The organism is Spirillospora sp. NPDC047418 (assembly GCF_040643275.1).
GTDB lineage: Bacteria > Actinomycetota > Actinomycetes > Streptosporangiales > Streptosporangiaceae > Spirillospora.
On the sequence record NZ_JBEYTW010000072.1, the window covers coordinates 1 to 44,530 of the forward strand.

Below are 44,530 nucleotides of genomic sequence, written 5' to 3' on the forward strand. Positions count from 1 at the left end.
TCTGTGGTTTTTCGCGGTGGGGGTTGGGTTTGGGGGGGGGGGGGGGGGGGGGGGGCCCCGGGGGGGGGGGGGGGGGGGCGCCCGCCGCCCCGGGGGAAGGGTCAGCCTGCCGGGGCCTCTTCGGGTTCGGCGGTGCCCTTGCGGTTCCGCTTCTTCTTCTCGCCGCCGGCGAGTTCGGGGTCGGCGGCCGGGTCGGCGGCGGTCGACTCCTCGTCGTCGGGTTCGCGGCCGGGGGTCGCGAAGTTGAACTTCTGGATCAGGAATCTGAAGATGAAGTAGTAGAGGAAGAAGTACAGGACGCCCATGCCGAGGATCAGCCAGAGGCCCTGGGTGTTGTCCTTGCGGGCGTTCAGCAGCAGGTCGATGCCGCCGGCGGAGAAGCCGAAGCCGAGCTTGGCGCCGGCCGCCTCCAGGACGGCCATCGAGATGCCCGTGAGGACGACGTGCACGCCGTACAGGACGGGCGCGACGAACATGAACGCGAACTCGATCGGCTCGGTGACGCCGGTGACGAACGCGGTGAGCGCGGCGGAGATCATGATGCCGCCGACCGCGGGGCGCCGGTGCGGCGGCGCGGCGTGCCAGATCGCGAGGGCGGCGCCGGGCAGGCCGAACATCAGCACGGGGAAGAACCCGGCGAGGAAGCCGCCCGCGTTGGGGTCGCCGGCCAGGTAGCGGTTGATCTCGCCGTGGACGACGCCGTCCGGGGTGTTGTAGTCGCCGAACACGAACCAGATGAGCGAGTTCGGGATGTGGTGCAGGCCGAAGGGCAGCAGCAGGCGGTTGATGACGCCGTAGATGCCGGCGCCCGCGGCGCCCGCCCCGGTGATCCAGTCGCCGGCGTCGGTGAGCCAGCTGCCGAGGACCGGCCAGACGAAGCCGATCACGATGCCGAGCGCCAGGCCGGCGACGGCGGTGATGATCGGGACGAACCGGCGGCCGCCGAAGAACGCCAGCCAGGTCGGCAGCTTGATCCGGTAGTACCGCTGGTACAGCAGTGCCGCGATGACGCCCATCAGGATGCCGCCGAGCACGTCCGTCGGGTTCTTGGCGCCCCAGTCGATGACCTGCGCCTGTGCGCCGTCCGCCACCTTGGTGATCAGGACGTTGCCCTTGAGCTCGCTGGTGTGCGAGAACATGATCTTGGAGACGCGGTCGAAGACCAGGTAGCCGACCACGGCGGCGAGCGCCGTGGAGCCGTCGGACTTCTTGGCGAAGCCGATCGCCACGCCGACGGCGAAGAGCAGCGGCAGGGCGGCGAACAGCGCGTTGCCGGCCTCACCGACGATCTCGGCGACGCGGTCCCAGCCGAGACCGTCGGCGCCGAGCATGTCGGCCTGGCCGAAGCGCAGCAGCAGCGCGGCGGCGGGCAGCACGGCGATCGGCAGCATGAGGCTGCGGCCGATCCGCTGCAGCACCGCGAGGGTGCTGGACCCGCGCCGCGGCGCGGAGTCCACTGTTGTCGCAGTCATCGCGAGGTTCCTCCTCAGGGGTGTTCGGAGTGCGGCGGGGGGTTTCCGAGGGCCGTGTGGATCTGGTAGCGGTCCGCCCTGTAGGTCGACACGCCCAGCTCGGCGCACACACCTCCGGTGTACGAGCGGCGTTGCAGGAGCAGCACGGCACTGCCCCGGGCGATCTGCAGGTGCCTGGCGTCGGCTGCGTCGGCCAGGCTGGCGTCGATGGTCTGGTCGCCCGCGTCGAAGACCAGCCCGTACACCGCTTCGAGGACGCCGTACAGGGAGCGGTCCGCGAGCCGGCGGTCGAGCAGGTCGGGGGCGAGGGCGGCCAGGATGTGCGCGCGTTCGAGGGCCATCGGCTCCCCGTCGGCGGTGCGGAGGCGTTCGACGATGTGGATCTGTGTGCCGGGCTCGACATCGAAGATCCGGGCGAGCCGCGCGTCGGCCGGGACGGTCCGGCGCTCGAGGTCGATCGCGCCCGGCCGCAACCCGCGGGCCAGCATGTCCTCGGTGAACGAGACGAGCCGCAGCGGCATCTCGATCTTCGGCCGGGCGACGAACGTGCCCTTGCCCGGGACGCGGTAGAGCCGCCCCTCGGAGACGAGCTGGTCGACGCCCTGCCGGACGGTCATGCGGGACAGCTCGTACCGGACGCACAACTCGCGCTCCGACGGGATCGGGGCGTCGACGGGCAGTTCCGCGCTCTCGATGAGGTCGAGCAGGATCGCGCGGAGCTGGAAGTACTTCGGTACGGGACTGTGCGGATCGATGGTGGTCACGGGGGTCCTCGATGGCCGGGGGCCGGATCGACGGGGTTCGCCGGGTTGCGACGGAAGAGTGGACTGGACGGTGGTTAGAAGGTAGGCGATTTGGTTCGTACTGGTCTAGGCCGGACTAGACCACAGGTCCGAAAGGCATGTCAATGCATGAATTCGTAACGAACCGGTCACGTCGCGGCGGTGTCAAGATCGGAGAATGCGCAGGTCAGGGCGGCATCGCGGACGCACCGTCCGGTTCGGCGGAGGCGGGCTGACCTCGGCCGGACGCCCCTCGGCGGGCGTCGCGGGCGGTCTCCGTCCGCGACGGATCCGGCACCGGACGAGTTTCGTCCCGCATCTTCTTCTCCATCCGATTCGTGGAGTATGGTGCGTACTGGTCTAGTCCGGACTAGACCAGTTGACCCGAGGGACCGACGACCCCGCGATCATCGCGTCACAGAGAGCGCGCACCCATGGCATCACTCCTGATCACGGCCGACCGCATGATCATCACCCCCGCCGGCACTCCTACCCGTGTCGTCTCCCCGGGATACGTCCGCGCGGTGGACGGGGTGATCACCGAGGCGGGCGAGGGCCGTCCGGTCGAGACGCCCGACGCCCACCTCCCCGACGGCCTGCTCGCCCCGGGCCTGATCGACCTCCAGGTGAACGGCTTCTACGGCCACGACATGGTGGACGCCGACGAGGCCGCCTGGCACACCGTCGTCTCCCGCCTGCCGGAGACGGGCGTCACGGCCTTCCTCCCCACGTTCATCACCGCGCCGGTCGAGACCCAGGCCGCCGCGCTCCGCCGCACCCGCGACCTGCTGCCGCGCCTGCCGGCCGGGACGCGCGTCCTCGGCGTCCACCTCGAGGGCCCGTTCCTGTCGGAGAAGCGCAAGGGCGCGCACAACCCCGCGTACCTGACCGACCCCGCACCGGACGCGATCGCGACCCTGCTGGAGACCGGCCTGGTCAAGCTGGTCACGCTCGCGCCCGAGCGGAACGGCGCGCTGGAGGCGATCCGGACGCTGACCGGCGCGGGCGTCCTGGTCAGCGTCGGGCACAGCGACGCGACCGCCGCGCAGACCGGGGCCGCCGCCGACGCCGGCGCCCGCATGGTCACCCACATCTTCAACGCGCAGAGCGGCGTCCACCACCGCGACCCGGGTGTCGCCGTGCAGGCGCTCATCGACGACCGGCTCATCCCCGGCCTCATCCTCGACCTGCACCACGTCTCGGCCGAGGTGGCGCGGCTGGTGTTCCGCGCCGCGCCGGGACGGGTCGTGCTCGTCACCGACGCCGCGTCCGCCGCCGGGATGCCGCCCGGCACCTACGACCTCGGCGGCGAGCCGATCACGATGCCCGAGCAGGGCCCGCCGCTGCGCGCCGACGGCACGATCGCCGGGTCCGGCCTGCGGCTGGACGACGCGGTCGGCAACGCGATCGGCCTCGGCCTGGACCCGGCCGCCGCGGTGGACGCGGCCACCCGGATCCCGGCCGACCTCATCGGACGTCCCGACCTCGGGCGGATCGCGCCCGGCGCCGCCGCCGACCTCGTATGGCTGGGGCCGGACCATCGGGCGCGTACCACGTGGTCGGGCGGGCAGAAACTCTACGGAGGGGGATCATGACCAGTCAGATGCGCGCCGAGATCGGTGAGCAGCCGGACGCGCTGCGCCGGACGATCGACGCGCTCCTCCCGCGGACCGCCGACATCGCGGCGCTCGCGCGGGAGACCCGGCAGGTGCTGTTCATCGCGCGCGGCTCGTCCGACAACGCCGCGGTGTACGGGCGCTACCTGGTGGAGGCGCACGCGGGCCGGCTCGCCACCCTCGCGGCGCCGTCCATCGCGACGACCTACCGGCGCAGGCTCGACCTGGACGGTGTGCTGGCCGTGGCGATCAGCCAGTCCGGCAAGACCGAGGAGATCGTCGAGACCCTCGACTGGGCGAAGGACTGCGGTGCCCGGACGGTCGCCGTCACCAACGGCGCGGGCTCCCCGCTCGCCGAGGCGGCCGAAGTCGCGCTGGTCACCGACGCGGGCGACGAGATCGCCGTCCCGGCCACCAAGACCTACACGACGCAGCTCGCCGCGCTGTCGGTGTTCGGCCTCGGGCTCGGCGCGGACGTCGCCGTGGACGACCTGCGCCGCGTCCCCGACGAGGTCGCCCGGATGATCGCGCTGACCGAGGCGTCGCCCGCGCTGCCGGAGATCGTCGAGGAGCTGGCGAAGGTCCCGGGCACGGTCGTGTCCGGCCGCGGCATCGCGTTCGGCACCGCGCTGGAGCTGGCGCTGAAGATCAAGGAGGCGTGCTACCTGCACGCCATGGGCCTGTCGTACGCCGACCTGCTGCACGGCCCGATCGCCGTCGTGGACGCGCAGACGCCCGCGCTGCTGGTCGCCGCCGACTCCGGCCCGACGCTGGCCGGCACGGTCGCGCTGGCCCGGCGGGTCGAGGGGGCCGGCGCCCGCGCCTACGGCGTCGGCGGCGGCGCCGAACTGGCCGCGGCGTGCTCGGCCGCGCTGCCCGGCCCCGGCCTGCCCGAGTGGCTCGCGCCGCTCGGCCTCATCGTCCCCGGCCAGCTCCTGGTCGAGAACCTGGCCCGCCGGCTCGGCATCGACCCCGACGTCCCGCGCGGACTGAACAAGGTCACCCAGACCGACTGAACCACGACCCACCCCCACCGAGAGAAGAGAAGGACATGGACAAGGCCGAGGCCATCATCGCGGCGCTGGGCGGCGCCGACAACATCGTCGAGATCGAGCCGTGCGCCACCCGGCTGCGCACCGAGGTCGCGGACGCCGGCAAGGTCGACGAGGCGGCGCTGAAGAAGGCGGGCGCGTTCGGCGTCATGCGCAGCGGCACCGTCGTGCAGGTCGTCGTGGGGACCGAGGCCGACACTCTCGCCAGCGACATCGAGGACATCCTCGACTGATCCGGCCCGTACGGACCGACCCGTACGGACCAATGGGAGGCCCCCAATGACCCGAGTACTGTCCCCGGTCACCGGCCGGGTCGTCGGCCTCGCCGGCGTCCCCGACCCGGTGTTCGCCCAGGCCATGGTGGGCCCGGGCACGGCGGTCGACCCCGAGCGCGGCCCCGGCCGGGCCATCGCCCCCGTCACCGGGAAGATCGTCAAGCTGCATCCGCACGCCTACGTGGTGGTGGACGCGGAGGGCCACGGCGTCCTCGTCCACCTCGGCATCGACACCGTCAAGCTCAAGGGCGAGGGGTTCGAGCTGCTCGCCGCCGAGGGCGACGAGGTCACCGCCGGGCAGCCCGTCGTCGGCTGGAACCCGGCCGTGATCGAGGCCGGCGGCCGCTCGCCGATCTGCGCGGTCGTCGCGCTGGACGCGGGCGCCGACGCGCTGTCGGACGTGCTGGAGTCCGGCGAGGTGACGAAGGGGGCCGAGCTCTTCACATGGCGGTGATCGGCCTCGGCGCGGCGGTGTTCGACCTCGACGGCACCCTTATCGACACCGAGCCGCGCAACCGGGTGATGTGGTCCCGGCTGTTCGACGCGCACGGCGTCCGCTGGGACGACGCGCTGATCGCCTCGTTCGCGGGGCGGCGCGGGCTGGAGGTGCTGCGCGACCTCGCGCACCTGTTCCCCGGCCGGTCGGTCGAGGAGCTGTTCGAGCAGGCGGTGTCCTACGAGTCGCTGCCGGAGATGCCGGCGGTCGCACCCGTCCCCGGCGCCGTCGACCTCGTCCGGTCGCTGGCGGACGCGGGCGTGCCGCTGGCGGTCGTGACGTCCGGCCAGCGCCCGTACGCGGAGCGGCTGCTCGCCGAGCTGGGCGTCCGCGACCTGCTCGACCTCGTGGTGACCGCCGGGGACGTCGTCACCGGCAAGCCGCACCCGGAGGGCTACCTGGCCGCCGCGCGCGACCTGGACGTCCCCCCGGCGGAGGCGGTCGGGTTCGAGGACGCCCCGGCGGGCGTGGCGGCCGTGAAGTCCGCGGGCATGACCTGCGTGGGCGTCAGCACCACGCAGCCGGCGGGCGCGCTCGCCGGGGCCGACCATGTGGTGGCCGATTTTCAGGAAGTGGACGTCGTCCCGGGCCCGGCGCTGCGCGTGCCGGGCCCCGGGCAGGACTAGAGGGAGTGTGCGGTGACCGAGCGCAACGTCAAGATCGAATCCAGGGTGGGGCTGCACGCGCGGCCGGCCGCGCTGTTCGTCCAGGCCGCGGCCAAGGCCCCGATGGAGGTGACCGTGGCCAAGCGCGGCGGCGACCCGGTGAACGCCAAGAGCATCCTCGCGGTGCTGGGGCTGGACGCCCGGCACGGTGAGGAGGTCGTCCTGTCCGCCGAGGGCGACGGCGCCGGCGAGCTGCTCGACGCCCTGGAGAAGCTGCTGTCCACACCGGAGCCCGAGGGGGCCTGAGCCGTGCCGGACGTATTGCAGGGCACGGGCGTCAGCCCCGGCGTCGGCGCCGGGCCGGTGCGCAAGCTCGCCGGGGACGTCCCCGAGCCGCCCGCCGGCGACCGGCACGGCGGCGACGCGGACGCCGAGCGGGACACGGCGCTCGCCGCGCTGGAGGCCGTCGCCGCCGACCTGGAGGAGCGCGGGGAGCGCGCCGCCGCGGCCGGCAACGCCGACGGCCGGGACGTGCTGGGCGCGCAGGCGCTGATGGCCCGCGACCCGGGCCTCGCCGACGGGGTCCGCGCCAGGGTCGGCGAGGGCGTCGCGGCGGCCCGCGCGGTGTTCGAGGCGTTCGGCGTCTACCGGGAGATGCTCGCCGGGGCGGGCGACTACCTCGCGGCCCGGGTCACCGACCTGGACGACATCCGCGACCGGGCGATCGCCAGGCTGCTGGGCCTGCCGATGCCCGGCGTCCCGGAGTCGGACGAGCCGTTCGTGCTCGTCGCCCGCGACCTCGCGCCGGCCGACACCGCCGTGCTCGACCCGGCGAAGGTCGTCGCGTTCGTGACCGAGGAGGGCGGGCCGACCAGCCACACCGCGATCATCGCCCGGACGATGGGCGTGCCCGCGGTCGTGGCGCTGCCGGGCGCGGCGTCGCTCGGCGACGGGTCCCGCGTCCTCGTCGACGGCACCGCCGGGACCGTGCGCGTCGACCCGTCCGAGGAGGACGTGCGGGCGGCGCGTGCGGCGGCCGCCGCCCGGGGGTCCGCGCTGGCGGAGTTCACCGGGCCCGGCGCGACCGCGGATGGCCACCCGGTGCCGCTGCTGGCCAACATCGGCGGGCCGAAGGACCTGGCGGCGGCGCTCGCGGGCGGTGCCGAGGGCGTCGGCCTCTACCGCACCGAGTTCCTGTTCCTGGACCGCGCGACGCCGCCGTCCGACGCGGAGCAGGAGGAGGCGTACCGGACGGTGCTGGAGGCGTTCCCGGAGGGCCGGGTGGTCGTCCGGACGCTCGACGCGGGCGCCGACAAGCCGCTCGCGTTCCTGCCCGCGCCCGGCGAGGAGCCGAACCCGGCGCTCGGCGAGCGCGGTGTCCGGATGTCGCTGCGGCACCCGGACGTGCTGGCCGCGCAGCTCGCCGCGCTCGTCCGCGCCGCCGCAGGGCTGACCGTGAAGCTGCAGGTCATGGCCCCGATGGTGACCGACGCCGGGGAGGCCGCCTGGTTCGCCGAGCGGTGCCGGGACGCCGGCGTCGCGCATCCCGGCGTCATGATCGAGGTGCCCGCCGCCGCGCTCCGCGCCCGCGACCTCGCCGCCGAGGTGGAGTTCTTCAGCATCGGCACCAACGACCTCACCCAGTACGCCTGCGCGGCGGACCGGCAGGTCGGCGGCCTCGCCCGCCTCCAGGACCCGTGGCAGCCCGCCGTCCTCGACCTGGTCGCCCCGGCGGCCGGCGCGGGCGTCCCGTGCGGGGTCTGCGGCGAGGCGGCCGGCGACCCGGCGCTGGCCTGCGTGCTGGTCGGGCTCGGGGTGACGTCGCTGTCGATGAGCGCCCCGTCCCTGCCGCTGGTACGCGCCGCCCTGGCCCGCCACACCCTGGAGCAGTGCCGGCAGGCGGCGGAGGCCGCCCGAGGCGCCCGCACGGCCGAGGGGGCCCGCGAGGCGGCCCGAGCCAACCTCCCGGCCCTGACCGACCTGGGCCTCTGACCATGCGTTGACTTGCGGCGTGTTGCCCTTATGGACGACCGGATAAGGGCGACACGCCGCAAGTGAACGAGGCGGGTCAGGGGGTGATCTGCCAGTTCTGGCCTGTTCTCTGGATCGTGAAGCTCGGCGCCAGCAGGCCGGCCTGGCGGGCAGGGGCGCCCTTCCAGGCGAGGTCCTCGAAACGGACCGTGTAGGTGCCGTCTCCCGGCCCCGGCCGGCAGACCGGGACGGTCACGCCGCGCAGCGCCGCGAGGTCCTGCGGGCGCAGCTTCGCGCGGGCCTTCGCGAACCGGGTGCGGCAGGCGGTGGGCCCGCCGAACACCTTCTGCTGGTAGGCGGGCGCCAGGAAGGCGCACGCCTTGGCGTTCCCCACGGCGACGCCGCGCAGGTACTTGTAGAGCGCCAGCCGCGCCGGGAGGGTCTCCTTCGCGGACGTCGTCGTGGCCGCCGCGGTCGTCGTGTCGGCGAACCGCGAGTCGCCGGGCTCCGGGGTGAGCGGCGGCATGGTGACCTCCTCCTGCCCGCCGCAGGCGCTCAGCAGCGGAAGCGCCACCAGGACGGCGGCGAGAAGAGGACGGACCTGCACGGAGACCTCCCGGGGGGAAGAAGGCGGCCCGATCCTCCCAGGAAGCGGCCCTCCGCGTCCAACGAACGCCGCTGACCGGGGGCTAGGGGTAGCCGAGCCCGTAGCCCGCCGGGTGCCCGCCCGCCGGCACGGGAAGTCTGCCCGTCGGCTTCACCGCGCCGCTCAGCACCTTCGCCAGCGCGTTGACGGAGACCGTGCCGGAGGAGTAGGTGGCGAGCGCCGCCGCCGCGCCGCCCGCCGCGTCGAGGTCGTAGGGGCGCCCGAGGGCCGCGACGACGACCGGTTTCGGGCCGAGCGCCCGGATGCGGGACGCGGTCGCCGATCCGGCGTTCTCGGTGGTCAGCACGGTGACGTCCGCCGCGCCCCGGGCGGCCGTCGCGACGCCCTGGCGGCGGAGCGCCGCGAGGAGCCGGTCGGCGCCCGGCCCGGACACGGCGACCTTCCCGCCCTTGAGCGGCAGCAGGCCGCCCTTGTTGCGGACGAGCGTCACCGCGTGCTCGGCGACCCGCCGGGCCGTGGCCGCCTGCGCGGACGTCCCGATCGCCGCCTTCGCCTTCGCCGGGTCGACCGCCGTCCCCTGGAACAGGCCGCGGCGCTGCTTGAGCTTGAGGATGCGCGTGACCGACTCGTCCAGCCGCTTCTCGGTGATCTTCCCGGACCGGACGGCCTTCAGCACCGCCTTGTAGGCGCGCGGCAGGCTCGGCGGCATCAGCAGCTGGTCGGCGCCCGCGTTGATCGCCAGGACCGGGACGGCCGCATCGCCGTACTTCTCCCGCACGCCCGCCATCTGCAGCGAGTCCGTGGTGATGACGCCCTGGTAGCCGAGCCTGCCGCGCAGCAGCCCGGTCAGCACGGTCTTCGAGAGCGTGGACGGATCGCCCGACTTGTCGAGCTTCGGGACGACGATGTGCGCGGTCATGATGACGTCCACGCCCGCCTTGATCGCCGCCTTGAACGGGGGTGCGTCGAGCCGCTCCCACTCCGCCGGCGAGTGCTTGATCACCGGCAGCCCGGTGTGGCTGTCGACGGCGGTGTCGCCGTGCCCGGGGAAGTGCTTGGCGGTGGCGGCGACCCCGGCGTCCTGGTAGCCGCCGACCGCGCCGGCCGTCATCGTGGACACGAGCGCCGGGTCGGACCCGAACGAGCGCAGCCCGATCACCGGGTTGCGCGGGTTCACGTTGACGTCGGCGTCCGGCGCGTAGTCGAGGTTGATGCCGACCGCGCGCAGCTCGGTGCCGGTGACGCGGGCGGCGGCGCGCGCGTCGGCCGGGTTCCGGGTGGCGCCGAGCGCCATGTTGCCGGGGAACCGGGTGATGAACGGGGTGCGGGACACGATGCCCTGCTCCTCGTCGACGCCGAGCAGCAGCGGGATCTTCGCCGCCTTCTGCAGCGCGTTCGACTGCGCCGCCGTGCGGGCCGGGGAGCCGAAGTTCTCCGGGAAGTAGATCAGCCCGCCGACGTGGTACTTCTCGACCTTCGCGAGGGCGTCGGCGCGGCTGGAGAAGGCCGGGACGAACAACTGCCCGACCTTCTCCGCGACGCTCATCTCCGCGACTCTGCCGGGGATCCACGCGTCCAGTGCCGGTGCCCGGCTGGACGGCGGGGCCGACGGCGTGCCGGACCCGGCGGACGGCGTCCGCCCGCCCTCGCCGCTCCCGCCGCCGCAGCCCGCGACCCCGCAGGCCAGCAGGGCCGCCGCCGCGAGCGCGAGGGGACGTGAAGCACCCACCTGACCAGGCCCCCCGACATGGTCTCGGTTCCTCGCTCGCATCGGACGCCCGCGACGCTAGCCGCTCCGCGGGGCGCTGTCGACTCGATCTCCGGCGGGTCAGCCGGTCCCTGTGCGGGGTTCGTCCGTTGTGCCGGGCTTGCCGGTGGGGGCGGGCCTGCCGTCGGGGCTCTCGGGGAGCTTGCGCGCATCGCCGCCGGAGCCCGCCGCACCCCCCGTGCCTGTTTCACCGCCCGTGCCGGCGCCGGTGCCCGTGCCGCCGCCGGAGGGCGGCGTTTTCCTGCGTCCGAGGTCCGCGGAGCCGGGCGGCGTCGCGTTCTGCCCGGCCGGGTCCGGGTCGGTCCAGTCGGCGGCGGTGCCCGTGAAGAGGGGCCGGGGGAACACCTCGGCCGGCAGGTCGCGGGTGACCCGCTCCATGAACGCGTGCCAGATCGCGGCCGGGACGTTCTCCCCGGCGACCGTCCCGGTGAAGCCCGGCAGGTTCCGCAGTGTGGCGGGCTTGGCGTTGCCGATCACCACGGCGGTCGAGACCTGCGGGACGTACCCGACGAACCAGGCGGCGCGGTTGTGCTCGGTCGTGCCGGTCTTGCCCGCCGCCTCGCGGCCGGTCAGCGCCGCGCGCGTGCCCGTCCCCTTCAGGACGGTCGCCCGCATCGCGGCGGTGGCCTGCGCGGCCTGCTCCCCGTCCAGGACGCGGCGGCCCGGCCCGTCCCAGGGCAGCGGGACCCGGTGGCCCTCCGCGTCGACGACCTTGGTGACCAGGTGCGGGACGACCGCCGTGCCGCCGTTGGCGAACGCCGCGTACCCGGCGGCCTGGGTGGCCGCCGAGACGTCGGGGATGCCGAGCGCGACGCCCGCCTGCCCCGCGAAGGGCTTGAGCGCGGACTCCGGCACGCCGAACAGCCGCGCGGCCTCGATGACGTTCGCGATGCCGACCTTCAGCGCCGCCTTCACGTACCCGGTGTTGACCGACCGGGCGGTCGCCTCGACCATGTCGATCGTGCCGAGCGACCCGATCTCCTCGTCGTTCTCGACCTTGTAGCCGGGCGCGGTCATCGGCGTGACGTCGCCGTTCGGGGCGAACTTCTGCGGGGACCTGCCGCTCACCTTCGTCCGGACGCTGAGGCCCTTGCGCAGCATCGCGGCCAGCACGTACGGCTTGAACGTCGAGCCCGCCTGCGCGACCGGCGCGAACACCGAGTCGACCTGGCTGCGCTTCGGGTCGCCGCCGTAGAACGCCCGCACCGCGCCGGTCCGGGAGTCGACGGCGACGAGCCCGCCGTGCACGGTGCGCGGCCATTCCGGTTCGCGCGCCCCGCGCATGGCCTGCTCGGCGTACCGCATCCAGCGCTGGTCGAGCGCCGTGTAGATCTTCAGCCGGCCGTTGACGACGCTGTCCATCGGGATGCCGATGCCCGCGAGCTCGGTCTCCAGCCGGTGGCGGACGAGGAGGTCCTGCCCGGACAGGCCGACGCCGGTCCACTCGTCCTGCGTGCGGGGGAACCGCTGCCGGTCGGCGTCGGCGCGGCTCAGCCTGCCCATCGACACCATGCCGTCCAGGACGTACGTCCAGCGGGAGCGCAGCGCGCGGGCGGCCGGGTCGCCGCCCTGCGTCCTGAAGTACGTCGGCCGCTGGATCATCGCGGCGAGCAGGGCGCACTGCGCGATGTCGAGCTGCCAGACGTCCCTGTCGAAGTAGGCGCGGGCGGCCGCCTGCACGCCGGACGTCTGCCGTCCGAAGTAGATGGTGTTCAGGTACAGGTCGAGGATCTCGTCCTTGGCGCGGTTCCGGTCGAGCTTGACCGCGATGAAGATCTCCTTGATCTTGCGCCGCATCGTCCGGTCCCTGCTGAGGCCCTTGAAGTAGTTGCGGGCGAGCTGCTGGGTGATGGTGGAGCCGCCTTGCGTGTCGCCGCCGGCGACGTTGTTCCACAGGGCGCGGAACATCCCGGTGGGGGAGACGCCGTGGTCGCCGTAGAAGCCGCGGTCCTCGGCGGCGAGCACCGCCCAGCGCAGCCGGTCGGGGATCTGGTCGTGCCGGACGGCCTCCCGGTTGGCGCCGAGGCGGAACAGCGGCGTCCGGCCGTCGGCGTAGTAGACGGTGGAGCCCTCGTCGGTGACGCCGTCCTGCGGCCGGGTCGGCAGCGGCGTGCGGACGTAGGCGACCACGGTGGCGGCGGCCATCAGCACCAACGGTGTGATGACGATCACGACCAGCCGCCGGCCGGGTCGCCACCCGGGCGGAACGGGACGGATCAGCCGGGACGGGGCGAACCGCAGCAGGCGGGAGAGGACCGGCCGGACACGGCGGGCCCTGGGCAGGGAGTGCATGCGACCTCGTTCGACGTGGAGTACGGAGTCGGCCGTCGTCCGGGCATGGGAGCGCGGGCGGGCATGCGTCTCGGCGGCATGCTCGTGAATGGACGCGCTGTGCGGGTCGGGAGAAGCCCCGCGCGGACGACGCTGCGGAATTGCGCAGCCTTGTCGGTACGTGCCACGCCTGTGGCCGGTGGTCCCGCCGGACACGGCCCCAACGGGACCGCTCTGACGGCTCTGGCGCCACCGTGGTCACAGCTTAATCACGATGGACCCCGGACTCGCAAGCGATTGCGAAATCTGTGGGGTCCATCGCGATGAACCGGACGGCCGCGGTGCCGTCCTCCGGTGGCCTGCGCCGCGCGCGGGCGGGGCGGCTCAGCCGGGCAGGGGATGGCCGAGGCGGCGCAGCGCCATCCCGGCCGCGCCGACGGCTCCGTCGCCGGCGCGGCGCGGCGCCTCGGCGAAGCGGTCGCGCAGCCCGGTGCGGACGGCCTCGGCGACGGGGCCTTCACGGAGCACCGAGCCGTGCATGACGACCGGTGCGCGGGGGTCGGACAGGGCCGGGCGCACCGCGTCGACGTCGCGCAGCAGCCACTGCGCGGCCTCCTCGGTGATGCGCCGGGCCACGGGATCGCCGGCGGCCGCGGCGGCGGCGACCACCGGCCCGAGCCGGCCGAGGGCGGCGGGCGGGCGGCCGTACACCTCCTTGATGATCGCCTGGGCGAGCCGCGGGTTGGGCGGCGTTCCGGGCAGTTCGGGATGCCCCGGCGAACCGGGGGCCGCCGGGTGTCCCGGCGGCCCCAGCGAGCCCGGCGGCCCGGTATGCCCGGCGTGGCCCGGCGGGCCCGGCGGGCCGTGCGAGCCGGTGCCGCCGCCGGGCGGCGGACTGGACCCGGACGGGGGATAGCGGTCGCCGGGGAGCAGGACGGCGGTTCCCGTCCCGGCCCCCGCCGGGGGTGCCCCTCCGGAGGCGAGGGTGGCGGCGTGCGGCAGCACGGAGACGCCCGGCGACGACCCCGAAGACGTCAAGGGGGCGCCGGCCATGGCCAGCGCCCTCGGACGTCGGGGTCTTCGCCGCTCCCCGTCGATCTCCGCGACCACGGTGGGGCCGAGGAGCGCGCGGGGAACCGAATCGGTGAGCAGCGTCGGGGAGCCGCGGCCGTCGTAGGCGGCGAGCGCCGCGCGGACGGCCTCCTTCCCGAGCCAGACCGCCGAACCCTCGTCCCCGACGAGCCAGCCGTAGCCGTCCGCGCGCTGCACGATCGTCCCGTCGCTGATGACCGCCGCGCCGGCGCCCGTGCCGGAGAACACCACGATGCCCTTGGGCTCGCTGGTCCCGGCGGCGAACGCCACCGCGATATCGGTCACCACCGCGGGCGAGCCGCGCAGCCCGACGGCCTGCCAGGCCTGCCGCGCCGCCGTGACGGCGGCGGGCCGGCCGGCCGAGCCGGCGCCGGCGATGCCGAACACGCCGGTGAGGATCAGGGTTCGGTCCAGGTCCCCGAGCGCTTCCCGCAGGGCGGTGGTCAGCGCCCCCGCGGTGTCGCCTCCGGAGTTGGGGTTGGCCCCCGGGCCGGTGCCGGAACCGGCCAGGGCACCCCCTAGCGTCAGCACGACGCAGCGGGTCTTCGTGCCACCCGCGTCGATACCGACCACGTAAGGACCGGCCAAATGGGTCAACACATGGCGACCGTAGCCTTTTCTACCGTTGACGTGACATCCTGTGCGTAAGAAAATTTCCTCCATGAGGAAACCCATCGGCCCCGACCAGGGCCCCGAGCGGGGGATCACGGGGGAGCACGGCGCACCACCGGAATCGGCGGCGTCCGGCAGGGACACCACACCGCTGAGCACCGTGGTGCGGGTCCGCTCGCTGCTGCCCTCGCTGCCCCCCGCCGAGCGACGAGTCGCGCAACGCGTCATCGACGACCCCGAAGGGGTCGCCAACTCCACCATCACCGAGCTCGCCCAGGCCTGCGGCACGTCCGAGACCACCGTCATCAGGTTCTGCCGCGCGATCGGCTTCCACGGCTACCCCGAGCTGCGGCTCACCCTCGCGACCGAGGCCGGACGGGCGCAGAGCGCGTCCGGCGGCCGCGTCATCGGCAGCGACATCAGCCCCGACGACTCGCTGGAGCAGATCGTCGAGAAGGTCACCTTCGCCGACGCGCGGGCCGTCGAGGAGACCGCCGCGCAGCTCGACATCAAGATGCTGGAACAGGTCGTGGACGCGGTCGTCGCCGCCGAGCGGGTCGACGTGTACGGCGTCGGCGCGAGCGCGTTCGTCGCGGCCGACTTCCAGCAGAAGCTGCACCGCATCGGCCGGGTGTGCTCGGCCTGGGCGGACGCGCACATCATGCTCACCAGCGCCGCCGTCCTCGGCAGCGGCGACGTCGCGATCGGCATCTCGCACACCGGCGCGACGGTGGAGACCATCGACGCGCTGGAGGTCGCGAAGACCCGGGGCGCCAAGACCGTGGCGCTCACCAACTTCCCGAAGTCCCCCATCGCGGAGGCGGCCGACCTGATCCTGACGACGGCCGCGCGGGAGACGACCTTCCGCTCCGGCGCCACCGCCAGCCGGCTGGCGCAGCTCACCGTGGTCGACTGCCTCTTCGTCGGAGTGGCGCAGCGCACCTACGGGCCGACCCGCAAGGCCCTGGAAGCCACATTCGAGGCGGTCCGCGGACGGACCGTGCGACCCGACCGGAGGCGTCGGTGATCGATTGCGAGCTCCCCACCGAGGGCCGGAACCCCCGGACCCTCGACGTCGACACGCTGCCGACCATGGAGGTGCTGCGACTGATCAACTCCGAGGACGCGGCCGTGCCGATGGTCGTCGCCACCGTCCTGCCGGAGATCGCCCGGCTGGTGGACCTCGCCGTCGCGTCGCTGCGCGCGGGCGGCCGCGTGCACTACTTCGGCGCCGGCACGTCCGGCCGGCTCGCGGTGCTGGACGCCGCCGAACTGCCGCCGACGTTCGGCATCTGGGGCCGGGTGGTCGCCCACCACGCCGGCGGGCCGGGCGCGCTGTCCCAGGCGGTCTCCGACGTGGAGGACGACGTCGAGCTCGGCCGCCGCGACGCCCGCGACGTCCGGCCCGGCGACGTCGCGATCGGCATCGCGGCGAGCGGGCGCACCCCGTACGTGGTGGGGGCGCTGCGCGCCGCCGCCGCGGTCGGGGCGCGCACCGCGCTGATCAGCTGCAACCCGCACACCCCCTACGGGGACGAGGTGGAGGTGCACATCGGCCTCGCCACCGGCCCCGAAGTGATCAGCGGATCCACCCGGATGAAGGCGGGCACGGCGACCAAGCTCGTGCTCAACTCCTTCTCCACCACGCTGATGATCAGGATGGGCCGCACCTACTCCAACCTGATGGTCAGCGTCAACGCGCTGAACTCCAAGCTGCGCGCCCGGCTGGTGCGCATCCTCACGGAGGCGACGGGCATGGACACCCGGACCTGCGAGAACGCGCTCACCGAGGCGGGGGGGAACACCCGCGTCGCGCTGGTCTCGCTGCTCGGCGAGGTGCCCGCGGCACGCGCGACGACCGTGCTGGAGGAGGCGGACGGCGGCGTCCGGGAGGCCCTGCAACGGCTGCGCTCAGCCTGACCACGACCGAACTGGACACCGACCAGCCACCCGCGCGCAGGCCCGGTGCATCGAAAAAGAGGAGACCGGGAACGGGCCGTGCAGGGCCCGCCCCCCGGCGGCCGAGTCCACCGACCAACCACGCACCCCCAGCGCCCGGCGAGGGAACCGCCCACACAGGCCCCGACCCGAAGAACCACCGACCGAAAACCGCCCGTACGGGCCCCAATACCCCCGAACGAAGAACCCGGAACCCGGCCGCGCAGAGCCGGCACCCGGGGGGCCCCGGAAACCGGCCGCGTAAACGGTCGAACCAGGAAGAGGGGCCCGACGACCGACCCCGCAGGCGATCGAACCGGGGAGAGGGACCGGGGATCGGCCGTGTAGGCCGGTGAATCAGAGAGGGAACCGGCGACGGGCCGCGCAGGCGGTTGAACCGGGGAGAGGGGGCCGGGGGTCGGCTGCCCGGTGCGGTGTCCACCAAGGTTCGCCGGGTGCGTTGATCTGCGGCGTGTTGTTGTTATGAGCGCGTGGAAAGCAACAACACGCCGCAGATCAACTATGTGGTAGCCCGGTCGGCGTCCGTGGACATCGCACTAGGCCGGTTGGGCGTTAGTCCGGAGGCCGTGGGGTGAGGGGGCCGGCGGACCGGGGGGCGGATCGGGGAGGCGGATCGGCGGGGGAGACGTCGGCCGATTGGGGGATCCGTGACCATGCGATCGTCTGCGCATCGATCGCGTGGTCACGGACACGTCCTGCTGGGGCGGGATCAGTGCTCGTAGCGGCGCAGTTCCTGGCGGGCGACGGTGCGGACGTGTACCTCGTCCGGACCGTCGAAGATCCGCATGGCGCGGACCCAGCTGTACATCGCGGCGAGCGGCGTGTCGTCGGATACCCCGGCGCCGCCGTGGATCTGGATCGCGCGGTCGAGCACCTCGTGGGTGATCCGCGGCACGACCACCTTGATCGCGGCGATCTCGGACCGGGCGCCCTTCGACCCGTGCCCGTCGATCAGCCAGGCGGTCTTCAGCGTGAGCAGCCGGGCCTGCTCGATCGCCATCCGCGACTCGGCTATCTGCTGCCGGACCACGCCCTGCTTGGCGAGCGGGCCGCCGAACGCGACCCGCTCGACGGCGCGCCGGCACATCAGCTCCAGCGCCCGCTCGGCCATGCCGAGCGCCCGCATGGCGTGGTGGATGCGGCCGGGCCCGAGCCGCGCCTGCGCGATCATGAACCCGTCGCCCTCCGCGGCGATCAGGTTGGACACCGGCACCCGGACGTCCTCGAACAGGATCTCCGAGTGGCCGTGCTGGTCCTGGTAGCCGAACACCGGCAGATGCCGGACGATCGTCAGCCCCGGGGCGTCGCGGGGCACCAGCACCTGCGACTGCTGCCGGTGGACGGGCCCGTCCGGGTCCGTCTTGCCCATCACGATGAAGATCTTGCAGCGCTCGTCGGCGGCGCCGGTGATGAACCACTTGCGGCCGTTGATCACGTACTCGTCGCCGTCCCGGACGATCGAGGTCGTGATGTTGGTGGCGTCGGACGAGGCGACCTCGGGCTCGGTCATCGCGAACGCGCTGCGGATCTCGCCGTTCAGCAGCGGCTCCAGCCACTGCCGCTTCTGCTCGTCCGTCCCGAACATGTGCAGTACTTCCATGTTCCCGGTGTCGGGCGCGGCGCAGTTGACCGCCTCCGGCGCGAGGTCGGGCGACCGGCCGGTCAGCTCCGCGAGCGTCGCGTACTCCAGGTTCGTCAGCCCGGACACGTCCGGCAGGAAGAGGTTCCACAGCCCGCGCCTGCGCGCCTCCGCCTTCAACTCCTCGACGACCGGCGGCAGCGCGTGCGGGTCGTTCTCCGCCCGCCATGCCGCGTACACCGGTTCCGCCGGGTAGACGAACCCGTCCATGAACTCCTGGAGGCGTTCCTGGTACTCGCGTGCCTTCGGGCTGAGTTCGAAGTCCATGCGCGCATTCTGGCAGAACGAGATTCGGTCGATGGGGCCGGGATCGCCTACCATCGGGCCGTGCCCTCCGAACGACCGGTCAAAGCCGTCATCACCGACTGGGGCGGCGTGCTGACGTCCCCCCTCGCCGACGCCATCGCCGTCTGGCTCGCCGCCGACCGCATCGACGCCGAGCACTACAAGAACGTCATGCGCGCCTGGGTGAAGCAGGCCTACGACGGCGCCGGGACGAACCCGATCCACGGGCTGGAGGACGGCTCCCTCGCCGTCGCCGAGTTCGAGCGCCTCCTCGCCGGCGAACTGCTCACCGTGGACGGCGGCCCGGTCGAGGCCGCCGGCCTCATCGCCCGCATGTTCGGCGCGTTCGCCCCGGTAGAGCCGATGTACGCCGCGCTCCGCGCCGCCCGCGCCGCCGGGACCCGCACCGCGCTGCTGTCCAACTCGTGGGGCAACGACTACCCGCGCGACCTGTTCGCCGACCTGTTCGACGCCGTCGTGATCTCCGCCGAGGTCGGCATGCGCAAGCCCGACGAGCGCATCTTCAGGCACGCCCTGGACCTCCTCGGCCTGGACGCCGCCGAATGCGTCTTCATCGACGACATCGAGCACAACATCCGGGCCGCCGAGGCCCTCGGCATCCGCGGCATCCACCACACCGCCCCCGACACCACGATCGCCGAACTGCGCGTCCTGAACCTCCTGCCCTGACGGTCTGGCAGACTGCTGACCGTCATGCGCGTCTATCTGCCGTCCACGCTGCCGCTTCTCGCCGGCGTCCACGCCGCGCGGGAGGTCGGCCCCGCGCCGCTCGCCGCCCACGCGGTCACGCCCGCGCTCCGCGAGTGGTACGCGAGCGGCGACCTGGAGGAGCTGGAGTACGCGGCGATGACCGCCGCCGCCCGCGCCTCCCTCCGCCTCCTCGCCGCCGACCCGTCCGCCGCGCGCCGCCGCGTCGTCCTGGCCGCCGAGGTGCCCGACACCGCCATCACCTGGTCCAACACGGACCTGGGCAACGGCGACCGCGCCCTGGTCGAACTCTCCACGACCATCCCGTGGAAGAAGATCGCCTCAGGCCACGTAGACGACCCCGGCGCCGTCCCCGACATAACCGCCGCGGTCGAAGCCCTCACCGCCGCCGACACCGGCGACGAAGACGCCCGCTTCACCGTGGACGGCGCGGAGGGCCACGACCTCCTCTGGTACGCCACCCAGGAACTCCCCGACCTCCTTCCCTGACCCGCCGTCTCGGGCGTCTGCTTGGGCGAGTCGATATTTCGGTTGTGGCGGGTAGGTGCCCGGCAGGTCGACAACGTTGTCGGAGCGCAGGGAGCCGTGGGATGGACGCCGTCACGAACGTGCCGATACCGGTGAACGAGCCCGTCAAGGGGTATGCGCCGGGCAGTGCGGAGCGGGCCGCGCTGGAAGCGCGGATCAAGGAGCTCGGCGGGACGCAGACCGAGTTGGCGATGACGATCGCCGGGGAGCGGCGCATGGGCGCGGGCACCCCCATCGACGTGGTGGAGCCGCACAACCGCGCGCACGTCCTCGGGCGCATGGGCGACGCCACCGAGGCGGACGTCGCCGAGGCCGTCATCGCGGCGGAGGAGGCCGCGCCCGCGTGGCGGTCCATGGCGTTCGACGACCGCGCCGCGATCTTCCTGCGCGCCGCCGAGCTGCTCGCCGGGCCGTGGCGGGCCACGCTGAACGCCGCCACGATCCTCGGCCAGTCCAAGTCGGTGCAGCAGGCCGAGATCGACGCCGCCTGCGAGCTGATCGACTTCTGGCGGTTCAACGTCGGGTACGCGCGGCGGATCCACGAGCAGCAGCCGCTGTCGCCGCCGGGCGTGTGGAACCGGCTGGAGTACCGGCCGCTGGAGGGCTTCGTCCTCGCCATCACCCCGTTCAACTTCAGCGCGATCGCCGGGAACCTGCCGACCTCGGCCGCCTTGATGGGCAACGTCGTGGTCTGGAAGCCGTCCCCGACGCAGCAGCTCGCCGCGCACTTCACGATGCGGCTGCTGGAGGCCGCCGGGCTGCCGCCCGGTGTGATCAACATGGTGACCGGGAACGGGCGGGCGGTGTCCAATGTGGCGCTGCGGCACCCCGACCTCGCCGGGCTGCACTTCACCGGGTCGGTCGCCACGTTCCAGGCCCTCTGGCGGACGATCGGCGAGAACATCTCCGGCTACAAGGGCTACCCGCGGATCGTCGGCGAGACCGGCGGCAAGGACTTCGTGGTCGCGCACCCGTCCGCCGACCCCGCCGTGCTGAAGACGGCGCTCGTCCGCGGCGCGTTCGAGTACCAGGGGCAGAAGTGCTCCGCCGCGTCCCGCGCGTACATCCCGCGTTCCGTCTGGGACCGCATACGGGACGACTTCTGCGCCGAGACCGAGGCCCTCACCATGGGCAACGTCGCCGAGGACCTGTCCGTGTTCATGGGCGCCGTCATCGATGACCGCGCGTTCGCCAAGCACCGCGCGGCGATCGAACGCGCCCGCGGCATCGACACCATGAAGATCCTGACCGGCGGGGAACTGGACGACTCGCGCGGCTACTTCGTCCGCCCGACCGTCCTGGAGTCGTCGGACCCGACCGACGAGATCTTCACCCGCGAGTACTTCGGCCCGATCCTCGGCGTGCACGTCTACGACGACGGCGACTACGACACCGTCCTCACCCAGATGGAGGGCGTCTCCGAGTACGGTCTCACCGGCGCGATCATCGCCGAGGACCGTGCGGCTGCCGCCGAGGCCACCGAGAAGCTCCGGTTCGCCGCCGGGAACTTCTACATCAACGACAAGCCGACCGGTTCGATCGTGGGCCAGCAGCCGTTCGGCGGTGCCCGCGCCTCCGGCACCAACGACAAGGCCGGCTCCATCTTCAACCTCACCCGCTGGACGAGCGTCCGCTCCATCAAGGAGACCTTCGTCCCGCCGACGGACTACCGCTACCCCCACATGGGCCCCTGACGCCGCCCGCCGGGCACGCCCCAAGGAGGTCGGTCGGTCATGACGCATGGTTCGTTGCCGCCTTTCTCCGCACCGCCGGCCACGGCCGCGTGCGGGCAGCCGTGGCGGCGTATCCGCCCGGTCACGAAGGCGACCGGCCCGCGCGCCCAGCCGGTTGTGGGCGGGGGTGAGGTGTTGCTTCGGGGGTTGGGGGGTGGGTGCTCGGGTTTCGGCGTGCACGGGCGGTTGCGGTGGGGGCGTGGAGGTCGGACGATAAGGTCGCTCACCGTGGCGAGTGCCGGGTCCGCGCGCCCGCCCACGCTCCTCCGACCGCGCATGGGAACGGGATGTCGACGCTGAACCGTCTGGTGCTGTGGAACATCGATCACACCCTGGTCGACGTCGGGCGGGTCACCCGGGACGCCTACGCCGAGGCGTTCCAGCGCACGATCGGGCGGCCGCTCGTCCGGCTCGCGCCCACCCCCGGGCGCACCGAGTCCGAGATCATCTTCGAGACGCTGGCGTTCAACGACGTCGTCACCACCGATGACCACCTGCCCGCGTTCTTCGACGCGCTCGCGGAGGCGTTCGCGTCCCGGCGCGCCGACCTGCGCGCCCACGGGCGGGTCCTGGCCGGTGCCGGGGAGGCCGTCGAGGCGCTCGCGCACGTCCCCGGCGTGGTGCAGTCCGTGCTGACTGGATCCATCCAGCCGAACGCCGTGCTGAAGGTCCGGGAGTTGGGCCTCGCGAACCGCCTCGACCTGGGCGCGGGCGGCTACGAGAACGGCGTCTACAGCAAGGCCGCCCTCCTCGAACTGGCCCGCACCCGCGCCGGCGACCGGCACGGGACGAGCTACCCCGAGGCCGCGACCGTGTACATCGCCGACTCGCCCCGCGACATCCAGGCGGCCCACATCGCCGGCTCCCCGATCATCGCGGTCGCCACCGGCAGCGCCACCGAGGCCGAACTCCGCGCCGCCGGCGCCGAGACCGTCCTCGCCACGCTCGCCGATACCAACGCCGTGGTCACCGCCGTGGCCGACCTCACCCGTCTCTGATCCCCGCCGGGCGGCGATGCGGCGCACCGCGTCGGGCGTGCGGCGCACCGCGCTGGACGTGCGGTGCACTGCGCTGGACGTGCGGTGCACCGCGTCGGGCGTGCGGCGCGCCGCGTCGGGTGCGCGTTGGACGCTGTGCAGACCGGGCATCGGTCGTGGTTTCGCATTGATGGGCCTGCTCCCTCCTCGTGTAGGTGCCCTCCAGTCTCCGGCGCCCCGGAGACCACCGGAACTGGAATTCGGTTCTGTGGATAACCGGTTTGTGTGGTCGGCGGGCATAGGAGAGGCAGTTGATGTGTGGCCGGCGGCGGTTGCCCCCGGGTGGGCCTTCGCCTGGGATAGGGCGGGGCGCCGAACGCGTAGCGGCGGGTGGAACGGGCAGGTTGCGCGGTGTGCGGGGCCGGGCCGATATTGGGATGGCCGCGCGCCGTGGCGCGGCAGGGGAGGGAACGAGATGGCCGGTGGGGTTTCCGAGGGTTCGGCGCTGTGGGAGCCGTCGGAGGAGGTCGTCGCGGACGCGCGGGCGACCCGGTTCGTCCACTGGCTGTGGGAGCGGGGCGTCCGCGCGGAGTCCTACGACGAGCTCTGGAACTGGTCGGTCACGGAGGTTGACGCGTTCTGGGACGCGATCTGGTCGTACTTCGGCGTCGTCGGCGAGCGCGGTGACGGCCCCGTCCGGACGGGCGGCCCCATGCCGGTGGACGGCCTCAGGTGGTTCCCCGGCGCGACCGTCAACTACGCCGCGAACGCGCTGCGGCGGGCCGGCGAGACCCCGGACGAGACGGCGGTGATCTTCCGGTCGGAGGCCGGCGGGCACCGGGTGCTGACCTACCGGGAGCTGGCGCTGCACGTGGCGGAGGTCCGCGCGGGCCTCGCCGACCTGGGCGTCGGCAGGGGCGACCGGGTCGCCGCCTACGTCCCGAACATCCCCGAGGCGCTGATCTGCTTCCTGGCGGCGGCGTCGCTCGGCGCGATCTGGTCGTCGTGCTCGCCCGACTTCGGATCGTCCTCGGTCATCGACCGGTTCGCGCAGATCGAGCCGAAGGTCCTGATCGCCGTGGACGGCTACGCCTACAACGGCAAGCGGTTCGACCGGCGCGAGATCGTCGGCGAGATCGAGGCGGCGCTGCCCAGCCTGGCCGCGACCGTCCTGATCCCGTACCTCGACCCGGCCGCGACGCCCGACGGGCTGCGGGTGGGCATGCACTACGGCGAACTGCCCCGGCCCGACTGCGACGCGCTGGAGTTCGAGGACGTCCCGTTCGACCACCCCCTGTGGGTCGTCTACTCGTCCGGGACGACGGGTCTGCCCAAGCCGATCGTCCACGGGCACGGCGGTGTGGTCCTCGAACACCTCAAGGCCCTGTCGTTCCACCAGGACCTCGGCCCCGAGGACGTCTTCTTCTGGTTCACCACCACCGGCTGGATGATGTGGAACTACCTCATCGGCGGCCTCCTGGTGGGCTCCACCATCGTCATGTACGACGGCGCCCCGCTCGACCTGTGGTCGCTGGCCGCCGAGAACGGCGTCACCTACATGGGTGTGGGTGCGCCCTACATCACGGCGTCCGCGAAGGAGGGCCGCCGCCCCGGCGAGGAGCACGACCTGTCCGGGCTGCGCGGCATCGGCTCCACCGGCTCGCCGCTCCCGCCCGAGGGCTTCGCGTGGGTCTACGACGCTGTCGGCAAGGACCTGCTGCTCGGCTCCTTCTCCGGCGGAACCGACCTGTGCACCGGCTTCGTCGGCCCGTCGCCACTGCTTCCGCTGCGCGCCGGGGTCATCCAGTGCCGCGGCCTCGGCGCCAAGGTCGAGGCGTTCGCCGAGGACGGCAAACCGGTCGTGGACGAGGTCGGCGAACTCGTCATCACCGAACCGATGCCGTCCATGCCGGTGTACTTCTGGAACGACGAGAACGGCAACCGCTACCGCGACTCCTACTTCGACATGTACCCCGGCGTGTGGCGGCACGGCGACTGGATAAAGATCCTGCCGGGCGGCGGCTGCGTCATCTACGGCCGCTCCGACTCCACCCTCAACCGCGGCGGCGTCCGCATGGGCACGTCCGACTTCTACCGGGTCGTCGAGGCGTTCGAGGAGATCGCCGACAGCCTCGTCATCGACACCGGCCGCCTCGGGCAAGAGGGCCGGCTGCTCCTGTACGTACAGCTCGCCGAGGGCGCGGACCTCACCGATGAACTGGTGCAGAACCTCCGGCGTGAGATCCGGTCGTCGCTGTCGCCCCGGCACGTCCCGGACGAGATCACCGCCGTCCCCGGCATCCCGCGCACACTGTCGGGCAAGAAGCTGGAGGTCCCCGTCCGCAAGATCCTCCAGGGCACCCCGGTCGACCGGGCCGCCAACCGCGACTCCATGGCCAACCCCGAGGTCCTCACCCACTTCACCCCGTAGCGATCACTCGTTCCAGGGCTCCCAGAGTTCCGTGCTGATCTCGAAGCCGAGCGGCTCTGGGAGCCGGACGACGTCACCGAACTTCCAGGTCTGCAGGACCTCGTACGTGCCCGCCCGTAGGTCCGGCTCACCGTAGAGGGTGACCCCGGGCATGCGCGGGTCACGGTCGATGAGCAGGTAGAACGGGATGCCGGAACGGGCATAGCCGCTCCACTTCGTGGTGGCATCGTGCAGGAGCTTCGGTGGCCGGTCGTCTTTCGCGTTGGACGGCGAGGTGACCTCGATGACCGCTTCGACCTCGTTCGGCAGCAGCCGCTTGGCCTTGCGGCGCCGAGTGTCCAGACGTGTCTCCCTGTCGAGGATGTTGAGGTCGGGAACGCAGCCTTGCTCGGCGGGAACCAGGTTCAGGTCACTCGTACGCGCCGCTGTCCAAGGGAAGGCGGGGTCGGCGGTCCGTGCGTCGTGCAGCGCATCGTGGATGTCGTCCAGGATGTAGTTGTGGTCCAGCGTTGGACTGGGGGACACGACGATTTCTCCTCCGACGACCTCGACCCGGCTGCCGTCCTTCGGGAGGCCGATCGCGTCGGCGAGTTCTCCCCGCACCCACAGGGCATACGGGGTGTCCGACAGCGTGTAACGCGCGACGGCCGCAACTGCCATGACACTGAGCTCCCTCGTAGCGACAGACGGTGACATCATACGGGCGAGATATCCTCAGCGTACCGAGAATGTGGAAGATCAGCGGGTGCGGGAGGCGGCGTAGGCGAGGATGTCGCGGCGGCGGTAGAGGCGGCGGACGCGGCCGCCGCGCAGCGGCTCCACCTGGGCCGGTTCCGGCCAGCCGGCGGGCGGGCGCCCGGCGTACACGGTGACGCTCGTCTGGGCGAGGCCGAGGATGCGGGCCGCGTCCGCCAGCGTGACGAGGTCGTCGGGGTCTTCGGCGGCGGGACGGTCACCGAGGCCGCGGTACCAGGACGTCCAGGCGGCCTCGTCCCAGTACATGGCCTTGCCGGACCGGTGGGCGACGTCGGGATGGCCGTTGGCGGCCCGGTCCGCCCACAGCTGCTTGAGGCGGTGGCGGCTGACGCCGTGCCGGGCCGCCAGCTCGTCGCGCGTCGCGAGGCCCGGCGGGACGTCGCGGAGGCGGTGCGCGGCGTACCAGCGGTCCCACTCGCCGGCGTCCCAGGCGAGCTGGGAGCCGACCGTCCCGGCCGGTTCGGGATGGCCGTTGGACGCGCGTTCGCGGTACCACTTCTCCAGCGTGCTGCGCCCGAGCCCGTGCTCGGCCATGAGGTCGGCGCGCGTGTGGACGCGGCGCCCGTCGAGCGTTGACATGCCCCCAGTCTCGCTTGTGTGACATCGTGCGCGGCGGTATCGCTGTGGGAAGTGACGCCATTAGGGTGGTACCCCGCCGGATCGGGTGAACTTCCCTCGGGGGTCGGGCGTCACACAGTCGGAGGGTGATCCGGGCCCGGAATCAGGCGGCCCGTCGATCGAGGAGAGGGACGGTTCCACGCATGGAGGTTGGGGCGCTGCGATCCGGTGACCCGGATCGGCTGGGGTCGTACGCCCTGATCGGCAGGGTGGGCGAGGGCGGTCAGGGCACGGTGTTCCTCGGCGTGGACGAGGACGGCCGGCAGGTCGCGATCAAGCTGCTGCACGCCGAGCTGACCTCCGACGAGCGGGCGCGCGCCCGGTTCCTGCGGGAGCTGGAGGTCGCCAAGCAGGTCGCGCCGTTCTGCACGGCCCAGGTGATCGACGCGGACGCGGACGGCGACCGCCCCTACATCGTCAGCGAGTACGTGCCGGGCCCGTCGCTGAACCAGCAGGTCCTGGACGCGGGCCCGCTCGACGGCGCGGCGCTGGACCGGCTCGCCGTCGGCACCGCGACGGCGCTCGCGGCCATCCACCAGGCCAAGATCGTCCACCGCGACTTCAAGCCGCACAACGTGCTGATCGGCCCGGACGGCCCGCGCGTCATCGACTTCGGCGTCGCCCGCGCGATCAGCGGCGCGACCACGCTCACCAGCCGGGTGATCGGCACCCCGTCCTACATGGCGCCCGAGCAGATCAGCGGCGACGAGGTCGGCACGCCCGCGGACGTGTTCTGCTGGGCGGCGACGCTGGTGTTCGCCGCGACCGGGGAGCCCCCGTTCGGGCAGGACACCATCCCCGCCGTGATCAACCGGATCCTGCACGAGGAGCCCGACCTCGGCGACCTCGGCGGGGCGCTGCGCGAACTGGTGCTCGACTGCCTGGAGAAGGACCCGGAGCTGCGGCCCGGCGCGCGGCAGGTGCTGATGCGGCTGCTCGGGCACGAGGAGAGCGCGGGACGCCCCGCGCCGCGGTCCAGCGGCACCGACGAGACCGCGATGCTCGCGGCCGGGTCCGTGCGCGCCGCCGAGGCCGACGACGAGCTGTTCGACCCGGACCCGGTGTTCGGCGACGACCCGGTCTTCGACGACGATGACGCCGCCGGCGAGTTCGACGGCTCGGAGATCCCGGCCGCCGTGTTCCAGGACGCGGGCGCGCCGGTGGAGACCGACCCGGCCGCCCGCGAGGACGAGCGGCTGCCCGCACCGGCCGGGTGGGGCGCCGACAGTACGCTGCCGCCCGACCTCGTCACGGTGGGGGAGCAGGGCGGCCCGGACGGCCGCGGCGGGCTGCGGCACGCGCTCGCCGGTTCCGGACGTTCCGCCGCGCTCGCGGGCGCCGCCGCGCTGTTCGTCGCGATCGTGGTGGTCTCGTCCGTGCTGATGCTCGGTTCCGGCGACAACGGCAAGGCCGGGCAGAAGGTCAGCGACCCGAGCGCGCCGCCCGGGTCGAGCAGCGTGATGCCGAGCATGGCGCCGCCGACGACGCACCGGCCGGAGCAGCGGACGACGGGCCCGGCGTACACGCAGAGCCCGACCGGGTCCCCGTCGCCGTCCGAGACCCCGACGCCGTCCGGCAGCCCGACGCAGCCGGATACGCCGACGGCGACCACGCCCACGAAGTCGTCGCCGCCGCCGGTCGAGCCCACCGATCCCACGCCGGACCCGCCGGACCCGCCCGATCCGTCCGGCACTCCGGGGCCGGGCACCGGCCAGGTGAACAGCGGCTGACGTCCCCGTTCTGATACGACGGGCATGGGAACCGGTCGCAGTGGCCGGCCGCCCTGGCAGGGGTGGGCCGGCAGGGTGGCGTAGGCCACGTTGGGCTTGCTGCTCGGCAGGTCGGCTTTGCGGTGATTCCTGGCTACGCTCGTGAAGTGAGCGGCGCCACAACGAGGTGGCGAAGGGTCTCAAGGGGAGTTGTTGATGAGCGGCATGCTCGATCAAGCGAAGGACGACCTGCTCCGGCGGGCCGCTGAGACGTGCGCGCAGCGCCCGGGGGCGCGCGACGGGGACGTGGCGGAGGTCGTCGACTACCTCCGCCTCTACTACCGGCAGGTCGCCCACGAGGACCTGCTGGCGCGCGACCCGGCCGACATCGGCGGCCCGGCGATGGCGCACCGGGTCCTCGGCGAGGAGCGCCCGCAGGGGCGGGCGAAGGTGCGCGTCTTCACGCCGACGGTGGAGGAGTGCGGCTGGGACCCCGGCCACACCGTCGTCCAGGTCGTCACCGACGACATGCCGTTCCTGGTCGACTCGGTGACGATGGAGCTGACCCGGCACCAGCTGACCACGCACCTGATCGTCCACCCGCTGCTCGGCGTCGACCGCGACGTCGCCGGCCACCTGAAGGCGTTCCGCCATAAGCTGGACAGCGACGCCGACGTCGACGAGTCCTGGATCCACATCGAGGTGGACCGCACCAGCGACCGCGCCGTCCTCGACGCGCTGGAGAGCGACCTGCTCCGCGTCCTGCAGGACGTCCGGGTCGCCTTCGAGGACGAGGCCAAGATGCGCGCCCGCGCCGGCGAGATCGCCGCCGCGATCAAGGAGAAGCGGCCCCCGCTGCCGGACAAGGAGCTCGCCGAGGGCGTCGAGCTGCTCGACTGGCTGCGCGACGGGCACTTCACCTTCCTCGGCTACCGCGACTACACGCTCACCGGCGACGGCACGGCGCTGCGGCCCGAGCCGGGCACGGGCCTCGGCCTGCTGCGCAGCGACAAGCGCGAGTCCGACAGCTTCGCCGCGCTGCCGCCCGAGGTCCGCGAGCGGGCGACGGAGAAGCACCTGCTGGTGCTGACGAAGGCGAACTCGCGCTCCACCGTCCACCGGCCCCTGTACCTCGACTACATCGGGGTGAAGAAGTTCGGCGACGCCGGCGAGGTCGTCGGCGAGCGCCGCTTCCTCGGCCTGTTCACGCACGTCGCCTACAGCGAGTCGATCGCGCACGTGCCCGTCCTGAAGCGCAAGCTGGACGAGGTGCTGGAACTCGCCGGGTTCACCCGCGACAGCTACGACGGCCAGGACCTCGTCGAGGTGCTGGAGAGCTACCCGCGCGACGAGCTGTTCCAGATCTCCGTCGACGACCTGCTGAAGATCTCGCTCGGCGTGCTGCGGCTGCGGGAGCGCCGCCAGCTGAAGCTGTTCCTCCGCAAGGACCTGTACGGCCGCTTCATGTCGTGCATGGTGTACCTGCCGCGCGACCGCTACACCACCAAGGTCAGGCTCCGCATCCAGGACCTGCTGAAGCAGGCGTTCGAGGGCGTCAGCGTCGACTACAGCGCGAACGTGACCGAGTCGCTGCTCGCGCGGCTGCACGTCGTCGTCCGCGGCGAGCGCGGCCGCCCGCTGCCGAACGTGGACGTCGCCGAACTGGAGGAGCGGCTCGCGAACGCCACCCGCTCCTGGGAGGACGACCTCGCCGACGCGGTCGTCGAGCAGTGCGGAGAGGAACGTTCCGGGACGCTCGGCCGCGCGTTCGGGGAGGCGTTCCCCGAGGGCTACAAGGCCGACTTCCCCGCCCGCACCGCCGTCGCCGACCTGCGCCGCCTCGACGAGCTCGGCGCGGACGGCGACACCTCCATCAACCTGTACGAGCCGTTCAGCGCCGAGCCGGGCGAGCGGCGGCTGAAGATCTACCGGCTGGGCGAGCCGATCTCGCTGTCCCGGGTGCTGCCGCTGCTGCAGAACATGGGCGTCGAGGTGATAGACGAGCGCCCGTACGAGATCCGCACCTCCGACGACCGCCGGTTCTGGATCTACGACCTCGGGCTGCGGTACGTCCCGCCGGCGGACGTCGCCGAGGAGGCCATCAAGGACCTCTTCCAGGACGCGTTCACGGCGCTGTGGCGCGGCGAGATCGAGAACGACGGGTTCAACGCGCTCGTCCTGCACGTCGGGCTGAACTGGCGCGAGGCGATGATCCTGCGCGCCTACGCCATGTACCTGCGGCAGACCGGCATGGCGTTCTCCAAGCGGTACGTGGAGCAGGTGCTGCTGCGCAACGCCTCCATCACCCGGCTGGTCGTCCGGCTGTGGGAGTCCCGCCTCGACCCGTCCCTGCAGGGCGGCGAGGAGGAGCGCAGCGCCGGCATCACCGAGGAGCTCCAGGGCAAGCTCGACGACGTCGCCAGCCTCGACGAGGACCGCATCCTCCGCGCCTACCTGGCGCTCGTCCAGGCGACGCTGCGCACGAACCACTACCAGGGCAAGCCGTACCTGGCGATGAAGTTCGACCCGGCGCGCATCCCGGACCTGCCGCAGCCGCGTCCCGTGTACGAGATCTTCGTGTACTCGCCGGAGGTCGAGGGCGTGCACCTGCGGTTCGGGTCGGTGGCGCGCGGCGGGCTCCGCTGGTCGGACCGGCGCGAGGACTTCCGCACCGAGATCCTCGGCCTGGTCAAGGCGCAGGCGGTGAAGAACACCGTCATCGTCCCGGCGGGCGCGAAGGGCGGCTTCGTCGGCAAGCAGCTCCCCGACCCGGCCGCCGACCGGGAGGCGTGGCAGAAGGCCGGCATCGCCTGCTACAAGGACTTCATCTCCGGCCTGCTCGACCTGACCGACAACCTCGTGGACGGCAAGGTCGTCCCGCCGCCGAACGTCGTCCGCCACGACGGCGACGACACCTACATGGTCGTCGCCGCCGACAAGGGCACCGCGACGTTCTCCGACATCGCCAACGGCGTCGCCGCCGAGTACGGGTTCTGGCTCGGCGACGCGTTCGCGTCCGGCGGGTCCGTCGGCTACGACCACAAGGCGATGGGCATCACCGCCCGCGGCGGCTGGGAGTCGGTGAAGTACCACTTCCGGGCGCTCGGCAAGGACGTCCAGAACGAGGACTTCACCGCCGTCGGCATCGGCGACATGTCCGGGGACGTGTTCGGCAACGGGATGCTGCTGTCGGAGCACATCCGGCTGGTCGCCGCGTTCGACCACCGGCACGTCTTCATCGACCCCGACCCGGACGCCGCCGCGTCGTTCGCCGAGCGCCGCCGCCTGTTCGAGCTGCCGCGCAGCAGCTGGGCCGACTACGACACCGCGCTGATCTCCAAGGGCGGCGGGATCTTCCCCCGCACCGCCAAGTCGATCCAGGTCACCCCGCAGATCCGGGCCGCGCTCGGCATCGCGGACGGCGTGAAGGCGCTGACCCCGTACGAGCTGATCCGGGCCGTCCTCAAGGCGCCCGTGGACCTGCTCTGGAACGGCGGCATCGGCACCTACATCAAGTCGTCGCTGGAGAACAACGCCGAGGTCGGCGACAAGGCCAACGATCCGGTCCGGGTGGACGGCGCCGACCTGCGCTGCAAGGTCGTCGGCGAGGGCGGCAACCTCGGCGTGACCCAGCTCGGCCGCATCGAGTTCGCGCGCGGCGGCGGCATCATCAACACCGACTTCATCGACAACTCCGCCGGCGTCGACACCTCCGACCACGAGGTCAACATCAAGATCCTGCTCGACCAGGTCGTGCGGGACGGCGAGCTGACCGGCAAGCAGCGCGAGGGCCTGCTCTACGAGATGACCGACGAGGTCGGGCGGCTCGTCCTGCGCGACAACTACGCGCAGAACGTGGTGCTCGCCGCGTCCCGCGCGCAGGCGCCCTCGATGCTGCACGTCCACGCCCGGTACATGCGCAAGCTGGAGCGCGACGGGCGGCTCAGCCGGCACCTGGAGTTCCTGCCGGACGACAAGGCGCTCGCGGAGCGGCGGCAGTCCGGGCTCGGGCTGACCGGCCCGGAGTTCTCCGTCCTGCTCGCCTACGCCAAGCTCGCGCTGGACGCCGAGATCGTCGCCTCCGACCTTCCCGACGACCCCTACCTGGAGTCGTGGCTGGTCGACTACTTCCCGAGCCCGCTGCGCGAGCGGTTCCGCACCTACATGGACCGGCACGCCCTGCGCCGCGAGATCATCGCCACGGCCGTGGTGAACGACGTGGTCAACGCGAGCGGCTCCACGTTCGTGTTCCGGATGAACGAGGAGACGGGCGCGTCGGCGTCCGACATCTCCCGCGCCTACCTCGTCGCCCGCGACGTGTTCCAGATGCCGCGCTTCTGGGCCGCGGTGGAGGGCCTGTCCCACCAGGTGGAGGAGTCGACGCAGATCGCGATGCTGCTGGAGGCGCGGAAGCTGACCGAGCGCGCCGCCCGCTGGCTGCTGCACAACCGGCGGCCCCCGTTCGACATAAGGGAGAGCATCGACTTCTTCAGCGGCGGCGCCGCGACCCTCGGCGCGCAGGCGTCGAAGCTGCTCGTCGGCCTCGACCTGGCCGCGTTCGAGCAGCGCCGCGACGGGTTCGCCGAACTCGGCGTGCCGGACGAGCTGGCCGAGCAGTGCGCCGCGTTCGTCCCGGCCTACTCCACGTTCGACCTGGTCGGCGTCGCGCACGACACGGGCCGCCCGGTGGAGGAGGTCGCCGAGGTCTACTTCGACCTGGCCGACCGCCTCCAGCTGTCCCGGCTGCGGGAACGCATCATCGCGCTGCCCCGCGACGACAAGTGGCGCACGCTGGCGCGCTCCGCGCTCCGCGACGACCTGTACGCGGCGCACTCGGCGCTCACCCGGGACGTCCTGATCACCAGCGAGCCCGGCGGACGCCCCGAGGAGCGCATGATCCTCTGGGCGGACAAGAACAAGCCGGCCGTCCAGCGCGCCCAGCAGACGCTGAGCGAGATCTGGGAGAGTGACAGCTTCGACCTGGCCACCCTCTCGGTGGCCCTGGGCGCGATCCGCACCCTGGTCACGGCCAGCTCGCTGCCCACGGCCGAAGCGTAAGAGGCCACTGGCGCCCGTCCCGCTCCCGGGACGGGCGCCACGCGCTTCTCAGCGAGCGGACGCCAGCGAAACCGACTCGCCCAGCACGCGCCCCTTGCCGGAAGCCGGGGCGTAGCCGATGGCCAGCCATTGCCAGGAGGTATCGACCGTCTTGCCCGGCTCGTCGCCGTCCTTGGCCAGGTAGTCGCGCACTTCAGCGGGCAACGTGGACGCCTCGCCACCGCTCAGGGGCTGCTCCTGCTTCACTCCGTACCAGACCAGCGAACCGCCGTCCTGAGTGCGCAGGGCATACGACACCCCAGGCCCGGGAGTGAACGTCGCAGGCCCACCCGTCCAGTCACCGACCTTCCTCGAACGGGCGTTCCTGGAGTAGGTGTCCGGCACAATGGCACTCTCATCACCACTCGCCAGATACTCGGCGTGTGCCGCGGGAAGTCCGCGATCGGGCCCCGGAATCGCATACCCCTGCGAGTCATAGGCGAGCTGCGGCGGCTGCCCCTGAAACGTCAGCCAATGGGCAGCGCGCCACCCGTCCTTCTCTCCGCTCTTCACGAACACCCCGAGAACCTGCTGGTCCTTACCCCCCGACCGCTCAAGCCCCGCAACCCCGAACCACTTGGGAAAACCGTCCAACCGAGGCACGTAGAACACGGGATTCAACAGCGATATCTCCGCCGACGCGGGCAACTTCCCATAGGTGCGCACCCGAGCACTGACCGGAGCCTCCAACGCCCCCACAACGGCCGTACGCCAAAGCCCCACGTCCCCCGACGTGATGGCCGCGTTATGCCGCTCCGTCCACTCCCGAAGAACTCTGACCGACTCATCAGCGGCAACGGCAGGCGTACCGCGAGGTTCGTCCGCCCGCCCTCCCCCGTCCGCCCCAGACGAGGAACACCCGACAAGCGCGCCCAGCAGAGCGGCCACACAAAGCGCACGGCGCACGACTCACCCCGGCGGACGAATTGTCAGACTTGCCGCGCCAGTGTAAAGCCTCAGGACGCACCCACCCCGGCCACCACGAAAAGCAAATAAGCACCGTCGGGTGCCGGGCGGTTTCGCTGCAGCGGTCAGAAGAGCGGGAACGCCCGGCACCCGACGGAGATCAGGAGCCGTGCGCCGAGACGGCCTTGCGGTACATGCCGCTGACCGTGGCGCGGCCCTTGGGCGGAACGGTGGCCAGGTACTGCACGAGGACGGTGGTGTCCATGCGCGTCCTGGCGGCCTTGGCCGGGGCGAGCCCGACAAGATCCCCGCTCACCGCCAACCTGCCCCGTTTCGCGGCCGAATACGCCTCATTCTGCTTCAGGACATACCAGACGACCGCTCCGCGGTCCTTGGTGCGGAGCGCGTAGGTCCGGTAGGAGGCGGGGGAGAAGCGGGAGGACAGCGTCACGCCGCGCCGCGCGAGGGTCTGCTCGCCCTGCTTGAGCGCCTTGTAGGTCTCGTTGGTCTTCGCCCCGTCCGCGAGCAGTTTGGCGCCGGACGCGCCGGGCCCGTCGGTGAGCAGCGCGGCGTGCGCCTGCGGCAGTTTGCCGGGGGCGACCGCGAGGTCCTTCGCCGCGGGGTCGACGGGCGTGGCGAACCCGTCCGGGTCGAGGGCGATCGTGCCGAGCGACGGTGCGGACGGGAACGGGTCGGCGGTCAGCAGCCACGGCGCCCCCGCCTTGGCCTGCGTGAACAGCAGCGCGTGCCGCAGCGCCCGGTCGCCCGCGCCCGTGACGGTGTCGGCCGCGAACCAGTGCGGGTAGCCGGTCAGGCGCGGGATGTAGAGCGTGGTGTGCGAGAAGGCCAGCTTCGCCGGGCGCTTGCGGATGCTCCGGCGGAGTTTCAGCGCGGCCACGTCCATGGACAGCTGCGGGTCGGCCTCGACCGCGCGCAGCTGCCTGCCGCTGAGCCGCTTGCCCGCGCGGTTCGCGGCCGCGGCGTAGGACGTGAGCACCTGCTGTGCCTGCGCCTTGCTCAGCGCGGGCGCCCCGCCGGCCTTCGCCGCCTCGGCGGGCGCGCCGCTGCCGGAGCAGCCGGCGGCCAGCGCCGCGGCCAGCAGGCAGCCGGGCACCAGGATCGGAACGTGCGTGCGTGCGGCCATGAAGCCCCCCGAATGGCGACAGTGATCCGGACCACGCGTCATCCTCGCAGAGTGACCGTGCAGTCACTCTGTGAATGCGGAACTCCGTCGAAAGACGCCGCCGCAGGGACCCGGCGGAACGATCACGCGGCGGGCCGGTGCCGGGCCGGCGGGGTCAGACCGCCGCCTCCTGCTGGCGCATCCAGCGGATCTCGGCCTCGATGAACTCGTCGAGGTCGCCGTCCAGCACCGCCGACGGGTTGCCCGCCTCGACGCCGGTGCGCAGGTCCTTGACGATCTGGTACGGGTGCAGCACGTAGTTGCGGATCTGCGTGCCCCAGCTGCTGGTGCCCTCGCCGCGCAGCTCCGACATCTTCGCCGCCTCCTCCTGGCGCTTGCGCTCCAGGAGCTTGGCCTGCAGGACGTTCATGGCCGTGGCCTTGTTCTGCAGCTGGCTGCGCTCGTTCTGGCAGGACACCACGATCCCGGACGGGATGTGGGTGATCCGCACCGCCGAGTCGGTGGTGTTGACGCCCTGCCCGCCCGGCCCGGACGACCGGTACACGTCCACCCGCAGCTCGCTGTCGTCGATGTCGACGTGGTCGCTCTGCTCCACGACCGGGACGACGTCCAGGCCGGCGAACGACGTCTGCCGGCGGCCCTGGTTGTCGAACGGGGAGATCCGCACCAGCCGGTGCGTGCCGTGCTCGCCGCGCAGCGTCCCGTACGCGTAGGGGGCCTTCACCGCGAACGTGGTCGACTTGATCCCGGCCTCTTCGGCGTAGGACGTGTCGTAGACCTCCGTCGAGTAGCCGTGCCGCTCGGCCCAGCGCAGGTACATGCGCTGGAGCTGCTCGGCCCAGTCGGCCGCGTCCACGCCGCCGGCCTGCGCGTTGATGGTGACCAGCGCCTCCCGGGCGTCGTACTCGCCCGACATCAGCGTGCGCACTTCCAGCTGCTGGACGGCCTTGTTCAGCGCCGCGAGCTCCTCGTCGGCCTCCGCGCGCGTGTCGGCGTCGTCCATCTCACGGGCCAGCTCGTACAGGGTGCCGGCGTCGTCCAGCCGCTGCCGGAGGCCCTCCACCCGGCCCAGTTCGCTTTCGAGGTGCGACAGGCGGCGGGTCACCGACTGGGCGCGCTCCTGGTCGCTCCACAGGTCGGGGTCGGCCGACTGCTCGCGCAGGTCGGCGATGTCGCGCCGCATGCCGTCGAGGTCCAGCACCTGCTCGATGCTGGTGAGCGTCGTGCCGAGCTCCTTGAGCTGCTCTTCCGGATCGATGCCTGCCACGGTCCGAGCCTATCGCCGTTATGCAGTGGCCTTGCCGTGATGCGTACGCTTCGCGGTGACGCCCGTGCACCGGCCGATGGTGTACGGATGGCAGAATCACGGGCCGAGGAGGCCGGCCGACGACGGCCGGCACGGAGTTCGGTCCGGGGGACGGGTCTGTGCACAGGTTCCTGCGCGTGATCGCGGCCGTCGTGCCGCTCATCCTCGCGCTCGCCGCCGCGGGCTGCGCCGAGAGCAGGACGGAGGCGCGGCCCGTCGCGGGCGTGCCCGAGACGTCCCCGCCGGAGCCGGTGCCGCTGACCCCCGAGGTCGCGGAGCGGGCGTTCCGTACCTATGTCACCGACGAGGACGTGGCCCGCGCCGCAGGCGACGAGCGGCTCGCGCTGACGTGGACGTCCGACGGCCAGTCGCAGCTCACCGCCGCCGAGTTCCGCAAGGCCGCCTACGACGGCGATCCGGTGCGGCGGTTCGGTTACGGCGAGCCGAAGCTGTACGTGCCGAAGCTGAAGGACGCCGCCTACCCGCAGTGGTTCGTGGCGTCGGTCGACCGCTCCGTCCTGGGCAGGCCCAAGAGCGAGCACACGGTGCTGATGGCGTTCGTCCTGCGCGGGCCGTCCGACCACTGGAAGCTGACGCTGGCGACGCTCCTGCAGAAGAAGGCCAAGGTGCCGGAGGTCGCGGTCGACGACGAGGGGTACGCGGAGGCGCTGAGCAGCGATGACACGTCGCTGCTCATCCGCCCGCGCGACGTCGGCGGGATCCAGGCGACGATCGCCGCGGAGGGCGGCGGCAGCGTCGCCGCCAAGGTGATGAAGTCCAACGACGTCACGACCGGTTTCTACCGGGACGACAGGCACGCGAAGAAGAAGGCCAAGAAGAAGGACCTCACGTTCCAGGCCGTCTACACCGCGACGCCGTTCCCCTACTTCGGGCTGCGGACCGAGAGCGGCGGCGGGCTCGTCGTCTACTCGCTGTTCCGCAACACCTCACTGGTCGCCGAGGACCCGGACACCCCGAAACCGGAGATCCCCGAGGACGCCGAGCACCTCCTGGACGGGACCGTCGAGGGCAACGAGGTCGACACGACCGGCACCCTGCACTTCGCCGCCTACGACCCGGCGAAGGCCAAGAAGGGCAAGCCGCAGCCGAAGGCGCAGATGATCGCCGACGACGGCACCGTCACCAAGGCCGCGACCCCGCCGCTCAAGCAGCCCTGACGGCCGGCTGGGCTCGGCGGTCGAGAGGGCTGCGCCGCCGGGCGGGCTCAGCCGTAGACGCGGCGCAGGACGAGGGCGGTGAACAGCAGGGCCACCAGGGCGGCCAGGACGATCGCGGGCGGGATGGACGGACCGTGCCGGTGCATCTCCGACCGGGCGGCCCGGCAGGTGGCGCAGCGGCCCTCCACCACCGGGTTCGAGCACTGAGCGCAGATCAGATGTTCGCAGCTCATGTCGTGGGCCCCAATCTCCGGGATCGGTTCGCGGGTCCGTGCGGGAAGCGTCCGCTTCTTCGGTGTCCGTCCACTTATTAGGTATCTTTCGCCATCATCCAGCGTAGCCGGACTGTATGGTCGTTCCGGCAAGTCCGGGACCTTGATGGTAGGAAACGGCCGGACGTCGGGAGACGGATCACATGGCACTGATCGGACGGAAGGCACCGATCGGGCTGAACGACGTCCTGGAGTACCCGTACCTCGCCGAGTGGGACGAGGTAGTTGCCGGTCCCCTCTACACTGCTCGAAGGCTCCGCGTCCCACCCGGTCGTGAAGCCGGGCGGCGCAGGCAAGTGCCCACGGACCCGTCCGTGGCCGCGGGCCGGGCCGCTCCCCAACCCCTACAGCGAACCGCCGTGATGCAGCCGTGATCCATTTCGACAACGTCACCAAGGTCTACCCGAGCCAGAACCGGCCGGCCCTGCAGCATGTGAACGTCGCCATCGAGAAGGGCGAGTTCCTGTTCCTGGTGGGTCCGTCCGGCTCCGGTAAGTCGACCTTCCTGCGCCTCGTCCTGAAGGAGGAGCGTCCTTCCCAGGGTCACGTGCACGTGGCGGGCAAGGACCTGAGCAGGCTGACCAACTGGAAGGTGCCGCACCTGCGCCGCAGGATCGGCTGCGTCTTCCAGGACTTCCGCCTCCTGCCCAACAAGAACGTCTTCGAGAACGTCGCGTTCGCCCTCGAGGTGATCGGCAAGCCGCGGCGCTTCATCGGCAAGGTCGTCCCGGAGGTCATCGACCTCGTCGGCCTGGAGGGCAAGGCCCACCGGATGCCGGACGAGCTGTCCGGCGGCGAGCAGCAGCGCGTCGCGATCGCGCGGGCCTTCGTCAACCGGCCGATGATCCTGCTGGCGGACGAGCCCACGGGGAACATCGACCCCGCCACCTCGATCGGCATCATGAAGGTGCTGGACCGCATCAACCGGACCGGCACCACCGTCGTCATGGCCACCCACGACGCCGCTATCGTCGACGCCTTCCGCAAGCGCGTCGTCGAACTGGAGGACGGCAGGGTCGTCCGCGACCAGTCCCGCGGTGTCTACGGCCAGGCGTACTGACCATCTGAACCAACGATTCCCGCCGGGGCGTACGACAGCCGGAAGGCGGGGACCGCCCGCTTCGGGCCGCGTTCCCTCATGAGGCCGCCCGGGTTCCGGGCGGACCAAAGGCGATCAAGGACAGCGAGGCATGCGCGTACAGTTCGTTCTCCAGGAGATCTGGATCGGTCTCCGCCGGAACATGACGATGACGATCTCCCTCGTCATCACCGTCGCCATCGCCATGGCGCTCTTCGGCACGGGACTCCTCCTTCGGCAGCAGGTCGACGCGTCCAAGAGCTACTGGTACGACAAGATCGAGGTCTCGATCTTCCTGTGCGCCAAGACGAGCTCCAACCCCGCCTGCCAGAAGCAGGACGTCACCGACCAGCAGCGGCAGGCGCTCCAGGCGAGCCTGAAGAAGATGCCGCAGGTCTCCGGCGTCGAGTACGAGAACAAGCAGCAGGCGTACGAGCGGTTCAAGGACCGCTTCTCCGGCTCGCCGGGCTTCGTGGAGAGCACCCGCGAGGGCGACATCCCCGACTCGTTCCGGGTGAAGCTGCGCAACCCGGAGGAGTACAAGGCGGTCGCGCAGGCGATGCTCGGCCAGCCCGGCGTGGACACGGTGATCAACGAGCAGGAGATCCTGAAGCGGTTCTTCCGGATCCTGAACGGCCTGCAGGTGGCGGCGCTGACGATCGCGCTGATCCAGGTGATCGCGGCGGTCATGCTGGTCGGCAACACCGTCCGGCTGTCGGCGTTCAACCGGCGCCGTGAGACCGGCATCATGCGGCTGGTCGGCGCGTCCAACACCTATATCCAGATGCCGTTCATCCTGGAGGGCGCCATCGCGGGCCTGATCGGCGGCATCTTCTCCTCGATCCTGCTGGTGTTCAGTAAGAAGCTGCTGGTCGACAGATTGGCGGGAGACGTCCAGCTCGTGAGCCAGCTCGGCTGGAGCACGGTGTTCCTCGTCATCATCGTGTCGATCTGCTTCGGTGTGCTGCTCTGCGCCGTCGCGTCGTTCCTGACGCTGCGCAGATACCTGAAGATCTGACGCGGTCGCCCGGATCCGGGGCGAGTGCCGGATCCGGGCCGTGTCGCCGCCCTACACTTGCCGCATGATCTCGTCCGCGTCGCCGCAGCACCCGTGCCGCCGCTGAGGGGGCGGCCGGGGCGCGTGCTGCGCGGCGCGGCCGTCGCGGCGGCGATCGTCTGCGCGTACGGCGCCGGGGTCGTGAGCGGGTCCGGCTCGCAGCGGCACGCGGCCGTCGCGGGCGGCGGATCCGTGCTGGACGAGGCCGCGGCGCAGATCGGGCGCCGGGCCGCGAAACCGGTCGGGCGCGGCGAACTCGACCGCGCCGCCATCGAGGGCATGCTGCGCGGCCTCGGCGACCCATGGGCGCACTACTACCCGGCCCGCGAGTACGACGACGTCGAAGGACGCCTGACCGGCCACTACAGCGGCGTGGGGCTGTGGCTCGGCGGTTCCGGCCGCGGCACCGGCGTCCTCGTCGCGAGCGTTCAGCCGGGCACCCCCGCCGCGCGCGCCGGGGTGCGGGCCGGCGACGCCGTCACCGCGGTCGGGAACCGGTCCGTGGCCGGCTGGGACCTCTCCCGGGTCGCGGCGGCGCTGCGCGGACGCCAGGGCGAAGCCGTCGAACTCACCGTGGAACGCGGCCGTCGAACCTTACGGTTCCACCTCGTCCGCACACCCGTCCCCGGAGGGAACGTCACGGTGACCGCTCTTCCCGAGCACGCGCGCCTGATCCGCGTCGGCGCCTTCACGCGCGGTACGGGCACGGAGGTCCGCGCCGCCGTGACCGGGCGGTCGCCGTCCGGCCGCCCGACCGGCGGCGTCCTGCTGGACCTGCGCGGCAACCCCGGCGGGCTGCTGGACGAGGCGGTCGACACGGCGTCGGCGTTCCTGCCGGACGGCCCCGTCGTGACCTACGAGCCGCGCGGCCGGCCCGTCCAGCGCCGCACGGTCACGGTGCCGGGAGACCCGGACGTCCCGCTGGTGGTGCTCGTCGACGCCGGCACCGCGAGCGCCGCCGAGATCGTCGCTGGTTCCCTGCGCGACCGGGACCGCGCGGTGATCGTAGGATCGCGTACGTACGGGAAGGGCTCGGTCCAGGAGCCGATCGAGCTCGCCGACGGGTCGGTCATCGAGCTGACCGTCGGTCGCTACCGCACCCCGGGCGGCCGTAACCTCGACGGGGTCGGGATCGAGCCCGACGTGGCGGTCTCCGCCGACCGGCCGCCGGACGTGGCCGAGCGGCGCGCCCGGACGGTGCTGCGCGGCCTGCACGCGACCGTGCTCGACAGACGAACGCCGGACAAGGACTGATGACGTGGCACGGGACACCGGGCGCAAGAAAGATAAGAAGGACACCGGGCGGAAGATCATCGCCCAGAACAAGCGCGCCCGCTACGACTACCACATCGACGACACGTGGGAGGCGGGCATGGTGCTGATGGGCACCGAGGTCAAGGCGCTCCGCGCCGGCCGCGCCTCCCTCGTCGACGGCTACGCGCACGTGATGGACGGGGAGGTCTGGCTGGAGCACGTCCACATCCCCGAGTACACCCAGGGCACCTGGACCAACCACGCGCCCCGCCGGCGCCGCAAGCTGCTGCTGCACAAGCGCGAGATCCAGAAGATCATCGCCAAGTCGTCCGAACCGGGCTGGACGCTGATCCCGCTCGCCCTGTACTTCAAGGACGGCAAGGCCAAGGTCGAGATCGGCCTGGCCCGTGGTAAGAAGTCCTACGACAAGCGCCAGGCCATCGCCAAGCGGGAAGCCGACCGTGAGATGCAGAAGGCGGCGGCGGCCCGGTTCAGGAGACGGTGAAGGTGTCGATGAAGCACGAGGACGGGCGGCGGCGGCGAGGCATACCGCGGCGGGCGATCGCGCTGGCGGGCGGCGCACTGGTGGCCTCCGGCGCCCTCGCCGCGACGATGATGCCGGGCGCCCGGGCCGAGCCGTCGGCGATGCCGGCCGTCCGGGACTTCCTCATCGCCTGGCAGGTCGGCAACTACGAGGCCGCCGCCGGCCAGACCATCGGCACCGACAAGGAGCAGGTCGCGCAGGCCCTCGCCCGCGTCCGCGAGCAGCTCGACGCCGCGTCGTTGCGGCTGTCCCTCGGCACCGAGGTGGAGGGCAGCGGCGTCGACCAGGTCGTCAAGAAGGGCGACGAGGCCGACGCCCGCTTCACCGTCAAGATCGACCTCGGCGAGAACGGCCAGCCGTGGGAGTACCCCGGCCTGATGCACCTGCGCCGCGTCGACGGCAAGTGGAAGGTCGTCTGGAGCCCGTCGGTCATCAACACCAAGCTGAAGCCGGGGCAGCGGCTCGCGGTGGTGACCGAGGTGCCCAAGCGCGCGCCCATCACCGACACGCTGGGCCGCTCGCTGCTGCGCGAGGTCGGCGCCTACAACGTCGGGGTGTTCCCCGGCCAGCTCGCCGACCCGGCGAAGACCCTCGAGCAGCTCGCCAAGCAGACCAAGATCGACGGTGGGCGGCGGCTGGACGCCGAGCGCCTCCTCGGCCGCGTCCGGTCCGCCCCGCCGCAGGACTTCCTGCCCCTGCTGACCCTGCAGGTCCCCGCGCACAACGCGCTGATCCGGCGGCTCAACACCATCCCCGGCCTGCACTTCGACCCGGTCCAGGCGCCGATCGCGCCCGCCTACGCGCCCGAGCTGATCGGCGGCCTCGGCCCCGCCACCGCCGACCGGCTCCAGCAGGTCGGCGCCCCCTACCAGCCGGGCGACACGATCGGCGTCAGCGGCGTCCAGCTGCTCCAGCAGCGCCGCCTCGCCGGCACCCCGACCGTCCGCGTCGTCGCGCAGGACGAGTCCGGCAAGAACACCGAGGAGCTGCGGTCCTGGGAGGGCCAGCAGCCCGAGGAGGTCCGCACCACCCTCGACCCCGGCTACCAGGCCCGCGCCGACTTCGCGCTCAAGGGGCTGTCGTACCCGGCGTCCATGGTCGTGGTGCGGCCGAGCACCGGCGAGGTGCTCGCCGTGGCCAACCACGGGACCAATGGCGAGAACCGCGCCTTCGACGGCAAATACCCGCCGGGGCTGACGTTCGGGATCGTGTCCGCCGAGGCCCTGTTCTCGCACGCCGGGATGAACCAGACCACCGAGACCGCCTGCCCCGGCACCGTCACCGTCGGCGGCAAGACCTTCACCAGCAAGGCGCACGGCGAGACCGCCTTCGCCAACGCGTTCGCCGCGTCCTGCACGACGGCCCTCGCGCAACTCGGCGCCAAGCTGGACGCGCGGACCCTCGTCCAGGAGGCGGCCAAGTTCGGCATCGGCAAGGACTGGGGCCTCACCGTCCCCGCGTTCACCGGCACGCTGCCGACCCCCGTCAACGACGGGCAGAAGGCCGCCGCCATGGTCGGCGAGGGCAACGTCGAGGTGAGCCCCCTCGGCATGGCGCTGGTCGCGGCCGCGGCCTCCAACGGCACGTGGCGGCCCCCGTACGTCCTCAAGGACATCACCAAGACCGTCCAGGCGCCGCCGGCGGAGACGCTGAGCTCCGAACCACTCGTCAGCCTCAAGCGGGTCCTCGGCCGCACCGCCGACCGCGGCAACGCCCGGGGCGGCTACGCCGACGCCGGCGTCGCCGCCCTCGCCAACTACGTGCGCGGCGGCGACACCAAGACCGTCTCCTGGTTCGTCGGCTCCGAAGGCGACCGCGCGTTCGCGATCGCCGTCGAAGGCCCCGTCAGCACCCCTAAGCTCGCCGCCCGGTTCCTGACCGGCCGCAACTGAGTTTGGGATCTCTTTACACGCGGGACGCAACCATCCCGCCGCCCCCGGGCGTCCTTACGGGTGACTGGGCCACCGCTCGGGGGGTTGCGGGACCCAGTCGCCGTGATGAGACCAGAGCCTCGTCTCGGGGGAGGCTCTGCCGTCCCGACCGGCCCGACCCTGCCGGTCGACCCCGGTGGGCGCGACACAACACGCGCCCACCGGGGTTCACGGTCGTCTGGGGGGAAATAACGTTGCCCGCGCACGCGTTACCCTAGTAACGTCATCGTGCGGACGTCCTCGGGCGCCTGCTTTGACAACTCAACATGGGGGTGACCGGCTTCGACTTCGGTCGTTCGAGCCAGGGGAAGCGGGTCGAGGGTTGCTGTCGTGACCTCGTAAATCCTGTGACAGCAAACCAATAACTGCCAACAAGAAGCAGTCCGAGTTCGCCCTCGCCGCCTGAGCGAGGAGCGAACTCTGTCAGCCCGGTAGCGTCTCCGAGCCGGGGTCTGGCATCGTAAGGAGACTCCACCTACCGACCCGGTCGCGGGGCCGGTAGGGACAGCGAACAGCGACTGAGTCCGTCGGCGACACGCCTGCGTGAGCGCCGGGACTGAGAAAACGCCAAGCAGGCTGCGCCCGGAGAAGCCCTGACTTATCACCGAAGGACGCGGGTTCGATTCCCGCCACCTCCACTCTGGACGACCCGTGCTCGCCGCCGCTTTGCTGGCGGCTTCGCCGGGGCGTTTCGGTCCTTTTTCTGGGGGGCGACCCCCAGACCCCCGGTGTGGGGGGGGGGGGGGGGGCCCCCCCCCCCCCCCCCGCGCCCGGGTCGGA

At 72.3% G+C, this 44,530-nt stretch carries 35 protein-coding genes and 1 other RNA gene; 23 read left to right on the plus strand and 13 right to left on the minus strand.

All coding sequences use genetic code 11. The features are described from left to right. Nucleotides 1–101: 101 nt before the first annotated feature. On the minus strand, nucleotides 102–1,472 hold the full coding sequence (locus tag ABZ806_RS32805) for a PTS transporter subunit EIIC (RefSeq protein ID WP_500221331.1): 1,371 nt from the start codon (nucleotides 1,470–1,472) through the stop codon (nucleotides 102–104). Nucleotides 1,473–1,486: 14 nt separating this feature from the next. Continuing rightward, a complete protein-coding gene (locus tag ABZ806_RS32810) occupies nucleotides 1,487–2,236 on the minus strand; it encodes a GntR family transcriptional regulator (protein WP_500221332.1) in 750 nt (249 codons plus the stop codon). 452 nt (nucleotides 2,237–2,688) lie between these two features. Here ABZ806_RS32810 and nagA point away from each other — a divergent pair, with 452 nt between their 5' ends. Genes nagA through ptsP form a run of 7 tightly spaced genes read left to right on the plus strand, consistent with a single transcriptional unit; the run spans nucleotide 2,689 to nucleotide 8,290 of the window. Further along, nucleotides 2,689–3,849, plus strand: a complete 1,161-nt coding sequence (gene nagA, locus ABZ806_RS32815; protein ID WP_500221333.1) for an N-acetylglucosamine-6-phosphate deacetylase — start codon at nucleotides 2,689–2,691, stop codon at nucleotides 3,847–3,849. Continuing rightward, nucleotides 3,846–4,886 carry an SIS domain-containing protein gene (locus tag ABZ806_RS32820; RefSeq protein WP_500221334.1) on the plus strand — a complete coding sequence of 347 codons (1,041 nt, stop codon included), beginning with the start codon at nucleotides 3,846–3,848 and terminating at the stop codon, nucleotides 4,884–4,886. The genes nagA and ABZ806_RS32820 overlap by 4 nt, the downstream gene beginning before the upstream one ends. Before the next feature lie 35 nt (nucleotides 4,887–4,921). Next, complete coding sequence (locus tag ABZ806_RS32825; RefSeq protein WP_500221335.1) at nucleotides 4,922–5,155, plus strand: PTS sugar transporter subunit IIB; 234 nt, start codon at nucleotides 4,922–4,924, stop codon at nucleotides 5,153–5,155. A 46-nt stretch (nucleotides 5,156–5,201) separates the two neighbouring features. Next, the gene (locus ABZ806_RS32830; protein WP_500221336.1) at nucleotides 5,202–5,651 is read left to right on the plus strand and encodes a PTS sugar transporter subunit IIA; all 450 of its coding nucleotides are present in this window, start codon (nucleotides 5,202–5,204) and stop codon (nucleotides 5,649–5,651) included. Continuing rightward, complete coding sequence (locus ABZ806_RS32835; RefSeq protein WP_500221337.1) at nucleotides 5,642–6,319, plus strand: HAD family hydrolase; 678 nt, start codon at nucleotides 5,642–5,644, stop codon at nucleotides 6,317–6,319. The genes ABZ806_RS32830 and ABZ806_RS32835 overlap by 10 nt, the downstream gene beginning before the upstream one ends. A gap of 12 nt (nucleotides 6,320–6,331) precedes the next feature. Next, the gene (locus ABZ806_RS32840; RefSeq protein WP_500221338.1) at nucleotides 6,332–6,604 is read left to right on the plus strand and encodes an HPr family phosphocarrier protein; all 273 of its coding nucleotides are present in this window, start codon (nucleotides 6,332–6,334) and stop codon (nucleotides 6,602–6,604) included. A gap of 3 nt (nucleotides 6,605–6,607) precedes the next feature. Beyond that, entirely contained in the window at nucleotides 6,608–8,290 is a 1,683-nt protein-coding gene (ptsP, locus tag ABZ806_RS32845) for a phosphoenolpyruvate--protein phosphotransferase (protein WP_500221339.1), read from the plus strand. Nucleotides 8,291–8,366: 76 nt separating this feature from the next. Here ptsP and ABZ806_RS32850 read toward each other — a convergent pair whose 3' ends face one another. The 4 genes from ABZ806_RS32850 to ABZ806_RS32865 all read right to left on the minus strand — a co-directional run bounded on the left by ABZ806_RS32850 (nucleotide 8,367) and on the right by ABZ806_RS32865 (nucleotide 14,607). Beyond that, nucleotides 8,367–8,876: a hypothetical protein gene (locus ABZ806_RS32850; RefSeq protein WP_500221340.1), complete on the minus strand. Its 510-nt coding sequence runs from the start codon at nucleotides 8,874–8,876 to the stop codon at nucleotides 8,367–8,369. Nucleotides 8,877–8,958: 82 nt separating this feature from the next. Next, nucleotides 8,959–10,605 (minus strand): glycoside hydrolase family 3 protein, encoded by a 1,647-nt coding sequence (locus ABZ806_RS32855; protein ID WP_500221341.1) that lies wholly within the window; start codon nucleotides 10,603–10,605, stop codon nucleotides 8,959–8,961. A gap of 99 nt (nucleotides 10,606–10,704) precedes the next feature. Continuing rightward, nucleotides 10,705–12,936, minus strand: coding sequence for a transglycosylase domain-containing protein (locus tag ABZ806_RS32860; RefSeq protein WP_500221342.1), 2,232 nt, complete (start codon nucleotides 12,934–12,936; stop codon nucleotides 10,705–10,707). A 363-nt stretch (nucleotides 12,937–13,299) separates the two neighbouring features. After that, nucleotides 13,300–14,607 carry an N-acetylglucosamine kinase gene (locus ABZ806_RS32865; protein ID WP_500221343.1) on the minus strand — a complete coding sequence of 436 codons (1,308 nt, stop codon included), beginning with the start codon at nucleotides 14,605–14,607 and terminating at the stop codon, nucleotides 13,300–13,302. A gap of 61 nt (nucleotides 14,608–14,668) precedes the next feature. Between ABZ806_RS32865 and ABZ806_RS32870 the strand changes: the two genes are divergently transcribed. Together ABZ806_RS32870 and ABZ806_RS32875 are read left to right on the plus strand one after the other, a co-directional pair. Beyond that, the gene (locus ABZ806_RS32870; RefSeq protein ID WP_500221344.1) at nucleotides 14,669–15,646 is read left to right on the plus strand and encodes a MurR/RpiR family transcriptional regulator; all 978 of its coding nucleotides are present in this window, start codon (nucleotides 14,669–14,671) and stop codon (nucleotides 15,644–15,646) included. Beyond that, nucleotides 15,643–16,539, plus strand: coding sequence for an N-acetylmuramic acid 6-phosphate etherase (locus tag ABZ806_RS32875; RefSeq protein WP_500221345.1), 897 nt, complete (start codon nucleotides 15,643–15,645; stop codon nucleotides 16,537–16,539). Before ABZ806_RS32870 ends, ABZ806_RS32875 begins: the two co-directional genes overlap by 4 nt. 748 nt (nucleotides 16,540–17,287) lie before the next feature. Here the strand turns inward: ABZ806_RS32875 and ABZ806_RS32880 are convergent. After that, a complete protein-coding gene (locus ABZ806_RS32880) occupies nucleotides 17,288–18,484 on the minus strand; it encodes an acyl-CoA dehydrogenase family protein (RefSeq protein WP_500221346.1) in 1,197 nt (398 codons plus the stop codon). Nucleotides 18,485–18,544: 60 nt separating this feature from the next. Here ABZ806_RS32880 and ABZ806_RS32885 point away from each other — a divergent pair, with 60 nt between their 5' ends. The 5 genes from ABZ806_RS32885 (at nucleotide 18,545) to ABZ806_RS32905 (ending at nucleotide 24,900) form a co-directional block, all read left to right on the plus strand. After that, nucleotides 18,545–19,192, plus strand: coding sequence for an HAD family hydrolase (locus ABZ806_RS32885; protein ID WP_500221347.1), 648 nt, complete (start codon nucleotides 18,545–18,547; stop codon nucleotides 19,190–19,192). Nucleotides 19,193–19,216: 24 nt separating this feature from the next. Next, nucleotides 19,217–19,720, plus strand: a complete 504-nt coding sequence (locus tag ABZ806_RS32890; protein WP_500221348.1) for a DUF6912 family protein — start codon at nucleotides 19,217–19,219, stop codon at nucleotides 19,718–19,720. A 101-nt stretch (nucleotides 19,721–19,821) separates the two neighbouring features. Beyond that, entirely contained in the window at nucleotides 19,822–21,453 is a 1,632-nt protein-coding gene (gene pruA, locus ABZ806_RS32895; protein WP_500221349.1) for an L-glutamate gamma-semialdehyde dehydrogenase, read from the plus strand. A 326-nt stretch (nucleotides 21,454–21,779) separates the two neighbouring features. Next, nucleotides 21,780–22,490: an HAD family hydrolase gene (locus tag ABZ806_RS32900; protein WP_500221350.1), complete on the plus strand. Its 711-nt coding sequence runs from the start codon at nucleotides 21,780–21,782 to the stop codon at nucleotides 22,488–22,490. A gap of 454 nt (nucleotides 22,491–22,944) precedes the next feature. After that, nucleotides 22,945–24,900, plus strand: coding sequence for an acetoacetate--CoA ligase (locus ABZ806_RS32905; protein ID WP_500221351.1), 1,956 nt, complete (start codon nucleotides 22,945–22,947; stop codon nucleotides 24,898–24,900). A 3-nt stretch (nucleotides 24,901–24,903) separates the two neighbouring features. Here ABZ806_RS32905 and ABZ806_RS32910 read toward each other — a convergent pair whose 3' ends face one another. Both ABZ806_RS32910 and ABZ806_RS32915 read right to left on the minus strand, forming a co-directional pair. Beyond that, nucleotides 24,904–25,560 (minus strand): Uma2 family endonuclease, encoded by a 657-nt coding sequence (locus tag ABZ806_RS32910; RefSeq protein ID WP_500221352.1) that lies wholly within the window; start codon nucleotides 25,558–25,560, stop codon nucleotides 24,904–24,906. Between the two features lie 78 nt (nucleotides 25,561–25,638). Further along, the gene (locus tag ABZ806_RS32915; RefSeq protein ID WP_500221353.1) at nucleotides 25,639–26,235 is read right to left on the minus strand and encodes a hypothetical protein; all 597 of its coding nucleotides are present in this window, start codon (nucleotides 26,233–26,235) and stop codon (nucleotides 25,639–25,641) included. Between the two features lie 182 nt (nucleotides 26,236–26,417). Here ABZ806_RS32915 and ABZ806_RS32920 point away from each other — a divergent pair, with 182 nt between their 5' ends. Continuing rightward, complete coding sequence (locus tag ABZ806_RS32920; protein ID WP_500221354.1) at nucleotides 26,418–28,004, plus strand: serine/threonine-protein kinase; 1,587 nt, start codon at nucleotides 26,418–26,420, stop codon at nucleotides 28,002–28,004. Between the two features lie 195 nt (nucleotides 28,005–28,199). Beyond that, complete coding sequence (locus ABZ806_RS32925) at nucleotides 28,200–33,041, plus strand: NAD-glutamate dehydrogenase (RefSeq protein WP_500221355.1); 4,842 nt, start codon at nucleotides 28,200–28,202, stop codon at nucleotides 33,039–33,041. A 48-nt stretch (nucleotides 33,042–33,089) separates the two neighbouring features. On the opposite strand, the gene ABZ806_RS32930 is transcribed toward ABZ806_RS32925, so the two are convergent. The 3 genes from ABZ806_RS32930 to prfB all read right to left on the minus strand — a co-directional run bounded on the left by ABZ806_RS32930 (nucleotide 33,090) and on the right by prfB (nucleotide 36,397). Then, nucleotides 33,090–33,986, minus strand: coding sequence for a DUF8094 domain-containing protein (locus tag ABZ806_RS32930; protein WP_500221356.1), 897 nt, complete (start codon nucleotides 33,984–33,986; stop codon nucleotides 33,090–33,092). A gap of 160 nt (nucleotides 33,987–34,146) precedes the next feature. Next, nucleotides 34,147–35,130 carry a DUF8094 domain-containing protein gene (locus ABZ806_RS32935; protein WP_500221357.1) on the minus strand — a complete coding sequence of 328 codons (984 nt, stop codon included), beginning with the start codon at nucleotides 35,128–35,130 and terminating at the stop codon, nucleotides 34,147–34,149. 154 nt (nucleotides 35,131–35,284) lie between these two features. After that, a complete protein-coding gene (prfB, locus tag ABZ806_RS32940; protein WP_500221358.1) occupies nucleotides 35,285–36,397 on the minus strand; it encodes a peptide chain release factor 2 in 1,113 nt (370 codons plus the stop codon). Nucleotides 36,398–36,555: 158 nt separating this feature from the next. On the opposite strand from prfB, the gene ABZ806_RS32945 reads away from it, so the two are divergent. Continuing rightward, complete coding sequence (locus ABZ806_RS32945) at nucleotides 36,556–37,614, plus strand: DUF8094 domain-containing protein (RefSeq protein ID WP_500221359.1); 1,059 nt, start codon at nucleotides 36,556–36,558, stop codon at nucleotides 37,612–37,614. A 47-nt stretch (nucleotides 37,615–37,661) separates the two neighbouring features. Here ABZ806_RS32945 and ABZ806_RS32950 read toward each other — a convergent pair whose 3' ends face one another. Continuing rightward, entirely contained in the window at nucleotides 37,662–37,847 is a 186-nt protein-coding gene (locus tag ABZ806_RS32950; protein WP_500221360.1) for a hypothetical protein, read from the minus strand. 409 nt (nucleotides 37,848–38,256) lie between these two features. On the opposite strand from ABZ806_RS32950, the gene ftsE reads away from it, so the two are divergent. The 6 genes from ftsE to ssrA all read left to right on the plus strand — a co-directional run bounded on the left by ftsE (nucleotide 38,257) and on the right by ssrA (nucleotide 44,391). Further along, on the plus strand, nucleotides 38,257–38,946 hold the full coding sequence (ftsE, locus tag ABZ806_RS32955; protein ID WP_067637726.1) for a cell division ATP-binding protein FtsE: 690 nt from the start codon (nucleotides 38,257–38,259) through the stop codon (nucleotides 38,944–38,946). 130 nt (nucleotides 38,947–39,076) lie between these two features. After that, nucleotides 39,077–39,982, plus strand: coding sequence for a permease-like cell division protein FtsX (gene ftsX / locus ABZ806_RS32960; protein ID WP_500221361.1), 906 nt, complete (start codon nucleotides 39,077–39,079; stop codon nucleotides 39,980–39,982). Nucleotides 39,983–40,075: 93 nt separating this feature from the next. Further along, nucleotides 40,076–41,275: a S41 family peptidase gene (locus ABZ806_RS32965; RefSeq protein WP_500221362.1), complete on the plus strand. Its 1,200-nt coding sequence runs from the start codon at nucleotides 40,076–40,078 to the stop codon at nucleotides 41,273–41,275. Between the two features lie 4 nt (nucleotides 41,276–41,279). After that, complete coding sequence (gene smpB, locus ABZ806_RS32970; protein ID WP_163058001.1) at nucleotides 41,280–41,780, plus strand: SsrA-binding protein SmpB; 501 nt, start codon at nucleotides 41,280–41,282, stop codon at nucleotides 41,778–41,780. A gap of 8 nt (nucleotides 41,781–41,788) precedes the next feature. Next, nucleotides 41,789–43,711 (plus strand): penicillin-binding transpeptidase domain-containing protein, encoded by a 1,923-nt coding sequence (locus ABZ806_RS32975; RefSeq protein ID WP_500221363.1) that lies wholly within the window; start codon nucleotides 41,789–41,791, stop codon nucleotides 43,709–43,711. A 307-nt stretch (nucleotides 43,712–44,018) separates the two neighbouring features. Continuing rightward, nucleotides 44,019–44,391: a transfer-messenger RNA gene (gene ssrA / locus ABZ806_RS32980) on the plus strand. Nucleotides 44,392–44,530: the final 139 nt, after the last annotated feature.

Excerpts from the sequence above, each read along its gene's own strand:
- ABZ806_RS32880 (WP_500221346.1), bottom strand. The coding sequence starts at position 18,484 with ATGGACTTCGAACTCAGCCCGAAGGCACGCGAGTACCAGGAACGCCTC.
- ABZ806_RS32825 (WP_500221335.1), top strand. The coding sequence starts at position 4,922 with ATGGACAAGGCCGAGGCCATCATCGCGGCGCTGGGCGGCGCCGACAAC.
- ABZ806_RS32915 (WP_500221353.1), bottom strand. The coding sequence starts at position 26,235 with ATGTCAACGCTCGACGGGCGCCGCGTCCACACGCGCGCCGACCTCATG.
- nagA (WP_500221333.1), top strand. The coding sequence starts at position 2,689 with ATGGCATCACTCCTGATCACGGCCGACCGCATGATCATCACCCCCGCC.
- pruA (WP_500221349.1), top strand. The coding sequence starts at position 19,822 with ATGGACGCCGTCACGAACGTGCCGATACCGGTGAACGAGCCCGTCAAG.
- ABZ806_RS32900 (WP_500221350.1), top strand. The coding sequence starts at position 21,780 with ATGTCGACGCTGAACCGTCTGGTGCTGTGGAACATCGATCACACCCTG.
- ABZ806_RS32905 (WP_500221351.1), top strand. The coding sequence starts at position 22,945 with ATGGCCGGTGGGGTTTCCGAGGGTTCGGCGCTGTGGGAGCCGTCGGAG.
- ABZ806_RS32935 (WP_500221357.1), bottom strand. The coding sequence starts at position 35,130 with ATGGCCGCACGCACGCACGTTCCGATCCTGGTGCCCGGCTGCCTGCTG.
- ABZ806_RS32820 (WP_500221334.1), top strand. The coding sequence starts at position 3,846 with ATGACCAGTCAGATGCGCGCCGAGATCGGTGAGCAGCCGGACGCGCTG.
- ftsX (WP_500221361.1), top strand. The coding sequence starts at position 39,077 with ATGCGCGTACAGTTCGTTCTCCAGGAGATCTGGATCGGTCTCCGCCGG.
- ABZ806_RS32975 (WP_500221363.1), top strand. The coding sequence starts at position 41,789 with ATGAAGCACGAGGACGGGCGGCGGCGGCGAGGCATACCGCGGCGGGCG.
- ABZ806_RS32925 (WP_500221355.1), top strand. The coding sequence starts at position 28,200 with ATGAGCGGCATGCTCGATCAAGCGAAGGACGACCTGCTCCGGCGGGCC.
- ABZ806_RS32805 (WP_500221331.1), bottom strand. The coding sequence starts at position 1,472 with ATGACTGCGACAACAGTGGACTCCGCGCCGCGGCGCGGGTCCAGCACC.
- ABZ806_RS32890 (WP_500221348.1), top strand. The coding sequence starts at position 19,217 with ATGCGCGTCTATCTGCCGTCCACGCTGCCGCTTCTCGCCGGCGTCCAC.
- ABZ806_RS32910 (WP_500221352.1), bottom strand. The coding sequence starts at position 25,560 with ATGGCAGTTGCGGCCGTCGCGCGTTACACGCTGTCGGACACCCCGTAT.
- ABZ806_RS32870 (WP_500221344.1), top strand. The coding sequence starts at position 14,669 with ATGAGGAAACCCATCGGCCCCGACCAGGGCCCCGAGCGGGGGATCACG.
- ABZ806_RS32920 (WP_500221354.1), top strand. The coding sequence starts at position 26,418 with ATGGAGGTTGGGGCGCTGCGATCCGGTGACCCGGATCGGCTGGGGTCG.
- ABZ806_RS32950 (WP_500221360.1), bottom strand. The coding sequence starts at position 37,847 with ATGAGCTGCGAACATCTGATCTGCGCTCAGTGCTCGAACCCGGTGGTG.
- ABZ806_RS32830 (WP_500221336.1), top strand. The coding sequence starts at position 5,202 with ATGACCCGAGTACTGTCCCCGGTCACCGGCCGGGTCGTCGGCCTCGCC.
- ABZ806_RS32860 (WP_500221342.1), bottom strand. The coding sequence starts at position 12,936 with ATGCACTCCCTGCCCAGGGCCCGCCGTGTCCGGCCGGTCCTCTCCCGC.
- ABZ806_RS32835 (WP_500221337.1), top strand. The coding sequence starts at position 5,642 with ATGGCGGTGATCGGCCTCGGCGCGGCGGTGTTCGACCTCGACGGCACC.